Source organism: Streptomyces sp. NPDC093261, assembly GCF_044753645.1.
Taxonomy (GTDB): domain Bacteria; phylum Actinomycetota; class Actinomycetes; order Streptomycetales; family Streptomycetaceae; genus Streptomyces.
On record NZ_JBIVNO010000034.1, the window covers coordinates 1 to 47,512 of the forward strand.

Annotated in this window: 43 protein-coding genes and 5 pseudogenes; 22 read left to right on the plus strand and 26 right to left on the minus strand. The window is 68.6% G+C overall.

Annotated elements, in window-relative coordinates; genetic code table 11:
* Positions 1 to 467: 467 nt before the first annotated feature.
* Positions 468 to 1,784, minus strand: coding sequence for a PP2C family protein-serine/threonine phosphatase (locus tag ACIP94_RS37045; protein ID WP_402436093.1), 1,317 nt, complete (start codon positions 1,782 to 1,784; stop codon positions 468 to 470).
* 252 nt (positions 1,785 to 2,036) lie between these two features.
* Here ACIP94_RS37045 and ACIP94_RS37050 point away from each other — a divergent pair.
* A pseudogene (locus tag ACIP94_RS37050) lies at positions 2,037 to 2,380 on the plus strand (helicase associated domain-containing protein); the annotation flags it as partial.
* 196 nt (positions 2,381 to 2,576) lie between these two features.
* Here the strand turns inward: ACIP94_RS37050 and ACIP94_RS37055 are convergent.
* The gene (locus ACIP94_RS37055) at positions 2,577 to 6,278 is read right to left on the minus strand and encodes a hypothetical protein (RefSeq protein WP_402436097.1); all 3,702 of its coding nucleotides are present in this window, start codon (positions 6,276 to 6,278) and stop codon (positions 2,577 to 2,579) included.
* Between the two features lie 596 nt (positions 6,279 to 6,874).
* On the opposite strand from ACIP94_RS37055, the gene ACIP94_RS37060 reads away from it, so the two are divergent.
* Complete coding sequence (locus ACIP94_RS37060; RefSeq protein ID WP_402436102.1) at positions 6,875 to 7,426, plus strand: hypothetical protein; 552 nt, start codon at positions 6,875 to 6,877, stop codon at positions 7,424 to 7,426.
* Here ACIP94_RS37060 and ACIP94_RS37065 read toward each other — a convergent pair.
* Positions 7,356 to 7,913, minus strand: coding sequence for a hypothetical protein (locus tag ACIP94_RS37065; protein ID WP_402436106.1), 558 nt, complete (start codon positions 7,911 to 7,913; stop codon positions 7,356 to 7,358). The two genes, ACIP94_RS37060 and ACIP94_RS37065, sit on opposite strands and share 71 nt — an antisense overlap.
* A 755-nt stretch (positions 7,914 to 8,668) precedes the next feature.
* Here ACIP94_RS37065 and ACIP94_RS37070 point away from each other — a divergent pair.
* The 5 genes from ACIP94_RS37070 to ACIP94_RS37090 all read left to right on the plus strand — a co-directional run bounded on the left by ACIP94_RS37070 (position 8,669) and on the right by ACIP94_RS37090 (position 13,821).
* The gene (locus ACIP94_RS37070; protein ID WP_402436109.1) at positions 8,669 to 8,938 is read left to right on the plus strand and encodes a DUF3761 domain-containing protein; all 270 of its coding nucleotides are present in this window, start codon (positions 8,669 to 8,671) and stop codon (positions 8,936 to 8,938) included.
* A gap of 525 nt (positions 8,939 to 9,463) precedes the next feature.
* A complete protein-coding gene (locus tag ACIP94_RS37075; RefSeq protein ID WP_402436112.1) occupies positions 9,464 to 10,249 on the plus strand; it encodes a GNAT family N-acetyltransferase in 786 nt (261 codons plus the stop codon).
* Positions 10,250 to 10,559: 310 nt separating this feature from the next.
* The gene (locus tag ACIP94_RS37080; protein ID WP_402436115.1) at positions 10,560 to 11,168 is read left to right on the plus strand and encodes a hypothetical protein; all 609 of its coding nucleotides are present in this window, start codon (positions 10,560 to 10,562) and stop codon (positions 11,166 to 11,168) included.
* Entirely contained in the window at positions 11,165 to 13,486 is a 2,322-nt protein-coding gene (locus ACIP94_RS37085) for a M48 family metallopeptidase (RefSeq protein WP_402436118.1), read from the plus strand. Before ACIP94_RS37080 ends, ACIP94_RS37085 begins: the two co-directional genes overlap by 4 nt.
* A 158-nt stretch (positions 13,487 to 13,644) precedes the next feature.
* A complete protein-coding gene (locus ACIP94_RS37090) occupies positions 13,645 to 13,821 on the plus strand; it encodes a DUF6296 family protein (RefSeq protein WP_402436121.1) in 177 nt (58 codons plus the stop codon).
* 74 nt (positions 13,822 to 13,895) lie between these two features.
* On the opposite strand, the gene ACIP94_RS37095 is transcribed toward ACIP94_RS37090, so the two are convergent.
* From ACIP94_RS37095 to ACIP94_RS37105, 3 genes are all read right to left on the minus strand, one after another.
* On the minus strand, positions 13,896 to 15,125 hold the full coding sequence (locus ACIP94_RS37095) for a GH25 family lysozyme (RefSeq protein ID WP_402436124.1): 1,230 nt from the start codon (positions 15,123 to 15,125) through the stop codon (positions 13,896 to 13,898).
* Positions 15,126 to 15,822: 697 nt separating this feature from the next.
* A complete protein-coding gene (locus ACIP94_RS37100) occupies positions 15,823 to 17,274 on the minus strand; it encodes an amidase (RefSeq protein WP_402436126.1) in 1,452 nt (483 codons plus the stop codon).
* Positions 17,275 to 17,739: 465 nt separating this feature from the next.
* Positions 17,740 to 18,252, minus strand: coding sequence for a PadR family transcriptional regulator (locus tag ACIP94_RS37105; protein ID WP_402436129.1), 513 nt, complete (start codon positions 18,250 to 18,252; stop codon positions 17,740 to 17,742).
* Between the two features lie 57 nt (positions 18,253 to 18,309).
* Here ACIP94_RS37105 and ACIP94_RS37110 point away from each other — a divergent pair, with 57 nt between their 5' ends.
* Both ACIP94_RS37110 and ACIP94_RS37115 read left to right on the plus strand, forming a co-directional pair.
* Positions 18,310 to 18,987 carry a cysteine hydrolase family protein gene (locus ACIP94_RS37110; RefSeq protein ID WP_402436132.1) on the plus strand — a complete coding sequence of 226 codons (678 nt, stop codon included), beginning with the start codon at positions 18,310 to 18,312 and terminating at the stop codon, positions 18,985 to 18,987.
* Between the two features lie 290 nt (positions 18,988 to 19,277).
* Positions 19,278 to 19,433, plus strand: coding sequence for a hypothetical protein (locus tag ACIP94_RS37115; protein WP_402436135.1), 156 nt, complete (start codon positions 19,278 to 19,280; stop codon positions 19,431 to 19,433).
* Between the two features lie 146 nt (positions 19,434 to 19,579).
* Here ACIP94_RS37115 and infA read toward each other — a convergent pair whose 3' ends face one another.
* The 4 genes from infA to ACIP94_RS37135 form a co-directional block, all read right to left on the minus strand.
* Entirely contained in the window at positions 19,580 to 19,804 is a 225-nt protein-coding gene (gene infA, locus ACIP94_RS37120; protein ID WP_010981942.1) for a translation initiation factor IF-1, read from the minus strand.
* Positions 19,801 to 20,592, minus strand: coding sequence for a GNAT family N-acetyltransferase (locus ACIP94_RS37125; RefSeq protein ID WP_402436138.1), 792 nt, complete (start codon positions 20,590 to 20,592; stop codon positions 19,801 to 19,803). Before ACIP94_RS37125 ends, infA begins: the two co-directional genes overlap by 4 nt.
* Before the next feature lie 599 nt (positions 20,593 to 21,191).
* Positions 21,192 to 21,554 carry a hypothetical protein gene (locus ACIP94_RS37130; protein WP_402436141.1) on the minus strand — a complete coding sequence of 121 codons (363 nt, stop codon included), beginning with the start codon at positions 21,552 to 21,554 and terminating at the stop codon, positions 21,192 to 21,194.
* Between the two features lie 309 nt (positions 21,555 to 21,863).
* Entirely contained in the window at positions 21,864 to 22,709 is an 846-nt protein-coding gene (locus ACIP94_RS37135) for an NAD(P)H-binding protein (RefSeq protein ID WP_402436144.1), read from the minus strand.
* Between the two features lie 148 nt (positions 22,710 to 22,857).
* On the opposite strand from ACIP94_RS37135, the gene ACIP94_RS37140 reads away from it, so the two are divergent.
* From ACIP94_RS37140 to ACIP94_RS37150, 3 genes and pseudogenes are all read left to right on the plus strand, one after another.
* The gene (locus ACIP94_RS37140; protein WP_402436147.1) at positions 22,858 to 23,250 is read left to right on the plus strand and encodes a winged helix-turn-helix transcriptional regulator; all 393 of its coding nucleotides are present in this window, start codon (positions 22,858 to 22,860) and stop codon (positions 23,248 to 23,250) included.
* Between the two features lie 257 nt (positions 23,251 to 23,507).
* A pseudogene (locus ACIP94_RS37145) lies at positions 23,508 to 23,636 on the plus strand (IS5/IS1182 family transposase); the annotation flags it as partial.
* 200 nt (positions 23,637 to 23,836) lie between these two features.
* A complete protein-coding gene (locus tag ACIP94_RS37150) occupies positions 23,837 to 24,235 on the plus strand; it encodes a hypothetical protein (protein WP_402436216.1) in 399 nt (132 codons plus the stop codon).
* A gap of 52 nt (positions 24,236 to 24,287) precedes the next feature.
* On the opposite strand, the gene ACIP94_RS37155 is transcribed toward ACIP94_RS37150, so the two are convergent.
* Positions 24,288 to 24,899 carry a YbhB/YbcL family Raf kinase inhibitor-like protein gene (locus ACIP94_RS37155; protein WP_402436150.1) on the minus strand — a complete coding sequence of 204 codons (612 nt, stop codon included), beginning with the start codon at positions 24,897 to 24,899 and terminating at the stop codon, positions 24,288 to 24,290.
* A gap of 1,340 nt (positions 24,900 to 26,239) precedes the next feature.
* On the opposite strand from ACIP94_RS37155, the gene ACIP94_RS37160 reads away from it, so the two are divergent.
* Positions 26,240 to 28,093, plus strand: a complete 1,854-nt coding sequence (locus ACIP94_RS37160; protein ID WP_402436153.1) for a glycoside hydrolase family 15 protein — start codon at positions 26,240 to 26,242, stop codon at positions 28,091 to 28,093.
* A gap of 258 nt (positions 28,094 to 28,351) precedes the next feature.
* Here the strand turns inward: ACIP94_RS37160 and sigJ are convergent, their stop codons facing one another.
* On the minus strand, positions 28,352 to 29,290 hold the full coding sequence (gene sigJ, locus ACIP94_RS37165; protein ID WP_402436156.1) for an RNA polymerase sigma factor SigJ: 939 nt from the start codon (positions 29,288 to 29,290) through the stop codon (positions 28,352 to 28,354).
* A gap of 174 nt (positions 29,291 to 29,464) precedes the next feature.
* Here sigJ and ACIP94_RS37170 point away from each other — a divergent pair, with 174 nt between their 5' ends.
* Positions 29,465 to 30,565 carry an LUD domain-containing protein gene (locus tag ACIP94_RS37170; protein WP_402436159.1) on the plus strand — a complete coding sequence of 367 codons (1,101 nt, stop codon included), beginning with the start codon at positions 29,465 to 29,467 and terminating at the stop codon, positions 30,563 to 30,565.
* A gap of 359 nt (positions 30,566 to 30,924) precedes the next feature.
* Here ACIP94_RS37170 and ACIP94_RS37175 read toward each other — a convergent pair whose 3' ends face one another.
* From ACIP94_RS37175 to ACIP94_RS37185, 3 genes are all read right to left on the minus strand, one after another.
* Positions 30,925 to 31,080, minus strand: a complete 156-nt coding sequence (locus ACIP94_RS37175) for a DUF6131 family protein (protein WP_402436162.1) — start codon at positions 31,078 to 31,080, stop codon at positions 30,925 to 30,927.
* Positions 31,081 to 31,494: 414 nt separating this feature from the next.
* Positions 31,495 to 32,340 (minus strand): RNA polymerase sigma factor SigF, encoded by an 846-nt coding sequence (locus ACIP94_RS37180; RefSeq protein ID WP_402436165.1) that lies wholly within the window; start codon positions 32,338 to 32,340, stop codon positions 31,495 to 31,497.
* Positions 32,341 to 32,821: 481 nt separating this feature from the next.
* A complete protein-coding gene (locus tag ACIP94_RS37185) occupies positions 32,822 to 33,301 on the minus strand; it encodes an ATP-binding protein (protein WP_402436167.1) in 480 nt (159 codons plus the stop codon).
* Positions 33,302 to 33,627: 326 nt separating this feature from the next.
* On the opposite strand from ACIP94_RS37185, the gene ACIP94_RS37190 reads away from it, so the two are divergent.
* A complete protein-coding gene (locus tag ACIP94_RS37190) occupies positions 33,628 to 34,062 on the plus strand; it encodes an STAS domain-containing protein (RefSeq protein ID WP_402436213.1) in 435 nt (144 codons plus the stop codon).
* A 68-nt stretch (positions 34,063 to 34,130) separates the two neighbouring features.
* On the opposite strand, the gene ACIP94_RS37195 is transcribed toward ACIP94_RS37190, so the two are convergent.
* Both ACIP94_RS37195 and ACIP94_RS37200 read right to left on the minus strand, forming a co-directional pair.
* Positions 34,131 to 34,736, minus strand: a complete 606-nt coding sequence (locus ACIP94_RS37195; protein WP_402436170.1) for a hypothetical protein — start codon at positions 34,734 to 34,736, stop codon at positions 34,131 to 34,133.
* Between the two features lie 29 nt (positions 34,737 to 34,765).
* Positions 34,766 to 35,830 (minus strand): NucA/NucB deoxyribonuclease domain-containing protein, encoded by a 1,065-nt coding sequence (locus tag ACIP94_RS37200; protein ID WP_402436173.1) that lies wholly within the window; start codon positions 35,828 to 35,830, stop codon positions 34,766 to 34,768.
* Between the two features lie 1,214 nt (positions 35,831 to 37,044).
* On the opposite strand from ACIP94_RS37200, the gene ACIP94_RS37205 reads away from it, so the two are divergent.
* A complete protein-coding gene (locus ACIP94_RS37205) occupies positions 37,045 to 38,490 on the plus strand; it encodes an alpha/beta hydrolase (RefSeq protein WP_402436175.1) in 1,446 nt (481 codons plus the stop codon).
* A 192-nt stretch (positions 38,491 to 38,682) separates the two neighbouring features.
* Here ACIP94_RS37205 and ACIP94_RS37210 read toward each other — a convergent pair.
* Positions 38,683 to 38,994, minus strand: a pseudogene (locus tag ACIP94_RS37210) (hypothetical protein); the annotation flags it as partial.
* Between the two features lie 480 nt (positions 38,995 to 39,474).
* On the opposite strand from ACIP94_RS37210, the gene ACIP94_RS37215 reads away from it, so the two are divergent.
* Positions 39,475 to 39,882 carry a hypothetical protein gene (locus tag ACIP94_RS37215; protein WP_402436178.1) on the plus strand — a complete coding sequence of 136 codons (408 nt, stop codon included), beginning with the start codon at positions 39,475 to 39,477 and terminating at the stop codon, positions 39,880 to 39,882.
* A gap of 364 nt (positions 39,883 to 40,246) precedes the next feature.
* Positions 40,247 to 40,705, plus strand: coding sequence for a TIGR03618 family F420-dependent PPOX class oxidoreductase (locus ACIP94_RS37220; protein WP_402436181.1), 459 nt, complete (start codon positions 40,247 to 40,249; stop codon positions 40,703 to 40,705).
* Positions 40,706 to 40,726: 21 nt separating this feature from the next.
* On the opposite strand, the gene ACIP94_RS37225 is transcribed toward ACIP94_RS37220, so the two are convergent.
* From ACIP94_RS37225 to ACIP94_RS37240, 4 genes and pseudogenes are all read right to left on the minus strand, one after another.
* The gene (locus tag ACIP94_RS37225; protein ID WP_402436184.1) at positions 40,727 to 41,098 is read right to left on the minus strand and encodes a hypothetical protein; all 372 of its coding nucleotides are present in this window, start codon (positions 41,096 to 41,098) and stop codon (positions 40,727 to 40,729) included.
* Between the two features lie 20 nt (positions 41,099 to 41,118).
* Positions 41,119 to 41,469, minus strand: a pseudogene (locus ACIP94_RS37230) (hypothetical protein); the annotation flags it as partial.
* Positions 41,469 to 41,852, minus strand: coding sequence for a hypothetical protein (locus ACIP94_RS37235; RefSeq protein ID WP_402436186.1), 384 nt, complete (start codon positions 41,850 to 41,852; stop codon positions 41,469 to 41,471). The gene ACIP94_RS37235 and the pseudogene ACIP94_RS37230, both read right to left, overlap by 1 nt.
* Positions 41,853 to 42,188: 336 nt before the next feature.
* Positions 42,189 to 42,362, minus strand: a complete 174-nt coding sequence (locus tag ACIP94_RS37240; RefSeq protein ID WP_402436189.1) for a hypothetical protein — start codon at positions 42,360 to 42,362, stop codon at positions 42,189 to 42,191.
* A gap of 500 nt (positions 42,363 to 42,862) precedes the next feature.
* On the opposite strand from ACIP94_RS37240, the gene ACIP94_RS37245 reads away from it, so the two are divergent.
* Entirely contained in the window at positions 42,863 to 43,273 is a 411-nt protein-coding gene (locus ACIP94_RS37245) for a RidA family protein (RefSeq protein WP_402436192.1), read from the plus strand.
* A 608-nt stretch (positions 43,274 to 43,881) separates the two neighbouring features.
* Here the strand turns inward: ACIP94_RS37245 and ACIP94_RS37250 are convergent.
* Positions 43,882 to 44,529 carry a GNAT family N-acetyltransferase gene (locus tag ACIP94_RS37250; RefSeq protein WP_402436195.1) on the minus strand — a complete coding sequence of 216 codons (648 nt, stop codon included), beginning with the start codon at positions 44,527 to 44,529 and terminating at the stop codon, positions 43,882 to 43,884.
* Between ACIP94_RS37250 and ACIP94_RS37255 the strand changes: the two genes are divergently transcribed.
* From ACIP94_RS37255 to ACIP94_RS37265, 3 genes are all read left to right on the plus strand, one after another.
* Complete coding sequence (locus ACIP94_RS37255) at positions 44,458 to 44,820, plus strand: transposase (protein ID WP_402436198.1); 363 nt, start codon at positions 44,458 to 44,460, stop codon at positions 44,818 to 44,820. The two genes, ACIP94_RS37250 and ACIP94_RS37255, sit on opposite strands and share 72 nt — an antisense overlap.
* Positions 44,821 to 44,904: 84 nt before the next feature.
* Entirely contained in the window at positions 44,905 to 45,255 is a 351-nt protein-coding gene (locus ACIP94_RS37260) for a hypothetical protein (RefSeq protein ID WP_402436201.1), read from the plus strand.
* A 217-nt stretch (positions 45,256 to 45,472) separates the two neighbouring features.
* On the plus strand, positions 45,473 to 45,802 hold the full coding sequence (locus ACIP94_RS37265) for an ANTAR domain-containing protein (RefSeq protein WP_402436204.1): 330 nt from the start codon (positions 45,473 to 45,475) through the stop codon (positions 45,800 to 45,802).
* Between the two features lie 138 nt (positions 45,803 to 45,940).
* On the opposite strand, the gene ACIP94_RS37270 is transcribed toward ACIP94_RS37265, so the two are convergent.
* From ACIP94_RS37270 to ACIP94_RS37280, 3 genes and pseudogenes are all read right to left on the minus strand, one after another.
* Entirely contained in the window at positions 45,941 to 46,240 is a 300-nt protein-coding gene (locus ACIP94_RS37270; RefSeq protein WP_402436207.1) for a hypothetical protein, read from the minus strand.
* A gap of 124 nt (positions 46,241 to 46,364) precedes the next feature.
* Positions 46,365 to 46,856: a DUF1877 family protein gene (locus ACIP94_RS37275; protein WP_402436210.1), complete on the minus strand. Its 492-nt coding sequence runs from the start codon at positions 46,854 to 46,856 to the stop codon at positions 46,365 to 46,367.
* A gap of 79 nt (positions 46,857 to 46,935) precedes the next feature.
* Positions 46,936 to 47,093, minus strand: a pseudogene (locus ACIP94_RS37280) (ATP-binding protein); the annotation flags it as partial.
* Positions 47,094 to 47,512 lie beyond the last annotated feature (419 nt).

Here is a 47,512-nt window from a genome sequence, read left to right on the forward strand (position 1 = left end):
GATCTTCGCGTCCGGTACGTCCTTCACGGCGACCGTTCGCGGGCCTTCATATACCGCTGCCTTCATAATTGCTCCCTTGGGTGCCGCGCGGCATGGTGGTGATGCAGAGGGCGCAAAGAACCTGACTCTCGCAAGTGCCGCGACGGGGTCTGTGGCTACGGCACGCCTCTGGGGGCCGTTCGCCTTGGTCAGGGAAACGGTGGTTGTGCCACCGGCCCGGCTCGGCGGAGCTTCAGCACTCGGCGGCGTACGGTGCGGGTCCCCGTCCCCATGCGACGCTAAACGACCCTTCACCGATCGATCAGGCATGACAGGGAGGCGAGTCCCATCCCTCAGCCCCCTGCTGCCGGTGCTGGCGCGCGCAAGCAGGCGGTGTGCAGCGCATCCGGCTTTTCCGGACCGCCTCCCTGACGGGCTTGGCCTGGCCTGGCTGGCCCGGTTCTTCACGTGGCTGCCCGGCTGATTCGTCAGATGCGCGGAGGGCGGAGCGCGAGGATGGCCATGTCGTCGTGGCCGTCGCTGGGGTGGCGGTCGGCCAGCCCTTGGACGAGGTCCTGCAGGGGCAGAGCGGCATCTCGGGTGGCCAGCATGGCCAGGCGCTCCAGCCCGGTGTCGATGGGGTAAGCCGCGTGCTCGATGAGCCCGTCGGTGAAGAAGATGACGGTGGCACCGGCCGGGACGGGACTGGTGTGGTCGTTGCGGGGTTGCGCGGTGTCGACACCGAGGGGCAGGTCGGGGTCGGCATGCAGGTAGCGAGCTCGGTGGTCGGGAGTGAGCAGCAGGGGTGGTGGGTGACCTGCGGTGCTCCAGCGCAGAGTCCAGGCACCTGGCTGGGCGGGTTCGATGCGGGCGAGGCATGCGGTGGTGACGGGCTGGTCAGTGATCGCGGCGAGGGCCCGGTCGAGGTGGGCGAGGACTGCACTGGGCGAAGTGCGCTGATCGTAAAGCAGGGCACGCAGCATGTTACGGATCTGAGCCATGGCGGCAGCCGCCTGGAGATCGTGGCCGACTACGTCGCCGATAACGGCTGCGCATGCTTGGTCGGGGACGAGCAGCGCGTCGTACCAGTCGCCGCCGAGGTGGCCGGGCGTGGCGGCGGGGCGGTAGGCAGCGGCGGCAGTGAAGGGACGCAGGTCGGGCAGGCACGGCAGAAGAAGTCGTTGGAACTGTTCGGCGTCGAGGCGGGTCTGTTCGTAGAGGCGGGCGTCGTCGATGGCCAGGCTTGCGGCGCCGGCGAGCGCGATGATGAGTGCTTCGTCGTGGGCGTCGAACGGCCGTCCGTCCCGGCGCTCGGCTACGTAGAGATCTCCGTAGACCTTGCCGCGGGTACTGATCGCGGCACCGAGCAGGGTGCGCATCGGCGGGTGGCCGGGCGGGAAGCCGGCCGAGGCCGGATGGGCTGAGATGGCGTCGACCCGCAGCGGTTCCGGGTGGGTGATCAAGCGGCCCAGCAGGCCGCGGCCATGCGGGAACTCCACCCCGGCCAGGTCGGCCCGCTCCTGCTCCGACAGGCCCACGGGGATGAATCGGTCGAGATATTCGCCGTTCTCATCGAGCACGCCAAGCGCGCCGTAGCGGGCGCCGACCAGCTCCATCGCGGTGTCGACGATCAGCCTCAGAACTACGGACAGATCCACCTCTCGACCGAGAACCGCCTCATACAGGTCATGCAATCGGTCCTGGGCGTGGGCCAGCGACCTGAGCTGGTCGGCGATCAGCTCAAGCTCGACGCCCAGACGCAGACGCCGCGCTGGCGATTCCGGCTGGTTCTGGTTACCTGGCATCCCGCGCCTGTCCGTCCTCCTCAAAAGCGCCCCTGTCACCACCGTCGCACTGTCCTGCGAGGCCCGCGACAGGCGCAATGTCCCTGCGACGGAACTCCGGGCCGGGTACCGGCCGCGGTCTTCGTGGACGCTGGAGGACAGGGCCGAGGCTGCGGAGGTCGCGCGGATCATCGTGCCGGTGTTCCTGGAGCCCGACGAGGACCCGCAGGACATGGTCGCCTCCGCCTCGTTCCGCCCCCCGTGTCGCCGTACTGGCAGCGGCACTACCGCGTGCTGGCGAACCTGGTCGACGCCGACGGCCGCCTGCCCGAGATCCAGCCCGGCGTACTGATGGACGGCGACGACATCGGCAAGTGGCTCCAGCAGCAGAAGCAGCCGGCACCTGGGCGCGACTCCTGCCCGAGCAGCAGGAGCGGCTGTCCACGCTGGGCGTCAAGCCGCTGGATGGGCCGTCTCCCGCCTCGACGGCCGGTCGTACGGCGAAGCGCCCGAGCAAGGCGCAGCAGGAGTCCCAGCGGGGCCTCGCGGGCCTCGCGCAGTGGGTGGAACGGGAAGCCGCCCACCGGCCTGTACCGCGCGGCCACAGTGAACAGATCATGTCCGTTACCTTGGCGCCGTGCGGACCGAGGCCGGCCTTCACGCCGTCTCTGCCGGTTCCGGCCTTCGGACGTAGCAACAGTTCCCCGCCGCCAACCAGGACTGCTGTCCGCGACGGATCAGGTTCCGGATGTTCTCCTTGCCGAGCTTGCTGTTCGTCTCCGCCAGACCCTGCACGTGCGGAATGGCGACGGGTCATGGTGAACACACCGGGGTGGTCCGCTGTCCCGGGAGGTACACCGACCGTTCCCGTGTGGTGAGGTCGCGGTGGACGGCCCGGCAGATTTTCCTGATTGCTCCGGACAGGTCGAGCGGGGTCACGTCCCAGAGGCGCACGGCGCGGCCAGAGTGATCAGGGCTGTCGCTTGTGGTGGCCAAGGTGTGTCCGTCGGGGCTGAAGGTGAGCGATGCGACACTCGTTGGAGTGGTGAGGGTCGCCTGGAGTTGGCCGGTGGCGGCGTTCCACAGACGCACGGTGCCGTCGTTGCTGCCGGTGGCGAGGGTGTGTCCGTCAGGGGTGAACGCCACTGATGTCACCGTGTCCTGATGGCTGGTAAGTGTGGTCTGGAGTTGGCCGGTGGCGGCGTTCCACAGCTTCACGGTGTTGCCTGCACTTGCGGTGGCCAGGGTGGAGCCGTCCGGGCTCAAGGCCAGCGCTCCTGCGCCGCCGTCGGTGAGGACGGTGCGCATACGCCGTGTGGTCATGTCCCAGATCCGCACCGTGCCGTCGTGGCCGCTGACAGCCAGGGTGTGTCCGGACCGGCTGAAGGCTCCCGACGCCACTCCGTCGGTGGTGCCGAGGATGGTGTGGGCGCGGCCGGTGGCCACGTCCCGCAGCCGCAGGTTTTCCGGGAGCTGACCGTTGGCGCTGGGGCGCCTCTGGATGAGGTCCGTGGTGACCAGGGTGCGGCCGTCAGGGCCGAACACCACTGCCCCCGTGGCGCCGTCACGGCCACTGAGTACGGTCCGGGCGTGGCGGGCGGCCACGTCCCACAGACGCAGCGTGCCCGAACTGCTGGCGATGCCCAGGGTACGGGCGTCCGGGCCGAACGTGAGCAGCGCTACTTCGTCGTGAGTGGCGATGGCCGCGTGTGAGTGGCCGGTGGTCGTGTCCCACAGGCGGGCGGTGCCGTCGTAGGCTCCGGTGGCCAAGGTGTGGCCGTCGGGGCTGAACGCCGTCGACAGGACGATTCCGGTTCGGCCGAGGGTGAGGCGTGGCCGGGGAGCGCTCACATCCCACAGCCTTACGGTGCCGTCGTAGCTGCCGGTGGCCAGGGTGTGGCCGTCCGGGCTGAAGGCCAGGGACACCATCCAGTCGGTGCGTCCAGGCAGAGTGAGGCGGGTACGGCCGGTGGCTACGTCCCACAGGCGCACGGTGCGGTCGTCGCTCGCGGTGGCCAAGGTGAGTCCGTCCGGGCTGAAGGCCACTGCCCTGACCGCATCGGTGTGGCCTGTGAGTGTGGCACGGGTGCGGCCGGTGGCCACGTTCCGCAGGCCAACAGTGCCGTCGACGCTGCTGCCGACGGCGAAGGCGCGGCCGTCTGGGCTGAAGGCCATCGGTCCCCCGCCTGCGTTGATTTCGGGGAGCGTCAGATGCAGTTGGCCGGTGGCTGTGCCCCACAGTCGTACCGTGCCCTGCTCGCTTGTCGTGGCCACGGTGCGGCCGTCCTGGCTGAAGGCGACGGACGCCGTGACGTCGGGGGCGGTGAGGGTGGCGTGGGTGCGGCCGGTGGCCACCTCCCGCAGGCTTATGGTGCGGCCGTCGCTCGTGGTGGCAAGGGTGTGCCCGTCTGGGCAGAAAGCCACAGACGCCATGCTGTCGGGGTGCCCGTTGGTACCCCGTTCACCGGGACCCTTGCCTGCGGTGTGCCACTGCCGCACCGGGTGACCGGTGGCTGCATCCCACAGGCGCACGGTGCGGTCGTCGCTCGCGGTCGCCAGGAGGCTGCCGTCTGGGCTGAAGGCCAATGAGTCGACGCCGTCATGATGGCCGACGACGATGCTCCTGGTGCGGCCGGTGGCCGGGTCCCACAGGCGCACTGTGTGGTCGTCGCTCGCGGTGGCCAGGATCTGCCCGTTGGGGCTGAAGGCCAGTGCCGACACCCACGCCGAGTGGCCGGTGAGGCGGCGCATGAGAGGGGAAGCGGCAGCGGCGTAGAGGCTGGTCGTTGCCTCCTTGGTGGGGCTGGTCCGGTAGGCCTGGACGGCCAGCAGCGAGCCCAGTTCGGGGTCCGTGCCCATAAGGCCAGTCGATTGCGCGGCGAGCTGCCGGGACAGGGCCACATGCCGGGCCGCCTCAGCGGCATGCCGCTGCTGCTCGCTGACCCGGCTCTGATTCCAGGCGATCACACTCGCGGTCAGCGCGAGGACCAACAGGACGGACAGGGCCACGGCGAATGAGCGCAGGCGCCGCGTGGTGCGCGCCGCGGCCGTTTCGGCTTCGTCACGCGCATCGACACTGGCAGCAAGGAAGGCGCCCTCCACCGCGGTGAGGTCCGGATGGCGGGCAGGACCGAAGACGTCCTGGGCTGCGGCCAGGCGCGTGCCGCGGTACAAGGCGCCGGGGTCGCGGTGGAGTTCGTCCCAAGTGTGAGCGGCCTCGGTCAGTTTCCGGTGCAGCCGCAGCCGCTCACGGTGTTCCTCGATCCAGGCCCGGTAGCGCGGCCAAGCGGTGATCAGGGCTTCGTGAGCCAGGTCCACCGTGTCACCGTCCAGGGTGATGAGGCGGGTGCGGACCAGTCGGGCCAGGATGTGCGTGGCCTCGGGGGAGTTGGTGTCCAGTTCAGCGAAGTGGGTGGGTCGGCGGGTGTCGGGAGCTCCGTCGCCAGGCGTGATCAGCCTCAGCAGGGTCCGACGGGCGGCCTCGGCCTCGGCATCCGAGAACGTCGAGTACACCTCTTCAGCGCTCTTGGCGATCGCACCCTGGATACCACCCGTCGCCTCATACATCTCCACCGTCAGAGCGCGGCCTTTGCGGCGGCGCCAAGTCTCCCGCAGCGCATGGGACATCAACGGCAGCCCGCCCGGCTCGTCCGCGACCTCGCCGATGATCTTCGCGGTCAGCTCGCGTTCCACGATCAAACCCGCGGCGGCCGCCGGCTTGACGATGGCTTCGCGTAACTCGGAAGGGCTCATGGGCCCGACGAGCAGCGTGGCCTGCCGCAGCGCGTCCGCGAGCCGGTGGTGTTCTGCGCAGCGGCCGAAGAAGTCCGCCCGTACCGCGATCACCACGCGCAGGCTGCTGTCCGGCCTGACGGCGCTCACCAGCAGATCGATGAACGCCGTGCGCTCTTCCGGGTCCTGGCACAGTGTGTAGATCTCCTCGAACTGGTCGACCACGACCACCGTGTCGCCCTCGGCCGACTCGCGCGGTGCCAGCACGCCGGCCTGTGTGCCGAGCGGATGCGGCCCAGGGGTGAGGATCCGGATCGCTGCCGGCCGGCGATCCGGCGTTGCGGACGTCTGCAGGGAAGGGATCAGGCCTGCGCGCAGCAGGGAGGACTTGCCGCTGCCCGAAGCTCCCACTACCGCGACCAGGCGATGGGTATCCAGCAGCGCCGCCAACTCGGCAACGAGCGCATCCCTGCCGAAGAACAGATCCCGATGCCCCGGCTCGAAGCGGGCCAGACCGCGGTAGGGCGCATCCGCATCATCGTCCCGATCCGCGGCGGCGGCTGCCTCCTCGGCCGCCTGACGCCAGCGTTCCTCCCACTCCGCCACATCGCCGTCGCACGCCTTCACATACGCCAGCACGACCGCCAGGGTCGGCAGCCGCTCCCCTGCCGCGGCCTGCGACAGCGTGCTCGCCCCCTGACCGGTGTGTTGCGCCATCACCCGGTAGGTCGGGCTGCCGGCCTCCACGCGCAGTTTGCGTAACTCGGCTGCGAACCGTGCCACCGGCCCGTCGCTCGGATCCAGCGGGCTCTCCGGGCGCCCAGGCATCAACCGACCTCCACCACCAGCCCGCCTCCCCCGTGGACGCGGCGCAATGGTCCCGCACGCTACAAACGCCCGCGGCACAAAGGCAAACCCGAGCCGCCTGTCTCGCCAGCGGGCGAACGCTGCGCCTACAACCTGCGATGCGGCCATTGATCAGGGTGACTGAACCTGCTGCCCATTCAATTCCCGGCCCGCTGAACTCGGTGATGCAAGGCGGTCACCGGCTCCCACGCCGCCTAGCGCCAGAGGGACCGATGCCGTCTGGCCAGGGGCCGGGCGCCTCCTACGGGGGTGGCTGGCGCGCCGGCCCCACGTTCGTCGCCACGAAGGGAAATAGAGGTGAAGAAGCAACGAGGGCTTACCACCACCCGACTCGCGCTGTACGGGGCGCTGGCCGTGGCCGCGGTGGCCACCACCACAACAGCGGCGTCAGCCAACGGCTGGTTGCATTGGAAGAGCGAGAAGTACGGCGAGTACCTGTACAGCCGCGCGAACGGGAACGGCGCCCGTTTCGGCCTCGGTTCCAACAGTGCTGGTCTCTCCACTACGGCGATGTGCACACCGACTCGGTCGAGCGGGCCCGCACGCGCCTGATCGCCAAGGTGATCAGCCAGTACCCGGAGCAGCTGCGCCTCGAGGCACTGCGCGAGACGGGCCTGTATCTGTCCGGCCCGGCTTCCCTGGGCGCCTTCGCCGAACGCCTCATCGAACGGTCCTCGTTCATGCGCGACCGCGAGAGCGGGAGGCTCTTCCGCACCAGCGTCGAGGACACCTTCCACACAATGCGGGACCTGGCGTCGACGCGGCGGCTGGAGGTGATCACGCCCGAGACAGGCCAGTTCCTGATCGGCGACAACCCGGCCCCGACCCTGTCCGTGGAGGGAGGCCGCACCATCTACGGCATGGCGTTCGGTGACGCTCAGACCCTCGTACTTCCCATCAGCCCAAGGCCAGAAGTGAGACAGGGCCGCTCGCTTGACAGACCCCGCCGGGTCAGCACGCCGTCGATGGTGAGCCACTGGCAGAGGGCTGTGGTCAGTGCCCGCCGTTCGGGGGCTCGCAGCCAGTGCCGTCGGGGTAGCCGCCGAAGGCATCCGCCTTGGTGACCTCACTGCTCATCGTGCCCTCCACACACCAGGGAGATGCGCCGATGTCAATGAGGAAGCCGACCCCGGCGGACCCGTCCTGGTAGGCCTGCACCTTCCCGGCGGAGTAGCCGAGGCCAGTGAGCGCGTTGCGGACGCTGTCCGGCGCGAAGTCACCGCGCCGGCGCAGCGGTTCGAGCGCACTCTTGACACGTTTGACGGCGGTGAGTCCGTCGCAGCGGCTCTGGCCGTGGAGCGGGATGGGAACTCTGAAACCGTGGTTTTCGGCGTAGTGGTCGGTCGGCGGCACGGTTGAGCTGGGGGTAGCGGCGGCCGTGGACGCCGTCGGCTTCGGGCTCTCGCCGAAGCAGGGGAAGTCCGTCGGCTTACCCGGCGTCGATATACCGGTCGGCGTTGCACCCGAACGCCGATACACGTCGGCGGTATCCCCTGCCCGATGCGTTCCGCACCCCGCCGTCAGCAGGACCATCACCGTCAACGGCAGCATCCCGAGCCGTGCTCTTGTCATCCTCAGCGTGGTCATCCCCCGATCCTTCCCCACAGCTCGGTTGCCGTCATGAGTTCCTTTACTCATCAGGCCACAACGCCCCGGTCAGCCATCGGCGGCAAACCATCAAGCTTCAGTGTCACAGGTCAGCGGGCGCGCGGCGGCACTGCCTCCACCGGACTTGTCCTGTCTCGGCTGATGTGCACCGCGTCTCACGTGATCTGGTCCGATTCGGTCGTCGTGTCAGTGGACCGGGCTCGCGGACCTGTTCCAGCAGCACGGCCGGACCCCCCAAGGCCGGTGCCCGCATCGCCAGACCGGCCCGCCGCATGTACCCGCCCGCGCGCCGGTGCAGTTCGGCGCCCGCCGAGACCACCGCCGTGGCGCCGCGGTCGTCGTGGCCACCTCCCAGCAACTCCCCCCTGCCCGGACCGTACTCCTGCTTGCGCAGCGCGCAGAGGCGTGTGCCCTTCGGCTCCGGCAACTGATTCACCTCGCGGTGCCCCCATGGGTGACGCGGCGTGCATGAGCCCCGGGAACAACGGTCGGCCGGCGTCTCGGCGAGCAGGCGCCGAGCCTCTTGTCCGGCTCGCGGTCCAGCTGCACCACGTGCTCTTCGCCGGCGCCGTCGCCGCCTCATGCGCGAACAGCCTGTCGACGAGCCGGGAGATCGAGGTCTGCACCCATACCGGCCCGTAGGTCATTCAAACCGCTATAAGCTCCCGCTGCAATCGCTCACTACAGGGGGGATTCCTGTGCGCGCACGTCTTGCTGCCTCAGCCGCTGCTGCCACCGTCGCTGCCGTCTTCTTCTGCGCACCGACCGCTTCCGCGGCGACACTGCCGTCCACCAACACCGCCCACCACTGCATCCACCACACGACCGGTGTGTGCGGCTGGACCCACCACCAAAAGCCCAAGGACAAGTACGAGACGGCGAAGTGCCAGGACGCGAGTCTGTCGTACTCGCGGCACTCGCAGGGCACCTGCTCCCGCCACCACGGCGTCCGCTACTGGTTCAAGTAGACCCACTCCAGCACAGGCCGCCTCCTGCCCACCCGTGAGGAGGTGGCCTGCCTGCTTCACAGCGCATCGCACCCAGCACCCGTTCCACGCGGTCTCCCGGGGCAGCGGGCCCCGAAAGGTGACCAAGACGCCGAAGGTCGTCGTCTACCCACCGGCCGAGGACGGCGGCAGGCGGGTCCGCGTCGGCAGCCGGTTCATGGGCATGGCGTACACGCTGCTCGTCCTCGTCGAGTTCCTACGCCGGGCTGGATCCGGCGATGTCGAGCCAAGGACATGGCGAGTGCGGCCTGGGTGGAGTGGCGGCGCGTCGGGCCGGAGGTTTGGGCGCCGCCCGGCTAGGGCGGCCCCATGCACCTCGCCGCTTCGCCGCCGGCCGGCGCGGCGGCCCCGCCCGGCGCGCAAGGAAGTGGCAGCGGACAGCGCCTGTTTCTGCACTCCCGTGGCCGGTTGAGAGAGCGCAGCCCTTGATGCTCGCGCGGTTTCGACCGGCGCTTAATCACTTGACCCGGTCCGTACGGTGTTCGGGTGAAGGACATTCTGATCAACGAGCTCCGCACCGCGTATGACGCCCAACTCCGCGGTGTCACCTCGCCCGGCGGCAGCGTCCGCATCGAGAAGGACGGCCCGTTGACTCGTGTCGTCGGGTGGCACCGCGGCTTCGTCACGGGCCCACGCGACCTTGGTGTGCACGGGGAAGAGCTCGACACGCTCATAGCGCGGCAGCGTGACTTCTACGCTGCCCGTGGTGAGGCAGTCGAGTGGAAGACTCGCGCTCACGACCTCCCCGCCGACCTCACTGACCGACTCGCTGCGGCCGGCTTCGTCGCTGAGGACAGCGAAACCGTGCTCATCGGGCGGTCCGCAGACCTTGCTGCCGACCCCGTCCTGCCCGACGGTGTGACCCTCCGCCGTGTCACCGCCAGATCAGACCTTCAGCGCATCGCCGCTTTGGAGAGCACCGTCTGGGGCGAGGACTGGAGCTGGCTGGCCGACGACCTGGCCGCCCGGATCGAGAACACCCCAGAAAACACCGTCGTACTCGTCGCCGAGGCACGCACCGAAGTCGTCTGCGCCGCCTGGCTAGTGTTCAACGACGGCGTCGACTTCGGCGGCCTCTGGGGCGGCTCAACGCTCCAGGAATGGCGCGGACAGGGCATCTACCGGGCCATGGTCGCCCACCGAGCCCAGCTCGTTGCTGCCCGCGATATCCCTTACGTCTACGTCGACGCCTCAGCCGACAGCGCCCCGATCCTCACCCGGCTTGGCCTGCACGCGGTCACCACGACGACACCGTATGTCTGGTCGCCGTGAGCTCGGCCGGCCTTCACCGGCTCCTCAGCTCGTGCCCGTGTGCTGGCGAGGCGGTAGGTAGCCCGGGGTCCTGGTTCAGCCAACGATGGCTGGACGGCGCAGGCCGGCGGGCCTGTGTCGAAGGCCGGTCAGTTGACGGGGTAAGTGACGCGTGGTGGCGTGGACAGGGAACACCAACTCCTTGTTGGATGCGCCTGTCGAAAGCGACACTCCGGCGAACGCACGGACGGGGCTTGCGGTTTGACGATTCCGTTCGGCACGCTCTGATGACGCTTGTGTCAGTACGAGGGACGGGCTGTCCATGGGTGGGATGGAAAGCAGCGAGGTGGAGTGGGCGCGAGAGCTCGCCCGGGCGGCCGTGCGGCGTTTGGCTCCGCACGAGCTGGAACTTTTCGAGGAAACGGCCGACGTCTACTTCGAGGATCCTGGGGGCACGGCAGCCAGGACCCGGCCCGAGCCGCTGGGTATCGGCATCGAGGTCATCGCCGCTGGGGCCTGGACGCTGTTCGCCCTGCCCGTCGCAACAGCGGTCGCCGGGAACCTCGCCACCGATGCGCTGCGCGAGGGACGTGGCAGGCGCTGGTGGCCCAGGCGCCGATCGCGGACGGACAACCCGGCAGGTGGCGGCCGGCCAGAGCGAGTCTCCCCTGATGAAGCGGCGACTTCCCCGACCGGCCCCGCAGACGGCACGAACGTTGCCCGCGGCACGGTGGGGCCGATCGAGCCGGGCGAACTGCGCTCGACGGATTTTGAGTTGATCCGTGAGGTCGCGTACGGCCGAGGAGTCGCACTCGGACTGCCCGCAGGACAGGCGCGGCTTCTCGCCGACGCCATTGTGGGCGGCGTTCTCACAGGCCGGAACCAGGGCGGGGAGGAGGGCGACCACGCAACCGGGGCCCCGGGGACCGGCACCTCATGACCCGGGCACCACGTGCCGCCGTCAGCGGCGGCCCGGTCGGAGTTCAGCACCCGTTCCGGCTGCCCTCCGGGACCTCTCTGCGCTTCGCGTTGCTGGTCCTGAGCACGTCCGTGGCGATGTCGGTGGCACTCGGGCAGATCGCCAGGACCGCGGTCTACCTTCTTTTTCAGGGCGGCGACTCGAAGTCCTTCGACAAGATGGCGGACTGCGCGGCGAAGAATATCGCCCTGGCCGGCACCGACGAGGCCGAGTTCATCCGCCGTTGTCGGGTACCGGCCAGCATGGCCGGCGACGGGGCTGCCGTGAACATCGCCCTGATAGCCGCCCTGTGGCTGGTGGTCGGCGTCACCTACTGGCTACTGCCGGCCTATCGGCTGCGTCGTCGCCGACTGCGACCCTTCAAGCCCGACGCGCACCCCGAGATCCGGCGGACGCTCAGCGACCTCATTCAGATCACCGAACTGCCCTCCTCGGTGCGATTCGTGGTCGACTGGCGAGACCAGCGCCTCACCGGACTCGCCTTCGGGCGGATCGGTCGGCGCTATGTGCTGCTCAGCCGCGGCCTGTTACAGCTGCACGGGAGAGACTCCCAGGCGTTCCGGGAGATCGTCCTGCACGAGTTGGCGCACCTGCGCAATCGTGACGTCGACATCGCCTTCGTCACTCTCATCTGCCACCGGCTGTTCACCTTCGCCATAGCAGCCCCGATGGCTCTGTTTGGACCCTTGTCCATGCTCGGCAGCCTGGTGGTGAAGCCAAGTGACGCGATCTTCGCGGTCATGCTGATGGGTGCCCAGTGCGGTCTGGCAGTGACGGTCGCCTGCACGAGTGGGGCGGTGCTGCGCTCCCGCGAACTCTACGCGGACGCCCGGGCGGCCATGTGGACCCGAGGGGCGCCGGCCTTACGGCATCTGCTCGTCTCCCAGAGCGCCATCGAACAGACCGCACCCCGACGGTCGCTGTTCCGTCGGATGCATCCCCCGGCGGCGAAACGGCTGGCCGCACTGAGTGATACGGCTCTGCTGTTCCAGTTCTCCGCCTGGGAGGCGTTCGGGCTGGCGTTGTCGTGTTCCTTCGTCTATCTGCAGGTGGCGTGGTGGACCGAGGATGCGCTCGGCCCGGTCGGCTACGGCGTGCTGGGCGCCGCATTCGCTGCGACAACACTCGGGACCAGCGTGGGCGCGGGCATCTGGCGGCTCACCGTGGCCGCCCACCTGGACCGCACCACATGGGTGGGCGCGCACCGAATGGGGCTGGCCGTGGGCGGGGGTCTTGCTCTTGGCGCTTGTGCGGACGAAGCGCATTTCACGGCTCTGGCGGCTGGCATCGCCGATCCGATCTCGGTGCAGTTCTGCTGGTGGCTGCTCCTCGGCGTCGTCGGTTACAGCTTCGTACGATGGAACGCTGTGGTCGCCCGGATGTGGGTGCCCCTCGTGCTTGTCGCACGCCGTCCGCTCATGCCGATCCTGGCTTCGACAGCGGCTGGAGTCGTGCTGCTGTGTGTTTGGCTCGGCAGCGTCTACCCCGTGGGTACGCCCGGCTTCAGCCTTCTGACGCTGCCGAGACTCCTGGATCCGCTGCCGACCCCATTCGACTACGTGGGCTACGTATTCTTCATGACCATAGTGCTCTCGCCACCGCTGGCGGTTCTCGCGGTGGTCGCGGCGACCGCTGCACTACCGCTTGCCGCGCCGTTCGGGGTGCGGGTGCTGCGCTGGGCGCGAGCCGGGACGGGCTCGCCGGGGCCGGAACGGTTCCTGCTGTGGCCGCCGTCGAAGGAAGTCGCCGCGGCGCTCATCTCAGTGCGCCCCCAGTCTCCGCTGCGCGCACTGTTACGTGGTGTCGTCCTCGGTGCGGCCTTCGGAGTCGGCCTGTGGGCAGTACACGTCGCCAGCGCCGTGGCCTTTCCGCTTCCGGTGAAGTGGTTGGGTATCAACGTCCCCCTGTACTTCGCGCTCGTCCCGATGACGCTGCAACTGGCCGTGGGCCTTCTGGCGGCACGGCGGACCGCGTACAGCGAACTGCGCGCGCTTCACGGCGTGCTCGCGGCGCTGGGGGCGGGCATCGTGGTTCCGTTCGCGGCGCTGACCTCACGCGACCACTTCATCTGCCTTTATTGGGGCAGCGGCCAGCCTGCTTGCAGGTGGAATCCGCTGGCCAACATGAGCTTCGAAGCGGTGAACGTCATGGCGTGGGCCGCCGCCGTCACGTTGTTGACCCTGCCTGCCTCAGTGGCCGTGGCCGACCGCATCCGGCAGCAGTGGCGGGCGCGGGGCCGACACTCCTCCGTCCTGACCCGCCCACCGCTGGGGATGTAGGCCAGGCACCGCCCGGCAGGACGGGTCAGTTCTCGGCGGGCGGCACATGGACGTCTCTCGAGTCGGTCACACATCCGTCAGCGGCACCCCAACCGGACCATCGCACTGAAGCGGCGATGTATCAGATGGACCGCTGAACACGTCGACTTGACAGGGAAGTGCAGGCAACCGGCAGGGTGAGCACCGATGGGGTGCCGGTCTACGCCGACGCCGGCGGGATGCTGTGGGTGGAGATCGCCGAGGGCGTGGGCCGCCCGATCGACCCGGCACTGGGTGCCGAGCACACTCGCCGTGACGGCGAGGACTCCCAGGGTCCGGATGAGCTTGTTCTGTGAGTGACTCCAATCGTGAGTGATCCGTTGTTCCTCCGCGGGGTGGGGCACTGCCGTACCGGCCTGCGCCCAAGTGGTCAATTCACCAGCGCCAGCCAGGTGTTGGGGCCTACGACGCCGTCGGCGGTGAGGTGGCTGCGGGTCTGGAAGGCGATCACGGCGTCGCGGGTGGCGGGGCCGAAGATGCCGTCGGCCGTCAGCTGGGCGCCATGGGCGTTGAGTTCGGCCTGCACCGCTGTGACGGCCGGGCCCTTGTCGCCTTGTCCGACGGTGGTGATCAGCGCCTTCCAGGTGTCGGGGCCGACGATGCCGTCGGCGGTGAGGTGGTTGCGGGTCTGGAAGGCGATCACCGCGTCGCGGGTTCCCGTACCGAAGGAGCCGTCGACCGACAGCGCCGCGCCATGGGCGTTGAGCAGGTATTGGATGGTGGCCACCTGGCGGCCGCTGTAGCCCTGCTGGACGATCGGCCACGCGCTCGCCGATGGCGGTGGTGGCGGTGTGTACGTGCCGTTGACGGCGAGGTTCCGCAGGTCCTGCGCGGTGCCGTTGAACACGTCCTGGTCGCCGGGAAACGTGCCGGAGTCGGAGGTCTGCCAGAAGGCGTACGTGGACCAGCCGTCGGGCAGCGGGTGCGGAGTACCGGTCCAGCTGCCGACCCAGAGCAGATTGGTTGCCGCGAAGGCAGTGGAATTGCCGGTGCACTGCGACCACCACGACACGTTCGTGTTGATCACCGCGTGACGGCCGGTGCGGCGCCGGTACTCGTCGTCGAACGAGGCGATCCAGCGGACCGTCGCGCTCGGGCTGCTCCCGTAGCAGGTGGGCAGGCCCGGCGTGGCCTCCACGTCGAGGACGCCGGGCAGCGTCCTGCCGTCGGGCTGCCAGGCGCCTCCGTGGTCGACGAAGTAGTCGGCCTGGGCGCTGCCGGAGGACTTGTCCGGCCTGGCGAAGTGATAGGCGCCGCGGAGCAGGCCGACCGCCGCTGCGCCGTCGTACTGCTGGGAGAAGCGGGAACTGATGTAGGAGGTGCCCTCGGTCGCCTTGACGTAGGCGAAGGAGGCTCCGTCGGCGGAGACCGCGGACCAGTCCACGGTCTCCTGGTAGGCGCTGACGTCGAGTCCGCGGACGGAGGCATCCGCGGCCTGATGCGGACGTGGTGCCCGGGCCGTCGCCGATGCCGGGGTGGCAAGCAGCGCGGTGGTGACGGTCACTGCGGCCAGCGCGCCGAGGGCCCCCGTCCTCGCGCCGCGTCTTGTACGAGGAGATGCCCCCTGACGCTGCCGCGGGAGCCGGAGAGGATGCGCCATCGGTGATTCCTTTCGCTCGTCCGCCCGTTCGGCGGTGGTCATGACGTCGCGCAGCCGCCACGGATTCGCTTCCGTCACGGGCACGCGGCCGGGAACCGCCTCCCCGACTCGTCCTGTAAGACGTTCGGGCGCACGCCCCTTTGCCGCCGTCCCCGGCCTGATTGTTACGGCCATGCCGTCGTCCGGGCCCTGGATACGCGGACCCGGGACGACGGCTCCCCCGTGAGTGGCCGACACGACCGCGGCCCGGCCACGCCGTACGGCAGCGGTGCGCACCCGGCGAGGTGCCGACGCCGCCGACCCGTCACATGCTTTCGGGCCGGCTCGTTGTTGCGCACCCTCGGATCGCCGCGTGCAACAAAGCTCCCGGCGGCCCGTCAGAGGAGCCGATTGGCGGAAACGCACTGCTGGGCCGAGGAATTGCTACAGCGGGCTCTGCCCAAACCAGGCTGAGACCGCCAGGCACATCCTGCTGCGACTACTGAGCTCTTCGGAGCGTTGTCGGGGGTGACGTGTGCTGATCCCTGCGGTAGCCCGCTGGTATGTGCGCTACGCGCAGGATGCGCTTTCCGGACCAACCGCGAGGCGCAGGTGCCCTGTCTCCCCAGTCGCCGTGTGCGGTTGGGTTCGTGTTGCGTTGGAAGCGGTCGACTCCGGGTGCGCATGGTTGTCCTCGACGGAAACCCGCCAGCGTGCCCTACTGTGGTGCCTGGAAGCCGCCGATCTTCCTCTCGAGCAGTTCGGCCAGCCGCAGCGGGGTGCGGTCCTCGAACGTCGGGCCGATGAGCTGCACTCCGACCGGCAGGCCATCGGAGGCCCGGCCCGCTGGTATGGCGGTGGCGGGCAGGCCGGGCATGGTGGCCAGGCCGGCCCAGACGAGTTGGTCGAAGTACGGGTACTCGACGCCGTCGATGTCGATCCGGCGTTCCAGCGGATTGGGGTTGTGGTCGTGCGGGAACGCGGGAGTGGGCGTGATCGGGCACACCACGGCATCGAACTCGGCGAACAGTTGCCGCCAGCCGTGGCGGTGCAGTTCGCGGTGGTTGTTCGCCTGGAGCCAGTCGCGGTGGCTGAACACCATGGCGCGCAACCGTGCCGCGTCGAGACTCTGGTCGTCCGCGCTCAGTCCGGCGGCGCGGGTCCGCAGCCGATCGTACGGTTCGACGGGAAAACGTGCGACGGAGCCCGAAACCAGCAACTGGCTGTAGAGCGTCCCGGCCTCGGCCAGATCGGGTAGCAGCGGACTGTGCCGTTCGACGTGGGCGCCGCCGTCGACAAGCGCGTCGGCGACTCGGTTCACACCCGCCCGCACCGCCGATCCGGTTGGAATGAGCGGATGTTCGTCGAGAATCAGGACCCGGAAGTCGCGGAGCCGTTGGTGGCGCGCGGGCGGCAACCTCAAGTGGTGCGCCACGCCGAGCGTCAACGGATCCGGTCCGGCCATGACGTCGAGCAGGAGCGTGAGGTCGCGGGCGGTGCGCGCCATCGGACCGACGACGGCGAGGTCGAGGTCGACCGGCAAGGCCGGTGCGGACGGCGGGACCATACCGCGGTTGGCCGCCAGCCCGAGTGTCGGCTTGTGTGCGTAGACACCGCAAAAATGCGCGGGGGTGCGCAACGAACCGGCGATGTCGGAGCCGATGGACAGCGCGCCGAATCCGCACGCCAGCGCCGCCGCCGATCCGCCGGAGGATCCGCCCGGCGTGCGGCCGTGGTCCCACGGGTTGTTGGTGGTGCCGTAGATTTCGTTGAAGCTCTGGATATCTTGCAGCCCCAAGGGCACGTTGGTCTTGCCGAGCACCACCGCGCCGGCGGCCTTGAGCCGCGACACCTGTACCGCGTCCTCGGCCGGCAGGTAGTTCCGGTGCGGCGGCATGCCCCAGGTCGTGGGCAGCCCGGCGATGTTGTAGGACTCTTTGACCGTGACCGGAACGCCGAGCAGCGGCCGGTCCTCGCCGCGGGCGCGCGCCTGGTCGGCGCCGCGCGCGGCGGCCCGTGCACGGTCGAAGTCCGGCACACAGATCGCGTTGATCGCCTTGTCGTCCCGCTCGATGCGGGCGATCGCCTCGTCGGTCAGTTCCGCCGAGGTCACTTCCCCGGCACGCAAGGCAGCCGCGAGTTTCTCGGCCGACTGAAAACTCCACTCCATGAATCCGACCGTAACGACCCCCGCAACAGGTCATGAAATGCCGCTTCCTGCAAGGGGATCGACGTCTCCATGCTCATCGTGTCCGGCCAGGGTCGGTGACGGGGCGGGGGCCTGGGGGTGGCGGCCGCGACGTCGGCGGCGCTGACCGCGTCGACGCGTTCGCGGGTGGGGGCACTGCTGGTGGTGACGCCTTCGCGGCATTGCGCCCACAGGGGTCCTCGAGGATGTCAGGGAAACTCAGATCAAACGAGGTAACGCACTGCGAACTTCCGGACGCTCCCAGCCATAGATGCGCCTGCCGTCAGACGTGCAGGTCATCGACCTCCGCCAAACCTCGAGATCAATCTCATACACGGGCACGGATCCAAGTTGATGGCACATCAACCGTTCTCACGCCCTGAGACAAGGCGAGAACCCACAACAGGTCCGCGCTCGTGAAGGTCCTCTCGGCCTGCCGGCGGGCCGTCAGGCCAGGACCTCCCGCAGCCAGGACCGTTCCGCGCGGCTGGTAGCGCGGGCGATGGTGAGCATGCCGCGGCGATAGGGGTCGTCACTGTCGTCGGCGCCCAGCGGGCGGTCACCGTCGTAGAAGAAGCTCGCGGGCTGCTCCAGGAATTCCAGCCGCCGGCGCAGCACCGCGTGCTGATCGGCGGTGTGGGGAAGCTGGGAGAGGAAAGCCAGGACTGTGAAGTACCGGGTGCTGTCGCTGATGTCCAGGCCGTCGGCGTCCCGCAGCCGTCGCTGCAGCTCGCGGCGGCCGGTGGCGGTCAGGCTCAGGGTATGCCGCTGTGCCGCCGAGGCGCCCGGTTCGGTTCGCCGGTCCAGCAGTCCGGCGTTGACCAGCCGGTTGATCGCCGGGTAGAGGCTGCCGTCACTGACCGGCCGGGCATGGCCGAACAAGTGCGCTATCCGGTGGCGCAGTTGATAGCCGTGCAGCGGCCCCTCAGACAGAAATCCCAGGACTGCGAGTTCGAGCATGCTGCTACTCTCGCACATCGAACCGAGGTACCTCGAATCGATGTAGAGGAGGCGGGGATGACGTACACCGAGGAATGGGTGACCGCGCGGGCGCGGAACGCCTACGAGCACGGCCGGGCATCGTTCGACATCCGGCCCGAGCGGACGGCGCTTCTGGTCATCGACATGCAGGACGAATTCGTCCAGCCCGGATGGAGCCCCTACTGGGTGCCCGCGGCGACCCGGATGGCGCCCCGGCTTCGGCAACTGGTCGAAGACTGCCGGGCCGCCTCCATCCCCGTAATCTGGACCATCTTCGACGACACCCATCTCGGACTCGACCGGCCGCACGCCCTGCGGTTCCTCCCGCACACCGACAGCGACTGGCACCGGCCGGGACATACCGATGTATGGGGCCAGATGGGTCGCCGTCCCGATGAGGTCGTGATCCGCAAACCCTCCTACGGCGCCTTCTACGACACCCCGCTCGACACAGTGCTGCGCAACCTCGACCGGGACACGGTCATCGTCACAGGAACCCTCACCAACTACTGCTGCGGCACCACAGCCCGGCAGGCATACGAACGCGGCTACAAGGTCGTCTTCGGATCCGACGTCACCGCCACCGACGACGAGTCCCGGCAGGAACCAGAACTCGCTGTCCTACGCAAAGGCTTCGCGCTTGTGCTGACAGCAGAAGAGATCACGAGCCGACTCACCGCCATCGCCGCCATCGCCGCCAGCGTCAAAGCATGAGGGACGGACGAACGTTGCCTGATACTGCATGTTGATCGTCTCGCCCGGGCGGCAAGGGCGCACCCAGCGGCGTCCAGTGGGTTCCGGTGGGTTCCGTGTCCGGGTTCGAGGCGGACCGGGACCGGCCGGCTGGGGATCTGGGGGTGGAAGCGCGCACAGTGGCGGTAAGTCAGGGATCTGATGGCTATGGCCCGTAGAGCTCGTGACACGATCTTGTTGAACGGCCCTGTTCGGCCGTGGTCTGTGTGACGATTTCGACCGTTCGGAATGGCGTGACTACCCGGTCGTGGATGGCGGACGATGACCTGTGGGCCCTGATGGCGCCGCTGCTGCCGCCCTGGCCCGGAAACGCTCCTGACCTGCGGCCGGCGCCGAACCGGCTGCGCCTGCAGGGCATCCTGTACGTGCCGCACAACGACACATCGCCTGGCCACTGCTGCCCCTGAAGCTGGGGTTCGGCTCGGGCCAGGCCTGCCGGCGGCGGCTGGAGCGGTGGCCGTCGCGGCCGTGCGAGCCATCATCGGGGCCCCGGTCACGGAAAGGCCGTGACCGGGGCCCCAGGATCAGCTAGCGCAGAAGGTGCCGACCGCCGCTAGTTCCGGTACCGGAACACGATCCGGCCGCGCGTCAGGTCGTACGGCGGGAGCTCCACCAGCACCCGGTCTTCCAGCATGATCTTGATGTAGTTCTTGCGGATCTTCCCGCTGATGTGCGCGAGCACCTGGTGGCCGTTCTCGAGCTCCACGGTGAACATGGCGCTGCGCAGGCACTCGACGACCTTGCCCTCGACTTCGATGACGTTCTTGTTCTTCGTCATCGCACCAGCTCCAGGTTGCTGCTCATCGGCCGGGCGCCGATGCCCTCGAACAGCGCCGAGGCTGCTTGGTTGGACTCGTGGACTTCGGTCCAGGCCGCGGCGAACCCGGAGCGGTGCAGCGTCCCCAGCGCGTGGGCCAGCAGCGCCCGAGCGATGCCGCGGCGCTGCTCGCCGACCCGGACCGCGACCAGCCCGATGCGCGGCCGGTTCACCGTCACCACCCGGATCAGCCCCAGGTAGCGGTCCGGCGCCGCGGCCACCGCGTACTTCGACGGGTCGACGATGGTGTCACCTTCGGGGCGGGGAACTACCTCCGCGGGCATCGACTGCCACCCGACGGCCGCCTCGACTTCGTCACGGATCGCGCGGTCCACCGCCCGCAGCAGACTCTCGTCCGCCTGGCCGGCGGGCACGATCGTCACGCCCGAAGGCGGCAGGACTGCGTCGAGTCCTGTGACCCGCGGGTCGGTTGGCACGGCGTACTCCCACTCGCGGCGCCGGATCGTGAAACCGGCCCGTCGCCAGCCGGCCGTCAGCTCGACGTCGGCTTCGTCGACCACCGTGTACAGCGGCGCCGGCAGTTCCGCCAGCATCGCCTCGGCGAGCCGGTCGAAGGTGGCCTCGTGCCAGGCGTCGATGCTGACGAACAAGCGTCCGTCCGGCCGGTGTTGCGCATACCCGCGGCCGACCACCAGGTCGTCATCCAGTGCATGCCATTGCCTGTCCGCGACGCGCGTAATCATCACCGCGTTCTCGCTCAGGCCAGATGTGAAATGCTTCGTGTTCATCGGAGTCTCCTTCCAGGAGTGCCTCGATCTCAGGCGCTCCTGGCGACACCGAACGTCAGCCGCCGGACCGTGACGGGTTGAGGGAGCACCCATGGGTAACTGTGATCACGGGGCTCACCTCCATACGACGACTTCACGGTCCACCACGAAAGTAGCACCGGGGCGCCGCCCCACTCAAACCCTTTCCCGTGAGCTCGTACCCCATATGATCCGGTCCCCTTGAGGCGTCTCCAGCAGATGAGGCTGCAAGGCAACGAGAGGAGGGAGGCGTGGAGTTCGATACGTCGCTCCCAGCGGACCCGAGGCGTTTGAACCGGTGGAGCAGGGCGAAGGTCAGCTCCACGACGAAGCGGCGCTTGCCCAGGCCCTTGATGTTCTAGGGCGGCAGCAGGTTCTTCAGCGCCCACAAGTCATCGTTCAGGATCCACGGCCGAGTCGTCACACCCGCCGAACGATCAGATCGTCACAACGGCCACGCCTGACCGGAGCACCTCAGCAAGATCAGCACACAGCCCTCATGACCACGAATATTCCCGGCTGTGCAGTGCCTTGACCGCGACTTTCACACGGGCCGCCTGGCCGAAGCCCGGTGCCACGTCTCACGAGGTGAGATTTCCGGGTTCCCCGTGCTGCCTCTGACTCTCGCGCTCAGCAGCGAACTCGTCGAGGAGCTGGAACAGCACGTCGATCGCGCGCTGCTCGCCCTCCGGTGACAGGTCCCACATGCTTTCCCAGCCGTCGGGGAGGGCAATGTGCAAGACCTGCCCCGGCCAGGCGTGGTTGCAGTCATGGCCACGTCGGGCGACAAGCCACTCGTGCCAACCGGCCAGTCCGGTGCCGCCGTGACGAACTGCATGCTGGTCGTAGCCCGTCAGGAAGGAAGTCAGCGTGTGGAAGGACGTCTTGCCGACAAACATGCCGGGCCGCTGCCCGACGCACGCAAAGTACTCGCGTTCGCTCATCTCCGACAGCTGCTTCACCGAACCCCGACCGCCTACTCATCCGTCTGCCTGAAGCCCTCCGCAAGCGTATGGCGTCCCTGTCACCCGAGCCGTCAAGAACCTGGTCCGGACCGAGTGGGACTGGCTTACGACAGTGTGACGGAGCATCACGAGATCGCCGACAGAACCCCGACTTTCCCCACTCCCTGCGCAGCAGTTCCCCGGACCTGCTCACCTTGGGTCCCCACTCCAAGGTGAGCGAACTGCCGAGTGCGGTCGACAGGGGGACCTGACGGATCGACCAGGGTAGACGTGGCCGACGGCAGCGGTCTATCGGAAAGCGGCGATGCAGCGCTTAGCCCAGTCGGCAAAGGTGCGGGGCGCGCGGCCGAGGACCTGTTCGACGTCGGGGCTGATGCGCCGTTCGGCGGGGGTGGGCTCGCCGAGGATGGTCAGCGTGGTCTCGACCACGGGCTCGGGCATGAGCCGCAGCATCTGCACGCGGGCCTCGTCGCGGGTCTGCTCGATGAACCGGACGGGTTCGCCGAGCGCGTCGGCAATCGCCTCGGCCCGTTGACGGGGTGTGCTGAGTGCGGGCCCGGTCAGCTCGTAGATCTGTCCGGCGTGGCCGTCCTCCCGCAGGGTTGCGGCGGCGACCTCGGCGATGTCGTCCGGGTCGATGGTCGGCAGGCCGATGTCGGCAAACGGCGCGGCTACGGTCCTTCGGGTGCGGACCGACTCGGCCCAGGCGTACGCGTTGGAGTTGAAGCCTCCGGGCCGCAGGATCGTCCAGGCCATGCCTGACTGCCGGACGGCTTCCTCGATGGCGCGCGCCGTGCCCCCGTGAGAGGCCGACCGGGGCCGGGTCGCGGCTCCTTGGGAAGACAACAGGACGACTCGCCCGACGCCGCCGGCTTTGGCGACGTCGAGGATGTCCTGTGGGCGCAGCAGGTGCGCGCTGGGACCCGCGTTCTGCAGGAACAGCGCGTCGGCTCCGTCGAATACAGGCCGAAGGCTCTCAGGATCGACCAGGTCCGCCCGCGTGTACCCGACGCCCTCCGGCACATCCGCCGCCGAGATCCCCCGGGATGTCGCGGTCACCTGCGCACCAGTTGCCGCGAGTGCCTGCACGAGCGATCGGCCGACGTTGCCGGTTGCCCCCGTCACTACAAACATGAACAACTCCCCTGTCGATGCGACCTCATAGCCGCCACCCGAGTGGGTGGGACCGTCACGGAGAGCTCCTCTCCGGACGACAACGGGGACGCTAACACCGGCGATATAGTAGGTACCTAGAGGAAAGTGACTATCCCGAGGGGTGTTCGTGGCCGGCAGCACTGACTGGGTGGCGGCCACTGCGACCGATCCGGAACTCGCCTGTCCGACGAGTTCGGTCGTGGACATCGTGTTCAGCCGGTGGACCACGCCGATCCTGTGGACTCTCAACACACACGGGCGACAACGGTTCGTCGAGCTGCAACGACGGATCGGCACGATCACACCGAAGGTACTGACCCAGCGGCTGCGGCAGCTGGAACGCGACGGCATGGTCGTGCGTACGTACCACCCGGAGGTCCCCCCTCGGGTCGAGTACGAGATCAGCGAGCTGGGCCGCAGCCTGGCCCCACTCTTCGCGCACCTCGCCGAATGGGCTGCCGCCAACCTGGACAAGGTCGAGCAGGCCCGGCACGACTACGACACCGATCCACCCCGATAGCGCGTCAGCGAGAGGCCTCGATCCCTGCCGGGTCTTCCGCCACTTGGCTGGTCAAGCAAGCGGAGCGAAGAGCCGGACTGGCGATTTTCACGGAGCCCCAACAAGCGCAGGGCTCCTTTGGTTCGACCAGCGCGCAGGTCGGTCGGGGGCCTCGACGACCGGGGAGAGGTCGGCCAGCAGCTCCAGTACCTGTCGGCACATCTTTTCCGGCAGGCGGTCCGGGCAGCGCACATGCACGACTGTCGGCTGCGCAACCTGCCTTCGCCTGGCTGCACCAGTTCAAACGGCTCCGCATCCACTACGAACGACGCGCAGATCTCCATCAGGGCCTGCACGAACTGGCCCGCAGCCTCATATGCCTCCGCCGCCTACGAACCTCATCCTGAGGCGATCAGTGGGCTACGCTGAACCACCCCGGCCGCACCTCGTTCAGAAGCGGTTGCAGCGACCGAACTGCTGACCGCACGTCCTCATCCGTGACGTCAAGCGGCTCAGGCAGGCTCAGCTCAGTGTCCGCGAACCTGGAAGGCTCGAAGGTCTCGAACCGGCCCGGCGCACGGGTCAGGTCCCTGCCGAGGCCCAGGTGGTGGGTCAGATCACCCATGCCGTCGTGCGCGAAGCGAACGTCCCAGCCGGGCCATGTCCGGGCCAGTACGGCGCGGGCGGCGATGTGGTCGGCCCGGCTGTCCTCGAAGGCGAACCACAGCAGGATCCGGCGGTCGTGGTCGACGAGTGCGGCGCCCTCGCACCACACGTCGTCGAGCCATTCGTCGGTCTCCTGGTTGGCGCGGAAGCATGGACGGTGACGTCCGTTCCAACCGCTGGACGTGTGGTGGCCGAGCGCGTGCGGGTGGCCGAGCCCGTGCGGGTGCGCAGACTGACCGATCAGGAGGGGCGGAAGCTGCAGCAGATCGTGCGCCGGGGCAGTACCAGCTCGGTAGCGGGTCTGTCGCGGGCCGCGCGCCTGCGCCTGGACCGCCTCTGAGCGAACGGGTCCCGACCGTACCGCCGCAAAGGCCCCCGCCGGGCGAGGGTGGTCAGTGCCTGGTGTACGGCGCAACCAGCACGGCGGTCGCGGCTGACCGGCTCTGGATGTCCGACAGGGACGCGCGCGGCGACGAGTGCTCGCCGAAGGATTTCGGGAGGGGGGCTTTGAGCGCATACAGCGTCAGGCGGTACCGGTGCGTGTGGCCGGCGGGCGGGCAGGGGCCGTCGTACGTAGCCTCGCCGAAGTCGTTGAGGAGTTCGCGAGCGCCGGGCGTGAGGGTGTGTGTCTGCAGCCCCGGTGCCGTGGCGGGAATGTCGATCTGCAGCCAGTGGATCTTGTTGTTCTGCAGGTCGACCATGGACAGCGCGAGTTGGGCGGTACCCAAGGGTACGTTCGCGAAGGTGAGCCCGGGAGAGTAGTCGTGAGGGCTGTCGCAGGTGGTGATCGAAAGGAACGCGCCTGACGTGTCGAAGCCCTGCCCTCGACCGAGAGTGAACGGGCCATTGGGCGTGCCGGTCACCCGGGAGACCTCCGAGGAGGGTGTCGTGTCCGTCGGGCTGCGGCCCGGCGTGCCGGAGCATCCGGCAGACATGAGAAGGGCGGCGGTCAAGGCTGCTCCCCATACGAGCGATCTGCGCATCATGGGGTTCAGCGTATGCACGGAGCCACCCTGCGATCGGTCACCGTCGCTTACGGCTTTCTTATGTCGCAGGCCCGCCCGCGGCGGCCTGACACCGCGAGACCGGTCACTGTCCGGGCCACGGTCGTGGCCCCCCGGCTCAGCCCGCGCGACCGGTCACGGCAGGCGGCGTGTGTACTGCTCCCGGCCGCGCTCGCCGTGGGGATCGCCTACCTGCCGTACGTGCTGACGTCCGGTTCCACGGTCCTGGGCCCCTTCCCTGCTGTCTACGGGAGGAGGGATACGAGGGCGCGGCCGGCGGCCGGTTCGCGCTGTCGCAGCGGTTCCCGCCCGATGCGTGGGCCGCGCGGGAGCCGGCACCAGGAGCTCAGCCTCCGCCGAGGAGGTGGCCGGAAGTCGCGGAAGAGCAGGAGCGCGCCTGAGGTGATCCGTACGCCAGGAGGAACGGGCCGCCACACTGGTCCTGCGCACCGGCCAGGGACCGGTGTACCTACGGCTGCCGGACGGACGCCGGATCCGCATGCCCGTACGACGCCGGCACGCGCCGCCCGTCATGGCCGACGAGACCGTGCTGGAACGCCGTACCGCCCCCGTCCTCGACATCGGCTGCGACCCCGGCCGGCTGTGCCGAGCGCTGTCGAGCCGCGGAGTCTTCGCCCCCGGCGTCGACGTGGCCCCCTGCCGGTCGCCAGGACCACCGCCCTCGGCGGGCTCGCCCTCCGCCGCTCGGTGTTCGACCCGCTGCCGGCCGAGGGAGGCCGGCTCACCGTCCTGCTCACCGACGGCAACATCGGCATCGACGGCAACCCGTCCGCACTGCTGCGTCGCTGCTTCCAGCTCATGGCCCCCACGGGTGTTCTCCCGGCCGAAGTGGACCCGCACGACATCGAGGAAAACCGGCACTGCCTGGTTCGAAGACGGCTACGGCCACCGGGGCCAGCCCTTCCCCTGGGCGCGTCTGGGCGGGCCGGCGCTCCACAGGGTCGCCGAAGCGCTGTCCCGCAGCGTCGTCGGCCGATGGAAGAGCGACCACCGAGGCTTCCTCACGCCCGGCCATCACGGCTCGGGACCGGGGCGGCCCCGCTGAGGCCGGGCCAACGCCACAAGACGAGGCCAAGGGGCAGACCGACCGTACCGCGACGCACGTGGCATCGGGTCCGCGCCACCCGGTCGGCGCACCGCCGGCGGACCGCACGTGCGGTCCCCGCGTCGCGATGATTGGCTGGGAGGTGAGCCGCTGGGCGGGGAGGCCGGGATCCGTGGCCTTCAGGGACCTGACGCGAGTTGCGGCGCGCGGGCAGCCACGCACGTCGTCCCAGCCTGGCGGAGATGCCGAGCCCGAGGCGGGCAGGATACGACGCATGAGTACGCGACCGATCGGTGACCACGCTCTGCTGTCCGACTGCCGTTCGGCCGCCCTGGTCACCTCGGACGGCTCGGTGGACTGGCTGTGCCTTCCCCGGTTCGACAGCCCGGCGATCTTCGCTCGGCTCCTCGACGAGGACGCCGGTCACTGGTCCATCCGCCCCCTCGGTGCGGCCGACATCAGCCGCCGCTACGTCGAGGACACCCTCGTGCTGGAGACAACGTTCCGCACGCCCGAGGGCACGACGGTCCTGCGCGACGCGCTCGCCCTGGGACGCCACGAACGCGGGCACGCACTCGGCACCGGCTCCCCGGGAGCGCTCCTGCGGCACATCACCTGCGCCGAGGGGCGGGTGACCATCGAGATCGCATATGCGCCGCGCCCGGAATTCGGGCTCGTTCACCCACTCCTGTCACCCGTACGCGGCGGACTGGCCGCCCACGGGGGCGCCCACGTCCTGCTCCTGTCGAGCCCCGTCGACCTGCGCCTGAGCGGCTCCTCAGCACATGCCCGGATCCCGCTCACCGCTGGGGACCGACTGGGTTTCTCCCTGCGCGTCGGCCCCGCGTGGGAAGAGGAACCCGTCCGCTGGCGGTCGGGACGAGTCCGGCGGCGGCTGTCCGACACCGTCAACGGCTGGCGCTCCTGGTCGAAGCTGCACCGCGGGTACATCGGCCCCTGGCAGGACGAAGTCGGCCACAGCGGACGCGTGCTGCGAGCCTTGACCTATGCGCCCAGCGGGGCGATCGTCGCCGCAGTCACCACCTCCCTGCCCGAGCGGGAGGGCGGGGTTCGTAACTGGGACTACCGCTACACCTGGGTCCGCGACGCGAGCTTCACCCTGCAAGCGCTCGCCACAGCAGCCTGCGAGAAGGAGAAGGACCGGTTCTTCGGTTTTCTCGCACGAACCGCGGCAACCCCGCTCGACCGCGGCGCGGACCTGCAGATCATGTACGGCATCGGCGGCGAACGCGATCTGAGCGAGCGGCTGCTGCCGCACCTGACGGGCTGGCGGGACAGCAGCCCCGTCCGGATCGGCAACGACGCCTGGCGCCAGCGTCAACTCGACGTCTACGGCGAACTCCTCGACGCCGCCCACCAGACTCTCCCGCCCGGCGCGCACCTGGACCCGGCCACCCGCCGCTTCCTCCTGCAAGCGGCCCGGACAGCCGCCCAGCGGTGGCCACAACCGGACCAGGGCATCTGGGAAAGACGTGGCCCCAGCAGACATTTCCTGCACTCCAAACTGATGTGCTGGGTTGCCCTGGACCGCGCCATCGCCCTGGCCCCGGCCCTCCAGGCCGACGAAGACCTGCCCCAATGGCAGCACGAGCGCGACGAGATCCGCCGAGCCATCGAACGCCGCGGCTGGAACCCCGGCCTGGGCTCCTTCACCCAGGCATTCGACACCGACGACCTCGACGCCTCAGCGCTGATGCTGCCCATCGTCGGCTTCCTCCCCCCGCATGACCCCCGCGTGCAGTCCACCGTGATGGCCGTCGCCACCCACCTGAGCGACCACAACGGCCTGGTCCGCCGCTACCTCGGCGACGAGTTGGAAGAGGGCGAGGGCGCCTTCCTCCTGTGCACCTTCTGGCTCGCCCACGCGCTCGCTCTGACCGGCCACACCACCCGCGCACGGCACGTATTCCGTACGGCCCTCGCCCACGCCAACGACGTCGGTCTGCTGGCGGAGGAGACCGACCCTGTCACCGGAGAGGCCCTCGGCAACTTCCCCCAGGCCTTCAGCCACATCGGCCTCATCAACGCCGCCCGTGCCATCCGCGATGCCGAGCCGGCCGCGCCTCTGCACCGCCGGAGTCCTCGTAGGACGGGAACCGGCTCATGACGTCAGGCCTCCTGGTCCATGGAGACGGCTGGCCGGAGGCGGGTCCGACTGGGGCTTCCCAGAGCACTTCGAGCGTGTCGACGTGCGGCCGCATGACCCCGTCGGCGGTGCCCGGGAGCGTGAGGTGACCGGTAACGCGCAGCAGGTCGCCGGGCTGCCGCTCGGTGAGCAGGGCGTGCGCGATCTCCGGCTCCATGGTGGTGCAGGGAATGACCGCTTCTCCCACCAGGTGGATGACCAGGTCGCTCCGCGTGATCGTCAGCTGATCCGCCAGGGACGGAGCTTCTCGGGGTTTCGCACCGCCCAGATATGCCTGATCCGGTCGCCCGCGATCTCGAACGCGAACACGGTCGCGATGGTGCCGTCCTGCTGCGCTACCAAGCCGGGCAGACCGTTGACCGTGCACTCCAGGAACGTCGTGCGATCGCCCGACACACGCGCAATCTCGGCGTAGGCACGTGCGATCTGCTCACCGCCCACGATCGGCTGCAGGTGGGTGACGGCGAGCCCGCCGCCGTCGGCGGTCGCGGTGGCGTCGGGGTCGAGCAGGCTGATCAGGGCGTCGATGTCCTTGGCCTCCCACGCCGTCTTGAACCGCCTGACGATGGCGGCCTGTTCGGTACTCGGGGCCGCCGGGGTCTGCGCAGTGCGGATGCGACGACGGGCGGACGAGGCCAGTTGGCGGCACGCCGCCGGTGTGCGGCCGACGATCTCGGCGACCTCGCCGAAGGGGTAGCGGAAGATGTCGTGCAGGACGAACGCGACGCGCTCGGCCGGGGTCATCGAATCGAGGACGACCAGGAAAGCCATGGTCACTGACTCGTCGAGGGTGACCCGATCGGCCGGGTCGGTCCCGTCGCCGCCGGAACGCCCGGTGATCCACTCCGTGGGCGCGGGCAGCGGTTCCGGGATCCAGTCGCCCACGTACGTCTCCCGCCTGGCCCGCGCCGAGCCGAGCAGGTTGAGGCAGATGCGGCCGGCGACCGTCATCAGCCAGGCGCCGGGCGACTCGATGGCCTGCTGCTCCCGTGCGGACATGGCGTACCAGCGGGCGTACGTCTCCTGCACAACGTCCTCGGCGTCGGCAAGGGACCCGAGGAGTCGATAGGCGAGGTTGATCAGCCGGCGCCGCTCGCTCATGATCACGCTGAGACCCGGATCTCTCTGATCGTCGCCGGGCTCGCCCCTGGTGGTCATGGTCCGGCACTCTCCCTCGGTCGCTTCTGTGCCTCTGCCCCTTACGACAAGACAGCCCTTCGGAATGTGAGGTTGACGCGCCGCCTCACATTGCGAAGGGCTGCGTTGTCGTACCGGTGAGGTCGACGGCCGGCGAGGCGGGCCTCTCGACGACACCTGGGAGAGGGGACTTCGATGAACGACTTCCAAGCCATCGCGGACCGCGTCGAGATCGAGGCACTGCGCGGCGAGTTCACCGACGCGGTGATGATGCGCGACCGACGCCGCCTGGCGTCGCTGTTCACACCGGACGGTGCCCTGCGCATGCCCAACATCCCTGTCGAGCAGGTCGGCCGCGAGGAGATCCGTGCCGGGGGCGAGCGGCTGCAGAGCCTGTGGGACTTCTTCGTGCAGAACACACACCCCGGCACGATCCTGCTCGACGGCGACACCGCGACCGGCCGCGCCTACATCCAAGAACTCGCTCGCACCCTCGACGGACGCCAGGGTCTGAACTATGCCGTCTACCACGACCGCTACCAGCGCACCATGGAGGGCTGGAAGTTCTCCGAACGGGTGTACGAGGTCAGGTACCTCGACACCTCTCCGCTGGCGGGCACGGCACCCCACTCGGCGCGGGACTCCGTGACCAACCGGTCGGACGCCACGGCCGCCCCGGCGCCGGCCGCCCCCTTCGCCGACCCGGCCTCGGCCGAACGACTGGAGCGGGTCGCCGCCGCGCTGCGCGCCAACGGTTTCGCCGCCGAGATTCTCGACGACGCCGAGGAGGCGCGCGCCCGCATCAAGGACCTGATCCCCGAGGGCTCCAGCGTGCTCACCGGAGCCAGCGAGACCCTCCGACTGTCCGGCATCGACGAGGACATCAACGCCGGCGGCCAGTACGACGCCATCAGGCCGCGCATCCTGGCCATCGACCGTGCCACCGGCGCCGACGACATCCGAAGGCTGGTCGCCAGCCCCGAATTCGTCGTCAACAGCGTCGCCGCCGTCACCGAGACCGGCTCGCTCGTTCTTGCCTCGGGCAGCGGCAGCCAACTCCCTGCCAACGCGGGCGGCGCCGCCCACGCCGTCTGGATCGTCGGAGCGCAGAAGGTGGTGCCTGACCTGAGCACAGCGTTGCGCCGCGCCGAAGACCACTGCCTTCCGCTGGAGAACGCCCGCGCCCAGGCGGCGTACGGGATGCCCAGCGCCGTCAACCGCCTGCTCATCCTCAACGCGGAACCCCGCCCCGGGCGCGGCACCGTACTGCTTCTCCGAGAGGCCATCGGTTACTGACCCGGCCCGGGTTCGTTTGACTCACGGGCTCAGAGCCAGTCATTGACGGCGGCGATCCGGACGGTGGCTTCGTAGCGGCCGGCGAGCTCGTCGTACCGGGTCGCCATAGCGGGTCACCAGCCCGCCGGCGGGGTGCGCGCTGACGTCACGAGGTCGACCTCGGCCTCCAACCCAGGCTGGTGGGCCTGCGGCACGAACGCTGTGCGGCACGAACGCTTCGAGCGGAGCCTTGCCCGCCGGCTGAGGGCGCCATGGGCGCTATGCCAGTCGACCACCGGCCTGGGCACGCCTCCGAGTGGCTGACCTGGACGACGGTGGGCCTGGCGTCCAAGCAGCCGCTGCTTTCGTCCCAGCGGTCCTCACCAGTAGTGCCGGCGGCCGGCGACTGCGTGGCCGAGAGAGCCCAGTATCCACAGCACGGCGCCGATCACAGCGAGGATGATGCCAATGGTCCACAGAATGGATATGCCGGTGACGAAACCGACGACAAGCAGGATGATCCCAAGGATGATCATGGCCGCCTCCCGCTGCGGATAGTACTTACTTCACAGTGCACCTTCTGTGGAGATTTGTCCTCCTGCGAGAGAAGATTTTTTCAAGGGTGTGGACTGAACCTGCGGTCAGCCGCAGGAAAGCGCCCTGCGCCGGGCCGTGGGCAGCCGGGCCGCCGGGATCGCGGTGAACCCCGCAGCCATCAGCGCCGCTCCCCCCAAGCGCTTTCACAAGTACGCCGAGTCCGGCCGAAGGCATGGAGCGTGACGGACACTTGTGGAGCTGATGCTCCCCTTCCCTACCGGACACCGCTGCGCTGCCGGGACAGCCAGGCCATGCGCTCACGCATCAGCCAGCACGCGGACGAGCGGCTGCGGGCGTGGCCGGGAGCTATGCGGCGGTGTGGTCGGGCGGCTGGGCCCGGGCCGGTGTTGCTGTCAGCGGGTGGTGAGCATGCCTTCGCGCAGCCGAGCCAGGGTGCGGGAGAGCAGGCGCGAGACGTGCATCTGGGAGACGCCGAGGCGTTCGCCGATCTGGGCCTGGGTGAGTTCTTCCACGAATCGCATGTGGATGATCTGCCGGTCGCGTTCGCCGAGCGCGGCGATCATCGGGGCGAGAGCGTGGAAGTCCTCTACGAGTTCGAGGGCCTGGTCGTCGGTGCCGATGAAGTCGGCCAGGGCGCTCTCGCCGTCCTCGCTGGTGCTCAGGGTGGCGTCCAGGGAGGCGGAGTTGTAGCCGTTGGCGGCGAGCCGGACCTCGATGACTTCGTCTTCGGAAAGGCTCATCAGCTCGGACAGTTCCTTGACCGTCGGGGTGCGGCCGAGGCGGCTGCGGAGTTCTTCGGTGGCGCGGGCGAGCTGGACGCGGGCTTCCTGGAGCCGTCGCGGGACGTGCACGGCCCAGGTGGTGTCGCGGAAGAACCGCTTGATCTCACCGACGATGTAGGGGATGGCGAACGAGGTGAACTCCACCTCCCGCGACAGCTCGAACCGGTCGATCGCCTTGATCAAGCCGATCATGCCGACCTGGACGATGTCCTCCATCTCCTCCGGGCCACGGCTGCGGAACCGGCCGGCCGCGAAGCGCACCAGGGACATGTTCATCTCGATCAGCGTGTTGCGGGCGTACTGGTACTCAGGCGTGCCCTCTTCCAGCACCACCAGCTGCTCGAAGAACAGCCGCGACAGCTCACGCGCGTCCTTCGGGGCCACCCCGGAAGGGTCGGCGACCTCCGGGAGGCCGGCCATACCCGTATCCGTCTTCGCCGCAGTCACCGTCGCCATGATGCTTCCCTCCCCTGTCCCTGCACCTGCCGACCCGCCACGAGCCAGCGAGGCGGCGCCTACCCCGGCCTGTGCAGATCATGCCGCCATCAGGAGACAGGCGCGCCGCTCCCCGAGGACGGCTGTCGCTTCGACGGCGAAACCGGCCGCACTGCCCGCAAGGCCGACCCTCCCTTTCACCGGACAAAGCCGGAGAGACTCACAGACGCCGAGGAGGACTGGCCCCCCGTAAACCGCCGTGCTGGAGGCCCGGGAACGCGCCGCCTTCCGTTGTCGCGCGCACGGTTTGATCTCTCCATCGGCAGGTCGCAGAGCCGGGGCGGGTCCGTCAGTGCTTGCCCCGCCCCGGACACGACATGCTCATCTCAAGCCTCCCTCGACAGGGACACGCACGGTCAGCGCCCCGCTCGCCAACTGCACGCCGCTCTCGCCCGTCGCGCCGCCCGCTCAGGCATGGAAACCGCCGACCAGGAGCGTTGTCCTACAGTGGCAGGCGTCCGGCGATACCACCGCCGGGGTCGTCCGGCAGGGCGAGGCGGGCGGTGATGCGCTTTCCTACCGGCTCCCGCACCACCTCGAATCCCTGGGCGAGGGCCATCACGATCTCCAGGCCGTGCTGACCCACCCGGCCCGGATCCGCCGCCCGCGCCACCGGCAGCACCGGGTCACCGTCCCACACCGTCACCTCGACCAGATCTCCGACGATCCGCAGCCGCATCAACACCGGGCCCGGCGCGTACTTGCGGGCGTTGGTGACAAGTTCGCTCACCACGAGCTGGGTCAGATCCATTGCACGAGCCGACACCGGCAGCCCGTGCTCCGCCTGCACCCGGGCCAGGAACCCAGCGGCTACGTGGCGGGCCTCAGCGATACAGCTGCCGTCACCCTCCAGAGCCACCGCGATCTGGACCGGCTCAGCGTCGAAAGTGGCACCGTCCTCACCCACAGGCAGTGATTCCACAGAGGCTGCCCCCACCCTTCGTCCCCGGCGTCTACCCGCCGGCTCATCCCCAGGCCCCGTCTGACCTGTCTGGCCCACCCCCATAGGCACTGTCCGTAGTATGCAGGTCAGCCTGCCGGGAGAACCGGTCCCTAAGCATCTCAGCACCTCCGAAGTGCCGAGGGGGGAAGCGCGGCGGACTCCGACAAAGCACACGAGCCCGGCCGCCTGTCGGTCATGTCCGCCGCCACCAGCGGTATCCACGTGCTGACCGTGACCGGCGACAGCGACCACCACACCGCCCAGCCCCTCCGCCCAGCCCTTCCGCCCAGCCCATCCGCCAAGCCCTGGAGCTTGCCCGGCTGAGCTCCCCGCCGCGTGTCGTGATCGACATGCGGCAGGTCACTTTCATGGACTCCGCCGGTATCAGCCTGCCCATCACCGGCCGCCGCGCCACGACACAGCAGCACGGCTGGCTGCGCCTGGCAGGCGTCCCCAACTGCGTCATACGCACCCTGCAGAGCGTGGAACTCGACACGATCACCAACCGCGACCCCACCCTCCGCGACGCTCTCCACCCCTGGCCGCCTCGCCCAACGTGGGCGTCACGGTCTCAGCCCACTGGGAAGCCGCACCGTATCGGGGGTACGAGGGGTCTCACGTCTCAGTCACGTCTCCCGTCTCACGCCTCACGTCTCACGTCTCACGTCTCACGGGTAGATCCGCGCAGATACGGTGGAAGCCGTCAGTTCGGGAGACCGCGGCGAACGCCGTCGGGCTGACCGTCCGAACCGGCTGGCTGCTGGCCTTGACGAACTCTTAGGCGTATTCATGTCCCGGTGGGCGCGCGCTACTGCTGCCAGGCGGCGGCGCTCTGCTCGAAGTCCTCCTTGTAGGCGCGGCGCTGGGTGAGGTCGGATTCGGTCGGCTGCGGGTGTACCGGCGGCTGCTGGGGGGCGGCCCAGAGTTGGATCAGGTGGCGCTCGCCGCGATCGCCGACGCCGGGCTCGAGGTCTGCGGTGCGGCAGTACAGGCGCATCCGAATCCATGCCGGCACGTGGTCGGTGGGCAACTGGAGCGGGCCGTCTTCCGGTTCGGCTTCCTCGAAGTCTCCGCTGCCGAGGATGTAGATGACGGGGGTCTCCTCGGTGGCGTGCAGGCTCATCTCTTCCGCGGGCCCCCAGGCTGGGTCGGTCTCGGGTGGGGGCGGCCCGTCGTGGGTCTGGACGGTGATGGTGATGGTGGCGGTATCGGTGTCGGTGAGGATGTGCGCCGTGTCGTTCCCGACGGGCCCGCACAGCCAGCCGTATGGCCACTCGGGCGGCCATTCGTAGTCCTCGCCGAGCGCGAGGAGGTAGCCGTACTCGCCGGTCTCCGGCGTCAGGGTGGTCTCAGCGATGATCATGGTGGTCTCCTCGCGCAGATGGGGCACCCCCGGCTCGCGGGGGTGCCCCATGTTGTCGTTCCGCTCAGCCTGTCAGACCGTCAGGCGACGACGTAGAACGGGTCGTGGTCCATGACGTGCATCGGCCGACGCCAGTTCGTGATCCGGGCGCCCTGGGTGTTGTTCTCGTTCGGGCTCACCCACGTCGTCTCGCGCTGCGAGGCGGGCAGCTTCTTGCCGCCCTCGTAAGTTGAGGCGAACGGGTACTCGTCACAGTAGGTGCGCCCCACCCGCTTCATGTCCGGCGGCGCTGTGCGGCCCCCGCAGACTGCCCTCCGGTTGTCGTTCTTCTTCTTGGTGTTGATCATCCAGTGCAGGGGCTTGCCACCGTTCGGGTCGCCGTAGTGGCCGCCGTGGGCGCGGAGCTTGCGGATCCCGTCATCGATCCACGGGATACCCACCATCGACACCGCCGTGGGCGCGTCGGTCATGGCGCAGCCGGAGGTGCCGTAGTAGTTGTCACACCGCCAGGTCGCCGACTTGTAGCCCGTCGAGCCGGGGACGTAACCCGGTTTGGTGAAGCTGAAGACGTACCTGGTCTGGGTCTTGTTGTTGATACGTCCCTTGCGCATGGGCCCGGTCGTGTAGGTGACGCTGCCGCTCGAGGCCGCATCGAGCAGGTGCGGCCCGTAGTGCGTCTTCGCGCTGGTGCCGTTCCCGGCCGTGGCGGTGACGTTGACGGTGATGCCCTTGCCCTCGCCGGTGGTACGGGCCTTGGAGAGCTGGAACTTCTCTCCCCAGTTCGCCGACGTCGAGTGCAGGGTCATCGAGTGCCGGACGGTGAACGTGGCCGTGCCCACCTGTCGGGGGACATTGTTGATGACGCGGATGACCTCGACGCGGACGGTGGCCCACTCACACTCGCTGAACCGGTTGATCAAGATCGTGTCGACCCTGCAGGTGGCGTTCGCCCTCGGCGCTGCGGCCACCGCCCCCGCGGCGGTGGCCGGTGGAGCGGTCTGCACGGCCGCCGGCGCGATGTCTGCCTGGATCACCGCTGAGGCCGCCGGCTGCTCCACGGCCGCCTGCGAGGACGCGACGGCCGGGACAAGCAGTCCCGCCGCCAGGGCTGAGATGGTGAGACTTCTGACGATCTGTATTCGCAAGACGTGTCTCCCTGAGTCGGTGACGCAAGGAATCGCCGGCAACTGGCTTGCCCTCGCGCCGCGTTGACCGCATCCAAGCACGGCCCTCCGGCAGACTGCATCCGTGTTACGGCGGTCCAGGATTTCCTGTCCGGAGTTTCGGCCACACTTCCCGCGTGATCACTGGGCGCGTCGACGAAGTCGCTGCAGGTGAACCTCACGCAGGGCGGCGCCGGGTATGCACGCCCATGCCGCTCTCGTCAGCGGAGGCGCCGCGTGGTACCGCGCCCACCGGGCACATCTGTTGATCCCCAGCACACAGGCAAGTGGAGGGAACTGAACCTCGGGTCATGGGGGTTGAAGCAATCCATGATCTTCGCAGCCCGCGCCTGTCACGTTCCCGGACGGCCGCCAAGCTGGCAGATCGCCACGAACCGGATGCCCCCGCGACGACCCTGAAGCCCCGCCATGAGCCCTGCTATGGCAAACGCCTGAGCCACATCACGGCAAGGCCGTGGGCGACAGCCGATACAGCAAGTCCCGCGAGGACGGTAGCCGTGTACGCCCAGTCGGGCAGCGTCTGCCTGAAGAAGCCGAACGTAACGTCGCGAGTGATGGCGAACGCTGCGACGGCGGCGAAGGTCGCACCCGCTGACTGTCTGGTCCACCGCCCCGTCTTCGGGGCGACGCGGCCATCTGGGCGGGGGGCAAGAGGTTCTGTCACTCGTCACTTGTACCGGTACCCGATGCGACTCATCAATGGCAGCCGGTCCATGCAAGCCTGCCCGCCGCAGAGCGCAGAGCTTTGGTCTGGCCGGCTGCGAGATCACGAACCAGACATCATGCGACTGCGTCGAAACCCCGATCGGGACTTCGACTTACTGTCTGTGAGACCTGCCGGTCGTCGTATCGTTCCCCGGTGCTGCGTCGAGCCCTCGAATGCTCCCTCGATCCGCACGGTCGAGCCGTCCTTCGAGGGCATGCCGAGCACATATGCCCGGATAGTCACGGTTGAGTAACGCGCGCGGTGAGGATGGTATGTGATATTGCACATGCCACATGATGCTTCCATGACAAAAGTTCGAGCGTTGTTATCGGTCGTGGCCGCCATCGGCGGAGTCTGTGCGGGTATCACGCCTGCATCCGCTTCATTGACTGCGCCAGGGGACTCTGGTCAGGGGAAGCTCACTTGGAGCTCCTGCCATGACGCGACCACTCCCGCGCTGCAGTGCGCCATGCTCGAAGTGCCCCTGGACTACGCGCACCCGAACGGCACCACGATCAAAATCAAGCTGGACCGGCTCCCGGCCACCGCGCCCAGCAGCGAACGGCAGGGCCCCATCCTTCTGAATCCCGGCGGTCCCGGCGACTCCGGCCTGTGGATGCCCGCCTACATCTCCGCAAAGATCCCTCGTGGCGTCGCCTCGACCTACGACTGGATCGGCTTCGACCCACGCGGCACCAACGCCAGCGAACCCCACGTCACGTGCGACGCACACTTCTTCGACGCCGAACGGCCGGACTACCAGGTCAGCCAGGGCACGTCGAAGGCATGGCTCGAGAAGTCGGCCACCTACGCCGCCGACTGCGCCACGAATTGGAGCTCGTTCCTGCCGCACATGACCACCGTCGACAACGCGCGCGACATGGACAGCATCCGGCGGGCGCTCGGCGTCCAGAAGATCAACTTCTACGGTGGCTCGTGGGGCACCTCACTGGGCTCGACGTACGGCCAGCTCTTCCCATCGCACGTGCGCCGGATGGTGCTGGACAGCATCGTCGGCCCAAGCATCAGCTGGTACGACCACAACATCCTGCAGGACAAGGAGCACCAACGCCGGTTCGACGCCTTCGCAGCATGGACTGCCAAGGCCGACTCGGTCTATCACCTGGGCACCGACGCCGCCACCGTGGAGCAGAAGTACTACCGGATAGAGGCCGCGTTGCGGACCAGCCCAGTGCCTGCCGCCCCGGCCCCCGGCAAGATCGGCCCCGCAGAGTTCGAAGACACCTTCTACGGCGGCGGCTACAACTTCCTGCGGTGGCCGCAGATGGCAACCGTGCTGTCGGCCTACCTCACCAAGAACGACACCCGCCCGCTGCAGACCGCCTACAACCTGTACGCGGCTCCGGGTGCCGACGACGGCACGTTCCCGGCGTACAACGCGGTCCAGTGCGCCGAGAACGACTGGCCACGGGACTGGGAGTTCTGGAAGAGGGACCAGGCCAAGGTCAACGCCGTCGCACCCTTCTACACCTACAACAACATGTGGTACAACGCCGCCTGCATGTTCTGGCCCTATCCCGGCAACCCGGCCGGCCGACTGAAGATCACCGGCAAGGGCCTGCCGCCCGTCCTGCTCTTCCAGGCCACCGAGGACGCCGCCACCCCCTACCCGGGTGCCTTGGCCATGCGCGAGGCACTGCCCGGATCCAAACTCGTCGTCCAGAACGGTGGCAGCTTCCACGAGATCCTCTTCCACGGCAACGCCTGCCTGGACGACACCTTCACCGCGTACCTACGAGACGGCCGCCTTCCCACTGGCAAAGGCGTCATCGCCAAGACCTGCGCTCCCGAACCCGACCCCACCCCGGTCTACGTGACGCCGTCTCCCACCGCCGTGAAAGCCGAGCCGGCCCTCTCGGTCACAGATCCCCAAGCCATCCACGGCATCAGGTAACGCAGCACATCGCTCCCGCGCCTTCTGCGGCTCTGATCCACATTTCGGGAGGGCCGTGAGGGCACGGTTCCGGTACAGATCTTGGGGAGCGGTCGCGGTGGGGAGCAGTAGCCGCTGGAAGCCGTCCGGGATTCGGTGACCGCCCCACTCCCGGAGCTGCCAGCTGTTCTTACGTGCCGCGTCCGTCGCAGATCACCTGGTGTTTGCTCCCCGTCCGTCGCAGGTCGACCGGCGACGGACGGGTGTCCGCACCCACTTATTCCAGCGGATGCGGGAGCCGTCCACACAGGCCCGTGACCAGTCGGGTTCGCGGGCCGCGTTCAGTTCGGCGAGCAGGACGCGGTGCGGCTGGTCGAAGACGCCGGCCTGCTGCCACCGCCCCAGGCGACGCCAGCAGGTCTGCCCAGAGCCGGACCCCAGCTCCAGCGGCAGGAGTTGCCAGGCGACGTCGTTGTAGAGGAGGTGACAGGATGCTTTGCAGACAGAGTCGGTCCGCCACCGGCCATGGCCCCGGCGACCGCTCCGGCCACGGTGGCAGCAGCGGTTCGATCAGCGCCCACAATCCATCGTCCACAATCCACGGCCGTCTCCGAGCGGCGCAGCTCCACCAACTGCTCGCCCTCCCCCGGCCCCTCCGGCCGGTACTCGGAGCGGGGCTGGCCTCGGGGCATAGGCCAGCACGACCCCGGCTGCGCGCAGAAGCGCTCCGACAAGCGGAAAACGCCGAACCTGGGATCCAGGAGACCCAGCAGGAGCTGGGGAGCGGCGCCGGGCGGGGAGCCCCCTGGACACAACGCACCTGCGAGGTGCCGTTCGCGCCTCGGCTGCGGCGGTATGGGGTCCAGGTCCCGCGTTGAGGGGCGATGCTGCATGGGCAGCACACTCACCGGTCTCCATTCGGGTGAACTGCTCCGCGTTGAAGGATCTTGGCCGCTGTGGGGCCTGTTGACTGGGTGCGTACGCCACGCCCCAAGGAGGACCACCGTGTTTGGTAGGAATGTTCTCGCCGCCACGGCGCTTGCAGCTACCGCGCTGAGCGCTCCGGCAGCGCTTCCTGATGCCCACGCGGCGGCACAGCCCGTGGCCCTGAGCAACGCCGACAACGGCAGGACGGTCGCCGTCCAATCCGGCGACACGGTCAAGGTCAACCTCAAGGCCATGTCGGCTGGCGGGGAGAAATGGGTGTGGGACGTACCCACGGCCTCCGACGCCCGCGTGCTGTCACGGTCTTCGGGACACATCGTCGCCAACGGCGACGCCGAAGCCGCCTTCCGAGCCGTGCAGGTCGGCCGCAGCACCATCACCGCGCACCGCCGCTGCGTCGTCGCGGCCCCTGGGCGCGCCTGCCCCCACGTCGTCATTCTCTGGAAGGTCACCATCGACGTCCGGTGACGGCTTGGTTTCCGTCGGCCAGCGACGTAGGAGTCGGCCGTCCAGCGATGCCGAGGGCGCTCCCCGTCACGCTTGACCTTGGTGGTTTGGCTGCCCTGGCACGGCCACCGCACACACACCTGCCCCACCGCCGCTGGTCAGCACGGAAGAACGCGTCGAACAACTCCGCCGTGAACGCCTCCAGGTCCTCCCGGACCTCGGCCGTCTCCCCAGGTGTCGCACCACCCAAACAACACCCGCAGCCGGATGGACACGCCAGCCACGAGTGAACCTGACCAAGCCCTAGCAGGGCGTGTTGTGAAAGTGGGGATGGGGCTCACTGTGTCCACGAAATTGTTAGACGGCTACGGATGTTGATCACGTCATGACTCAAGGACCAGCGCCTCGCCCACTGTCCGACGAAGCCCTCTCCAACCTGCTTGGCAAGCAGCAGTTCGGCACGCTCGCCACCGTCAAGCGCAGTGGCCATCCTCACCTGACCACCATGCTGTACAGCTGGGACTCCGAGGCCCGCATCGTGCGGTTCGCAACGACGGTCGACCGCATCAAGGTCGGGCACCTTCGGCGCGATCCGCGTGCCTCACTGCATGTGCAGGGCGGCGACGTGTGGTCGTTCGCCGTGGCCGAAGGCGAGGCCGAGGTCTCGGAGATCACGACGGTTCCTGGTGATGCGGTTGGTCGGGAACTGCTCGGAATGATCCCGCAGGCTGCGAAGCCGGAGAACGAAGACGCGTTTCTGGAGCAGTTGGTTGCCGAGCGCCGAGTGGTCATTCGGTTGAAGGTGGATCGGCTGTACGGAACAGCACTCGACATCAACCGCTAGGACGAATCAGGTCCGTGCTGGTCATAGCCACTCGTTGATGGCTGCGACCAGCACGGTCGCGTGATAGCGGACGGCGAGTTTGTCGTATCTCGTGGCGACCGCGCGATGGCGTTTCAGTCGGTTGATCCCGCATTCGATTGCGTGCCGCTGCTCGTAGTCGCCCTTGTCGAACTTCGGCGGGCGGCCATCGCGGGAACCGGGCCTCTTGCGGTTGCGGATCTGGTCGGCCTTCTCCGGGATGGTGCACCGCACGCCGCCTCTGCGCAGGTAGGCGCGATTCGCGCGCGAGCCGTAGGCCCGGCCGGCGCGGACTCCGTCCGGACGGGAGCGGCAGTTTTCGATGCGTCCAGGTCCGCGGAAGACTGGCTTACCAACAGGTAGCCAGGGTTCCAAGCGGGCTCACTGGCCGTTCGTCAGATGACCACGCCCCACAAACGGTGATCATCTACGACCTTGATCCACTTTCGCGGCAGGCCCTGGAAGAGGGCGGCCGATCTGTCCTGCGTGAGGTTCTCGAGGATCGTTCGCAGCCACGGGCTGCGAACGCCCGGCAGCCGGGCCAAGGTGTGCTGGAACGTTCCCCGGTCGGCCCGGAACAGGTACTTGGGGCGCTGCGGGAGCGTGTCCTCGTGGAGGACGTCTTGAGGTATGCCGCCCGACGCGGGAACCGGCAAGTACGGCTGGGGAGAGACCAGCCACAGCCACACCCCCAGCGGCAGGGGCACCGGGTATGCCGATGCAGTCGGGCCGGCGGGGGCCCAGGTCACCACTCGCGCCACTCGCTGAGCGCCGCGACAACACGGGCGAGGGTCTCCTCCGGGGTGGTGATCGAGTCCCTGGGGCAGCACCAGTTCCCGACCGGTCCTCCGTCGAAGTCCCCCTCGTCGTGCGCCCAGCGCCAGCCCACGGTCCAGTGGCCGTAGTGCTCGGCGAGGGCGTGCGACATCGCGTCGGCCCAGGGTCGGCCCGTGTCCAGGCTCCATCCGCTCATCGCCGGGTCGGCGAGAGCCAGGCCGGGGCGACGGGGCACCCTCTGGGCGGGCCCGAGCGACCGCACGACCTGCGGCACCCAAGCGCTGTCGAAGGGATGACGCGCGGGGTCCACATCGTCCCCGGTCGGATAACCGGGGGCCAGGTCGACCATCACCGCGCAAGCCTGACACGTCCACCCGACTGCGCATCAAGCGGATTACCGCAGCCGGCTTCCGTCCACGAATCCCGTTCGCCGTCGACCGCCGCCGCCGTCACCGCCGGCCCGATCCTTCCCTGGAGCTCCGGCGTCGTCGAAGGCCACGTCAACCGAATCAAAATGTGAAGCGCCAGATGTACGGACGCGCCGGCTTTGCGCTCCTGAGGAAGCGAGTCCTCCTCGCTTCCTGACCGGACCCGGTTGGCGGCTACTCCACGAGTCCGAAGCCGTCCGGGAACGCTTCCAGAAATTCACGGCGCCCAGGATCGGTCTCGGCTGCGGTCATTGCCTCGATCACCTGCTGGAGCTCTGCACGCATGACATGCGATCCACCACCGCGGCGACACCCTCCAGTGCCTTCACCGCATCGTCCTGATCCATGTGCTCGTCGTCCGCGCTCTCGATGAACCAGGCGAGGTCCACGAGCGCCTCCGTCTGGGCCCGAGTCAGCGATGGGTACTGAGACATAGATGATCCCCCCGAAGGTGAGGGCCGCAGAACTCTCCGCGCACCCAATCACATGCGGTCGACAACACTCAGCGTCACCGCTCCACAGAGCTTGGACCAGAACCGTGTCTCGTGAACAAAGCCACGTCGTGCGTCGTCGTCTCGTTTTCCATACCCACCGTCCTGACAAGCGTCTGCCGCCCGCACCGCAGACCCGCCAGGCCGAAGGTCAGGCCGGGTTCAGTGGAGTAATGCCGGTGGCCGCGTACAGCTCGGGTTCCAGCGACAGGACAGTGAGTGACGTTTTCTCAGGGAAATGATCTTCGTGAATGAGTGGTGCGAGTCGGGCGGATCGGCCCGCCCGAACAGGTCCCCTGGCCATGCCGGCGGCTGCGGCTGCGGGTGGGACCCGTGACGCAGCCACTCATCGCGTGGGGGCGGTAAGGAAATGGGAGGCGGGCCCCGGCAGAGCATTGGCAAAATGCCCGCGCTCAACCTTCGACGCGAAAGGACTGACCGGCATGCCTCGTACCGTCACTCTGATCCGCTCCGCCTCGCTCTCCGACGTCGCCGAGTATGCCTACGCGGCTACGGCACCCGCCGACTCCCGCCTGATCTTCCTCGCTGGTGCCTGCCCGCTGAACGACGACGGCTCCACGGCAGCGATCGGGGACTACGCGGGCCAGGCTGCCAAAGCAGTCGAGAACATGGAGACGGCTCTGGCCGCCGCCGGTGCAACACTCCAGGACGTCGTCAGCACGCGCGTCCTCGTCGCCTCGGCCCGGCGCGAGGACCTGGTCACCGCTTGGAAGGTGGTCCGGGACGCGTTCGGTGATCATGATGTCCCAAGTACGTTGCTGGGTGTCACCGTACTTGGCTATGAGAACCAGCTGGTCGAGATCGAGGCCGTCGCTGCCGTCCTCGATTCCTGAGTTCAGCGGACGAGTGGCACGGCCACCCGACCGGTGTTGCTAGTCGGAGACCGTTCTGGCGTCGAGCCTGTGGGATTCGAACCCACGGCGCGACATCGCCGCCGCGACTGTCTTCACGACACGAGGATCACTTCCATTGCCTGTTGAGGACGAGGGTGGCGCGGGCGATGTCGCCGATGCGGCACGGGCTGAGCATGACATGCTTGAGCGCGCGCCAGCGTTCCTTGAGCTCGGCGGCGGCCCGCTCGCCGAGCGCTCGGACGCACCTGACCAGGCCGTTTGCCGTTCGGGTGTCGACGTGGAGGGCTTGCTCGGACTGGCCCTTCGGGCGGCGGACCGGGACACGACGGGCCCTGGGACTGGGGCGCCTTCGATGGAGAGCCGGCCGGCGCGGGCCCCGAGTGGCCACTCGTCCTGCTCACCCGAGCAGGTACACCGTGCTCTGTCGAGGACGCGGAGGCAGTGGCCGCGAGCACAGCGAGCGGTTCGCGCCAGGAGACGGTCCGCGCCTGGATGTCACTCACCGAGGCCTCGCCCACACCCTGACCCGTCCGGCCGGCTTCGACGTCTCTCACGTGGCTGAGCACGGACCTGGCCCAACGGGCCAACTACTGTGCACGGTCACAGCAAGTGTGACTGAGCGTTCCACCTGGCGGATGTGTGCTTGGGCGAGGCTGAGCGTTCTGGTCAGCGGGCAGGTGAGACCGCCAGCCGCCGGTCCCCGGCCGATCGACGCGGTAGAGGTAGTGGGTCCGGTCGTCGACCGGGTTGTCCGGCTCCAGGTTTCCGACCCCGACCCGGCGCAGCCCTGCTCGCTCGAGCGCGCGCCACGAAGGACGATTGGCTGCCACCACCGGGACGAGAACGCACGGGGCGGCCGGGTGTTCAGCCCAGGTTCGCACGATGACGGAGTGGATCATCGCCGTGCCGATGCCCTGGCCGGTCTGACGGGAATCGCCGATCAGGTAGTCGATGGTCATCGCGCCGTCAGGTACCGGGACGATGGCCGCCAGCTCGGCCAGGTACTCGGGGTAGTCGCGCAGGCGTGAACGCTGTACGAGACCGACCGGTCGACCTTCGAGGAAGGCGAGGAGGTCCTCCGAGGGCTCCTCGCCTCGGGCAGCGGGACCGAAGTCGCGTGCCACCGCGTCGGCTGTGGTCTCGTGATTCCACCAACGCTTCACATGGGGTTGCCGGAGCCACATGCGCAGCAGAGGGAAGTCCTGCTCCTCGATCCGACGCCATGTGATCTCCATGAGGCCGCTCCGGGGAATGCTCCTGGTTCCTCGCAGGCTACCTGCTGCGCGGACCATGCCCAAGGACTCCGCCAACCCACGTGGAAGACGCGGGACGTGATCCGGCCGGAGGCGTTGATCGTCGACGACACCGGCTTCCTCGAGGACGCTGACGCCACGCCGTGCGTGCCCAGGCAGTACACCGGCACCGCGGGCAAGGTCTCAGCCGGTCTTGGCGGGTTCCTGGCCTCGGGCGCGGAGTGCCGGCGAGGCGGTAGGAGTCGGTGCCGGCCTCGGTGTTGGTGCCGATGAAGGTATGACGGTCGACGACGGCGCTACCGCCGAGGTCGGGGCGGTAATCGCTGCCCTGCCGGCGCCGCGGCGTACCATGCCCGCATGGAGCAGCGAGAGATCATGCAACGGGTCGTTGGCATCCTGACGGAGGCGTTGGAGTTGCGGCGCCGAGTGCGCGAGAACCCCGACGGTGACGTGACGCAGAGCGAAGCGGTCTCCGCGCTCCTCGAGGAGATGCTGCCGCGGATCGAGGTTCCCGCCGACGCTAGCGCTCAAGAGGTCGCAGCCGCCGTGAGCAAGGAGCTCGGGCCGGCCATCGCCCAGATCACTTCCGCGTTCGCGCTCGCTTTCGTACAGCTCGCCGAAGTCCATGACGGGGGGCGCGCCGATGTCTCCACAGCGGACGTCCTGCAGTCGATCTCCCTGCACTTCGAGAACGAGGCGGAGAGGTAGACGGGTGGGCACCAGTGCCCACCCTCACGAAGGTCCGCCCTGTCGCAATCCTCGGCGTGGTGGCGACCAGCTCGAGCGACGGCAGCGCCGGATGTCGCACGCTCACCCCTCCGTGTGACGTGACGGTGGGGGGACAGGCCCCCGGATCAAGCAGGGGCATACCTGACGCAAGGCAGGGCACATGGAACGCCGACCACCCCCACACCACGGAGGCGACGTGGAAGCCCACGCCGGCAAGCTCCCGGGCGCGGTCCAGGAGCCGGAGACCCAGCCCCACCGGATCAAGCAGTTGGAAACGCAGGTTGCTCAGCTTCAGCATGCACTGATCTCCCACGCGGTGATCGACCAGGCGATCGGTGTCATCATCGCCGTGGGACAGATGACACCCGCCGAAGCCTGGGACGTGCTCCGCGAGACGTCCATGTGCACCGACATCAAACTGCGCCACCTGGCCGATCTGGTCGTCACCTGGGGTCAGGGCGGAGTCCTCGCGGCAGACATTCGCGACGAGCTCTCACTGAGGCTGAGGCACCGAATATCCGAGTGACTGCCTGTCGTCGTACTCTGCTTCTCCCCCGCGTGCCAGACGAGTGCCCTCGCACCAGAAAAGTGCAGGTCAGCCCCCACAACCGCCTGCCTTGTGCGGGGGGAGGAGAACGACGAACCGTTGCCGAACCACCGCAGGTCAGGACTCGGCAGCCTGCGGACCCATCCGGCGGGCCATGCGCGCGGCGTCCTCCGCGGTCACCAGCTGCACCTTGCGCCGGAGGGCGCCCCTCACCACGAAGAACCCGGAGAACTTCCCATACGGGCCGATCTCCCGACACTCATACGGGCCGGCCCCGGGCAGCGGCCACCCGTAGGGGGCGGTGCGGCTCCGGTCAAGGAAGGTCCGCGCGTACACGTACTGCTCGTTCGTGCCACGGAGCCTGGCCACCCAACCGCCCATGGCGTCGCAGACCAGCCGCTGCGGCGTGATGGACACCCCCGGGAACACGGTAGCGGGGTCAGCCGGCGGTAACGACGCGAAGTGGCCCCACTTTTCCGGTCCGAGTTGGTCCGAGCGGGGACTTCGCGGAGAGTGTCTTCCGGTTCGGGGCGGCCCCGGCCTACTGATCGACGGTGAAGATGACCGCGCGGCCGTTCTGCGCCGCGGTGTGGTAGAAGTTCTTCAGCCCCGGCAGGAAGGCCTGCGTGTAGGCGATGTCCTCGGCGTCGCCGGTACCCTGGTAGGCCTCGAACGTCAGCGTGGCGAAGCGATTGCTCAGCCACTGGTTGCCCAGGGGTTCCAGGGCTGCTGCGACCTCGCGGACCTGGTCCGGGGCGACGTAGCAGACGATGTAGTCGTCGCCCTCGTGCAGGGGCACCCCTCCGAGGATGACGTGCGACAAGGGGTACTCGCCGTTCTCGAAGGCGAGGTCGCCGTCGGTGAAGCAGCGGTGCAGGGCATCCCAGGACTTGTCGAGTTCGAAGAGGTGGTCCATGTCCCAACGGTCCTCGACCTCTTCGACCAGTTCGATGACCTCGTCATCACCCGGGCAGGCCAGGATGCGTTCGGCGTCCTGGGCGTCCAGGGCGAAAAGCACCGCGCGAGCCGCCATCGTGTCCTCCCACCGCCGCGACGATTTCGTCGGGCGTGATCAAACCACACGACGGTCCGGCGGATGTGTGCGCGTCCTGCTATCGGCCGGCCTGCTGCTTGGCCCGGGTCTGGGCGAGTCGGTAGAACTCGGGCCGGTCTCGATGATGGTGCCGTTGAAGGTCAGGCGATCGACGATGGCCGCGCAGAGGCGGGGGTCGGTGAACGTCTTGGTCCAGCCCCCGAACGACCGGCGACTCAGGGGATGTTGAGGGATGGGCCGTCACCGGGCATCACAACGACGTCCTTACCCATGTCGGTCCCGATGAGCCTCGTGATCAGTCGTTCGCCAACCTCGTCACCAAGCGACAGGGCCACGCAGCCGCTTGACCACAGGTCAGAAGCAGCGACACGTTCTCGGTGAACAAGTGTGCCCTCACACGGCACCACAGACGCACACGAAGCCAATCCACCCGGCCTGGGCTTCGTCGCATCAACGCGTTAGTGACAGAAGGCGCAACACCACCGCATGCTGTGCCCATGCCAGAGCATCAGCACATCCTCAACGGGAACGGCAGGGACCGGGACCTCCCCCTGAGTGGTGGACACGCTGATACTGGATCTGCTTGATCCGGAGGAAGCGAGAACACCGCCGATGGCGATGAAGGACTACTCGGA

Bases quoted from the DNA above. Each gene is read 5' to 3' on its own strand.
- infA (WP_010981942.1), bottom strand. From the start codon at position 19,804: ATGACGAAGAACAAGAACGTCATCGAAGTCGAGGGCAAGGTCGTCGAG.
- ACIP94_RS37110 (WP_402436132.1), top strand. From the start codon at position 18,310: ATGACGTACACCGAGGAATGGGTGACCGCGCGGGCGCGGAACGCCTAC.
- ACIP94_RS37115 (WP_402436135.1), top strand. From the start codon at position 19,278: ATGGCGGACGATGACCTGTGGGCCCTGATGGCGCCGCTGCTGCCGCCC.
- ACIP94_RS37105 (WP_402436129.1), bottom strand. From the start codon at position 18,252: ATGCTCGAACTCGCAGTCCTGGGATTTCTGTCTGAGGGGCCGCTGCAC.
- ACIP94_RS37065 (WP_402436106.1), bottom strand. From the start codon at position 7,913: ATGCTGCCGTTGACGGTGATGGTCCTGCTGACGGCGGGGTGCGGAACG.
- ACIP94_RS37260 (WP_402436201.1), top strand. From the start codon at position 44,905: ATGGAGCAGCGAGAGATCATGCAACGGGTCGTTGGCATCCTGACGGAG.
- ACIP94_RS37095 (WP_402436124.1), bottom strand. From the start codon at position 15,125: ATGGCGCATCCTCTCCGGCTCCCGCGGCAGCGTCAGGGGGCATCTCCT.
- ACIP94_RS37250 (WP_402436195.1), bottom strand. From the start codon at position 44,529: ATGGAGATCACATGGCGTCGGATCGAGGAGCAGGACTTCCCTCTGCTG.
- ACIP94_RS37245 (WP_402436192.1), top strand. From the start codon at position 42,863: ATGCCTCGTACCGTCACTCTGATCCGCTCCGCCTCGCTCTCCGACGTC.
- ACIP94_RS37255 (WP_402436198.1), top strand. From the start codon at position 44,458: ATGGGGTTGCCGGAGCCACATGCGCAGCAGAGGGAAGTCCTGCTCCTC.
- ACIP94_RS37195 (WP_402436170.1), bottom strand. From the start codon at position 34,736: ATGGGGCACCCCCGCGAGCCGGGGGTGCCCCATCTGCGCGAGGAGACC.
- ACIP94_RS37130 (WP_402436141.1), bottom strand. From the start codon at position 21,554: ATGAGCGAACGCGAGTACTTTGCGTGCGTCGGGCAGCGGCCCGGCATG.
- ACIP94_RS37100 (WP_402436126.1), bottom strand. From the start codon at position 17,274: ATGGAGTGGAGTTTTCAGTCGGCCGAGAAACTCGCGGCTGCCTTGCGT.
- ACIP94_RS37080 (WP_402436115.1), top strand. From the start codon at position 10,560: ATGGAAAGCAGCGAGGTGGAGTGGGCGCGAGAGCTCGCCCGGGCGGCC.
- ACIP94_RS37220 (WP_402436181.1), top strand. From the start codon at position 40,247: ATGACTCAAGGACCAGCGCCTCGCCCACTGTCCGACGAAGCCCTCTCC.
- ACIP94_RS37240 (WP_402436189.1), bottom strand. From the start codon at position 42,362: ATGTCTCAGTACCCATCGCTGACTCGGGCCCAGACGGAGGCGCTCGTG.
- ACIP94_RS37125 (WP_402436138.1), bottom strand. From the start codon at position 20,592: ATGAACACGAAGCATTTCACATCTGGCCTGAGCGAGAACGCGGTGATG.
- ACIP94_RS37085 (WP_402436118.1), top strand. From the start codon at position 11,165: ATGACCCGGGCACCACGTGCCGCCGTCAGCGGCGGCCCGGTCGGAGTT.
- ACIP94_RS37205 (WP_402436175.1), top strand. From the start codon at position 37,045: ATGCTCGAAGTGCCCCTGGACTACGCGCACCCGAACGGCACCACGATC.
- ACIP94_RS37275 (WP_402436210.1), bottom strand. From the start codon at position 46,856: ATGGCGGCTCGCGCGGTGCTTTTCGCCCTGGACGCCCAGGACGCCGAA.
- ACIP94_RS37180 (WP_402436165.1), bottom strand. From the start codon at position 32,340: ATGGCGACGGTGACTGCGGCGAAGACGGATACGGGTATGGCCGGCCTC.
- ACIP94_RS37135 (WP_402436144.1), bottom strand. From the start codon at position 22,709: ATGTTTGTAGTGACGGGGGCAACCGGCAACGTCGGCCGATCGCTCGTG.
- ACIP94_RS37170 (WP_402436159.1), top strand. From the start codon at position 29,465: ATGAACGACTTCCAAGCCATCGCGGACCGCGTCGAGATCGAGGCACTG.
- ACIP94_RS37160 (WP_402436153.1), top strand. From the start codon at position 26,240: ATGAGTACGCGACCGATCGGTGACCACGCTCTGCTGTCCGACTGCCGT.
- ACIP94_RS37175 (WP_402436162.1), bottom strand. From the start codon at position 31,080: ATGATCATCCTTGGGATCATCCTGCTTGTCGTCGGTTTCGTCACCGGC.
- sigJ (WP_402436156.1), bottom strand. From the start codon at position 29,290: ATGACCACCAGGGGCGAGCCCGGCGACGATCAGAGAGATCCGGGTCTC.
- ACIP94_RS37045 (WP_402436093.1), bottom strand. From the start codon at position 1,784: ATGCCAGGTAACCAGAACCAGCCGGAATCGCCAGCGCGGCGTCTGCGT.